Consider the following 54,342-nt stretch of genomic DNA (forward strand, 5'->3'; position numbering starts at 1 on the left):
GTTGTGCACGCCCAGAACGTTAAAGATGTCCTCGGTGATGGTGTCCTTGACCGCCTGCATTTCCGACAGCGACAGGTCCGGCAGATCGCAGCCCTTTTGCTCGGCCAAGGCTACCAGAGCGCCGGTGACGTGGTGCGCCTCGCGGAAGGGCAAGCCGGTTTCGCGCACCAGCCAGTCCGCCAGATCGGTCGCGGTCGAGAACCCGGACGAGGCCGACGCCTCGAGAGACGCGCGGTTGGCGGTCATGTCCTTGACCATGCCTTCCATCGCGGCGAGCGCCAGCATCCAGTTGTCCGCGGCGTCAAAGACCTGCTCTTTGTCTTCCTGCATGTCCTTGGAATAGGCCAGCGGCAGCCCCTTCATCACCATCATCAAGGCGACGTTCGCGCCGAAAATCCGGCCCACCTTGGCGCGGATCAGCTCTGCGGCGTCGGGGTTTTTCTTTTGCGGCATGATCGACGAGCCGGTGCTGAAGCGGTCCGACAGGGTCACAAAGCGGAACTGCGCCGAGGACCAGATCACCAGCTCTTCGGCAAAGCGGCTCAGGTGCATGGCGCTGATCGAGGCGACCGACAGGAACTCAATCGCAAAGTCGCGCGCCGACACAGCATCCAGAGAGTTCGCCATGGGGCGGTCAAAGCCAAGCGCCTCGGCGGTCATGTGGCGATCAATGGGGAAACCCGTCCCGGCCAGCGCGGCGGCGCCGAGGGGCGATTCGTTCATGCGTTTGCGCGCATCGCGCACGCGGGACAGATCGCGCCCGAACATTTCCACATAGGCCATCATGTGGTGGCCCCAGGTCACCGGCTGCGCGGTTTGCAAATGGGTAAAGCCCGGCATCACCCAATCGGCGCCCGCCTCGGCCTGTCCCAGCAGCGCCTTGATCAACGCTTCCAACGCGCCCTCGGCCGCGTCCAGCTGATCGCGCACCCACAGGCGGAAATCGGTCGCAACTTGGTCATTGCGCGAGCGCCCGGTGTGCAGACGCCCTGCCGGCTCGCCGATAACCTCTTTCAAACGGGCCTCGACGTTCATGTGAATGTCTTCGAGTGCGGTGGAAAATTCGAAAGTGCCGCCTTCGATCTCTGACAAGACCGTGAGCAAACCTTCCCGAATGGCCTTTGCGTCGCTATCACTAATGATACCCTGCGCGGCGAGCATCGCGGCGTGGGCCCTTGATCCGGCGATATCCTGCGCCGCCATCCGCTGATCGTACCCGATCGAGGCGTTGATCGCCTCCATGATCGCGTCCGGCCCGGCGGCAAAGCGGCCGCCCCACATCTGGTTCGAGGAAGTGTCCGACATCTGGCTGTCCTTCGGAGGGATAATGAAAAAGTTTGGTCTTGCGTTGCTCTATACCGCCACGATGGCGCTTGCAAATCCAGTGGTCGCGGATGTGGCCGCCGCACAGGCCGCCGTGGCCGGAGATATGAAGAAACTGAGCTTTTCTGAGCCTCAGCCGGTGGGTGACGGGGTGATCGTCAGTTTCGACGGGGAACAGATGAACCTGTCTGAGTCGAACGGCAAATGGCGAGTCGTTAACTTTTGGGCGACGTGGTGCGCGCCTTGCCGGCACGAAATGCCGATGCTCTCGCAGTTGCAAAGCGATCTGGGCGGGGAGGAGTTCGAGGTGATCACCATTGCGACCTCTCGCAACCCGCCTGCAAAGATGAAGGCGTTCTTTGACGAGATCGGCGTGGACAACCTGCCGCTGCACCGCGACCCCAAGTCTTATCTCGCGCGGCAAATCGGCGTTCTGGGTCTGCCGGTGACGCTGATTCTGAACCCCGAGGGGCAAGAGGTCGCGCGGCTGACCGGCGATGCGGATTGGGCGTCGGATGAGGCCAAGGCGGTGATCAAGGCGCTTATGAGCGGGTCCTGAGCGTTAATCACTGTGTAGAAACGCCGAAGGGCGCGCCATGGTGTTGGCGCGCCCTTAACGGTTCTGAACCTGATCGGGAGAGAGACCGACTTGGCCGAACTGGACTTGAGAGAGAAGAGAGAGAGCGTCCAGCCCGGCTGCGGATCAGAAGAGAGAAGAGAGAGAGTTACTTGAGGGCGATCATCACCCGCTTGGACTTGCGCTTTTTCTTGCCTGCGGTCTGGACCCAGCCCGCCTTTGCGGCACCAAATGTGTCGAGGCCCAGGGCGCCTTCGGTTTCCAGCCCGTTCACGCCGTACTCGGCATAGCGCAGGCCGGTGCGGGTGGCTTCGGTGATGCGGGTCTTTTGTTCGCGGAACCCATCAGCGTGGGTCACGGTAAAGGTGCACTTGCCCAAAACGCGGGCACAGTTGTGCGGCGCAAAGCGGGTAACCGCCCCGTCTGCCGTGATTTTTTCGACCACGTTGCCCTGCGCGGTCACCTTGTAGCTGCCAAGGAAAATCGCGTTTTGTCCCTGACCCTCAAAGACGTCGAACATATGCAGGCCATTGCGGGAACCGCGCTTGACATGAGACATGGCAGCGACGCGATCTTTCATGACCATCACCGAACCAGCGCCCAGACGATCCACTTTCCAAGTGATGTCTGCCTGTGCCAGCGTTGCCGAGAAAATCAGGGCGAGGGCGATCATGATATGGCGCATTTGCTGCTCTCCGGGTCATCGGCCCCCACCGACAATTAGAGATTTTGGCGAAATCGGGGCGCAGCGCAACGGTTTTCTGCCACATTTCTGCCATTAACCCTGATTGCGGAAACAGTAATGAGCTTTGGTAAAAATCGTCTTCAAAAAGCCGCGAAAAAGCGCCCCAATCTGGACCTATTTCAGAGATGGCGACCGCTTTCAGGGGCAAAATCAGCCAATTTGATTCGAATCTAAATGAAATTGGGCGCAAATGTGGCGCTCTGGTTGGCGGTGCCTCAATTCCCTGACCCGGCGGAAAACCCGACTGTCCACGTCATGACTTTTCCCGCATGCTGTCTTGGAAAGCCTATAGTTAAGGACGATACTCAACCCTAGGGTCTTGTAACGCGTTCGTGAGTGATTAGATAATTTTGTACACAAATGTATACAGTAAAAGAAAATAGATGCTGACAGAATTCCTCGCACAAGGCTTTTTCCCGTTCACCTTGGCCCTTGGCCTGTTGCTGGGGCTCATCACGCTTGAAGTGATTTTTGCCGTTTTGGGCGGGACCATCCTTGGCGCGGGCGGCGAAGGCATGGATGGCCCGGAACTGGATATCGATGCACCCGATGTGGCCGATCTGGATCTGGACATCGACTTTGACGGGCTGGACATCGACGCCTCCGATCTGGAATTGCCGGATCTTGACGCCCCGGGTGTGGACGCGACGCCCGAAGTCTCTGGCGGATTGGCGGCGTGGCTGGGCTTTGGCAAAATGCCAGCGCTGATCTGGCTGGCGAGCGTTTTGCTGGTGTTCGGGATCGTTGGCCTTGCGGTGCAAATCGCCTGCCTGCGTTTGTTCGGCGCGCCGCTGCCCGCCACGCTCGCCATGATCCCGGCCATCGTCGCCGCGCTGTGGTTTGCCAAGCAATTCGGGGCGCTCTTTGCCCGGCTCTTGCCGAAAACAGAAACCCAAGCGCTGTCGGAGCGGCATCTGGGCCGCCGCTCTGGCGTGGTCAGCCAAGGCACCGCCGCACGCGGCCGCCCCGCCGAGGTCCGCGTCACCGACCGTTACGGCAACATCCAATACCTGCGCGCCGAACCCCTGCGGGACGACGCGCAAATCCCGCAGGGCACCCAAGTGCTGGTCCTGCGCCACAGATACGAAGGCGGCTACCTGCTGGTGCCGCTTCCGACCGAGTAAAGACAGGGAGACATTATGGAAACGACTCTTTTGATTGTGTTAATTATCGCCTTCCCGCTGATGCTTCTGTTCATCGGCCTTGTGATGGCGCGCCTGTATCGCCGAGCCTCGCGCGAGGTATCCTTGGTTCGGACCGGTGCGGGTGGTAAAAAAGTCATCATGGATGGCGGCACGATGGTGGTACCGCTGCTGCATGAGGTCAGCCCCGTCAACATGAAGACCCTCCGCCTGGAGGTGAAACGCGACGGCGAAGCGGCCTTGATCACCCAAGACCGGATGCGCGTCGATGTGGGCGTCGAATTCTACGTCTCCGTCTCTCCGACCGAGGAGGGCATCGCCCGCGCCGCGCAAACTCTGGGCGATCGGACCTTTGACGTGGAACAGCTGCGCGAGATGATCGAAGGCAAGCTGATCGATGGTCTGCGCGCCGTGGCCGCCCAGATGACCATGGACGGGCTGCACGAAAACCGCGCCGATTTCGTCCAGGAGGTGCAGAACGCGGTGTCCGAAGACTTGCTGAAAAACGGCCTTTCGCTGGAATCCGTGTCGCTCACCGCGCTGGACCAGACCCCGTTCGAGGCGCTGGACGAGAACAACGCCTTTAACGCCGTCGGGATGCGGCGCTTGGCCGAAGTCATCTCGAACTCGAAAAAGGAGCGCGCGTCCATCGATGCCGAAGCCGAGGTCGCCGTGCGCCGCGCCGCGATGGAGGCCGAGCGTCAAAAGCTGATGATTGAGCAGGACGAAGAACAGGCCCGGATTGAGCAATCTCAACGGGTTGAGACGATGCGTGCCGCCCAGGAGGCCGAGATTGCCGCCCGCCGCGAAGACTCGGTCCGCGAAACCGAACGCGCGCGGATTGCCCGGGAAGAGGCCATTCGCACCTCGGAAATCGCCCGCGAGCGCAAGATCCGCGAAGCCGAAATCACCAAGGAACGCGAGCTGGAAGTGGCCGATCAGGATCGCCAGATCATCATCCAGCAAAAGTCCGAAGAGGAAAGCCGCGCCCGTGCCAGCGCCGATCTTGCCCGGGCCGAGGCGACCAAAGCCATGGAATCGGTGACCACTGCCAAAGAGGTGGCCGAGGCCGAGCGTCTCAAGCAGATCGCCCTGATCGAAGCCGCCCGAGAGGCCGAGCGTGAGGCGACCAAGGTCCGCCTGTCCGCGCAGGCCGAAAAGGACGCCGCGCAAGACCGGGCCGAAGCGCGCCGCGAAGAGGCTCAGGCTGACGCCGACGCTTTGACGATCCGCGCCGAGGCCAAGAAAAAGGACATGCTGGCCGAGGCAGAGGGTCGCCGTGCGATCACCGACGCCGAAAACGCCCTGTCCGCCGAGCTGATCGAGATGAAAATCCGTATCGCCCAGCTGGAGGCGATGCCCAAGATCCTCGCCGAGGCCGTCAAGCCCGCCGAAAAGATCGACACGATCCGCATCCATCAGGTCAGCGGCTTGAACGGCGCGCAGGGGGGCTCTGGCGGCGACAAGCCCCCGGTCAATCAGGCGCTGGATTCGATCATGGGGATGGCCGTGCAGATGCCCGCGCTCAAGAAGCTGGGCGAAGACCTTGGCCTGTCCATGGACGGCACCATTGGCGGGTTGATGGGCGAGAGCGCTGCCGCCCCGGACGCCCCGGTTGAAGAGGCCGAAGAGGTCAAGTCAGCGGAGTAACCCTTTGGGATCAAAGAAAAGCCCCGGTCACGCGCCGGGGCTTTTTGTGTTTCCAAACCCTTACCGCGGCCGGCAATACGCGCCGTTGCCATGCCGCGCGGTGTCAAAGTGGAAATGGTCCTTGTGGTAGCCATCCGACCCCGGCCCCAGCACCGTCCCAAAGGTGCCGCAAGCCTCTCCGTGCATCTCGCGCAGGGCTTTGCCCCGTTTGCCGGTGCCCCAATCACGCAGCACCGACAGCTCGGTCCCGTCGGTGAATTGCACCGCGGCGATGTCGATGGCCTTGCCGCGCCCGTGTTCGGAAATCTTGGCGCCGGGGCGGTTGTTGCGCGTCCGGCAGGCGTAATGCGCCGCGACCCGCAGGCCGGATATGTCGCCCAGCCGCTTGGTCGCGGGCATGGCGGCGTCCTCGACCCAGGTCTTGAGCGCCTTGGCGGTATTGCAGTCGATCGTCGCAGGCTGGCTGAGCGTCACGTCGCCAATGGCGCGCAGCCGCACGGCGTTCTCGATCCCGCAGCCGCTGATGCGACCCGGCACGCTGCCCACAACGTCACCGACCAACATGGGATCGCCGCACAGGCCGCCGCCTTCGATGGTTTTGCTAGAGGAAAACGCGCTTTTCAAAAAGCCGCGCACCCCGTCGAGGTCCGATTTCGGCTTGGGCTGTTTTGGCCCCGCGCCACAGGACGCAACGGCCAAAACGATACAAAGTCCTACGATTACTGGTTTCACTTTTCACCCTGCCCACGCCCAAAGTCCGGTTTATCAGTATCCTGACCGGCCTCTAGAATGCTACGCCGGATGGCGCGCGTGCGGGTGAAATAGGCGTGAAGCTGCTCACCGTCGCCGGTGCGGATCGCCCTTTGCAGAGCGAAAAGCTCTTCTGTGAAGCGGCCCAGCATCTCGATCGTGGCGTCCTTGTTCGTCAAAAAGACGTCGCGCCACATGGTCGGATCACTGGCGGCAATCCGGGTGAAATCACGGAAACCGGCGGCGGAGAACTTGATGACCTCTTGGTCGGACACGCGGCGCAGATCGTCGGCGACGCCCACCATCGTATAGGCGATCAGGTGGGGAATGTGGCTGACCACGGCGCAGACCAGATCGTGATGCTCGGCGTCCATACGTTCGGTGTTGGCCCCCAGCGCCCGCCAGAAGGTTTCGACCTTTTCCGTTGCGTCCTGGGGGCTTAGCTCTGTCGGGACGATCAGGCACCAGCGGTTGTCGAACAGCGTGGCAAAGCCCGCCTCGGGGCCGGAATGCTCGGTCCCGGCCATGGGGTGGGTGCCGACAAAATGCACGCCTTCGGGGATATGCGGGGTGACCTCGTCGATGATGGTCTGCTTGACCGAGCCCACGTCGATCACCACCGCGCCGGGTTTCAGATGCGGCGCGATGTCCTGCATCACGCGCGCCATCGCGCCCACGGGGGTGGCCAGAACGATCAGATCGGCGTCCTTGACGGCCTCGGCGGCGGTGTCGCAAACCTCGTCACACAGCCCGATGCGGCGGGCGGTGTCGCGCGTTTCCTCCGAGCGCGCGTAGCCCAAAACGGTGCCCGCGACCTTGCCGCGCTGCATCGCCCAAAACATCGAAGACGCGATCAGCCCGAGACCGATCAGCGCGACCTTGCCGTAGACCTGGCTCATCGTGCGCCCGCCTTGAACTGGCCGATACAATAGGCGACCCGGCGGCACGACGCCTCGTCCCCGACGGTGATACGTAGGCAGTTGGGCAGCTTGTAGCCCGCCACACGCCGCACGATAAGTCCTTGGGTTTGCAGGTAGTTATCGCAATCCTCGGCCTCTTGCTGGCTGCCGAACCGCGCCAAAACAAAGTTCGCGGTCGAGGTGTCGGTGGGCACGCCATGCTCGGCCAAGGCTTCGGACAGCCAAGCGCGCAGGCGGGTGTTTTCATCGCGGCACTTTTCCGCAAAGGCCAGATCGCGCACCGACGCTTCGGCGGCGGCCAAAGCGGTAGACGATAGGTTAAACGGCCCACGAATGCGGCCCAGAACGTCGATCACCTCGCGCGGGGCATAGCCCCAGCCGACACGCAGCCCGCCCAAGCCATACAGCTTTGAAAAGGTCCGCGTCATCACCACGTTGTCGCGCATATCGACCAGCTTGGCGCCGCCATCATAGCCTTCGACGTACTCGGCATAGGCCCCGTCCAGCACCAAGAGGCACTGTTCGGGCAGACCTTCGGCGAGGCGTTCGACCTCGGCCATGCCGATCATGGTGCCGGTGGGGTTGTTGGGGTTGGCGATGAACACCAGCCGCGTGCGTTCGGTGCAGGCCTCAAGGATGCTGTCCACATCGGTCACGCGCTCGCGTTCCTTGACCTCGACCGGGGTCGCACCGGCGGCCAGCGTGCTGATGCGGTACATGGCAAAGCCGTGTTCGGTGTGGATCACCTCGTCTCCGGGACCGGCGTAGGCCTGGCACAAAAAGGTGATGATCTCGTCCGAGCCGACGCCGCAAATGATCTGATCCGCGTTCAGCCCGTGCACTTCGGCAATCGCGTTGCGCAATTCGGCGTGGTCGGTGGACGGATAGCGATGCAGCTCATGCACCGAGCGTTTCACCGCCTCTTGCGCAGCAGGGCTTGGCCCGAACGGATTCTCGTTCGAGCTTAGCTTGATCACGTTGGAAACGCCTTCGACCTTGGATTTCCCGCCTTCGTAAAGCGCGATGTCCATAATGCCGGGCTGCGGAACGATCTTTGTCATGGCTCTCTCCTGATCGCTTCGTGCTTACCCTTCTGTTTTGGCCAAGAAAAGCGGGAAACCTGACTTCCTTTTGGCGTGTCGCCCTTTAGCATGGGCATTAAGCATTTTTCTGAGGTTGTTATGTTCAAATATGTTGTCGGAGCCATGCTGTCGTTCTGGGCCTTTGCGGTGTCCTTGGTGCTGATCCTATCAGGCGATTTCGCGCCGCGCTTGGGACTGAACATTCTGGCGAGCGCGGCGCACCGCGTGCATGAGGACGACCTGCGCGCCGTCGCCAGTGCCAACCGGATTGAGCTGACCTTTCAATACCTTGAGGCGCCAGAGATGCGCGCGGCCTTGGATAACGAGGTGTTCAGCGACGTGGTTTGGCCGATGACGTCGCTGTGGTTGCCGCCTGAAATGCGCGCGCAAGGCGTGGCGGTGTTGCACATGCCGGTGGTGCTGGGCGTCGCGCCCGACATCGCCGAGGATCTGGGCTGGACCCAGCGTGAAGATATCCTGTGGTCAGAGATTTCAGACGCAGCGCAATCCGGCGCGTTTACCTTGTCGATGGGGGCGACGGGGCGAACAGACGATGGGGCTTTGGCAGTGCTGGGCGCTTTGGCGGCAGGCTGGGGCGATGTGCTGACGCCCGAGGGTTTGGCAAACCCGACGGCGCAGGCCAGCGCGCGGCATCTCTTGGCGCAGGTGGATCGCAGCGTGGGGCGAGCCGACTGGGTTGCGGGCGCGCAGACGCAGGCGGTGATCGGCTTTGAGGGCGATATCCTGTCCGCCGGTCGCCCGTTGCATATCGTCTACCCCGCCGATGGGCTGGCCGTGGCGGATGCGCCCTTTGCCCTGATACCCGGGCGCGGGGCCGAGCAGGCGCAGGCCTATGCTGTTTTGCGCGATCATTTGACCTCTGGGGCGTTGGATGCGCGCGGCTATCGCACCAAGCCGGCGATGGACGCCGAGATATTTACCAAGAACGGCGCGCGGCCCAAGCTGCCGGTGGACGCCATCGCGTTGCCCGACCCGCAGGTTGCGCGGGATGCGTTAACGCTGGCAGAGACCGAGCTGCGCAAGCCTGCATTGACGGTGTATCTTGCGGATATGTCCAAAAGCGTGACGCCAGAGGCTTTTGAGGACCAAAAAGAGGCGCTGAAACGCATGTTCGAGCCAGCCATTTTACGCAAACATGGGATGGACGTGAACGCGCGCGATGTGAATATCGTCATTCCCTATGCCGAGAATATCGATCAACCCATCAGCGCCGAGGGCAACCGCGCGATCAATCTGGATTTTGCGCAGGATCAAATTTCTAAGGCAGTTCAAAGCGATAGCGTTTCACGTGACGCCTATTACGCGCTGTATGAGGCATTCGAAGCGATGGGCCATCATGCCAGCGGTGCGACCCTGTCGGGGTTTGATCCGCGGATCGTGGTCTTGACCGGGGGCGAGACGTTGGACAACACCAAGGAAGCGCTTTATGCGCATATGGCCCAAACGCCCTACGCCAGTGCCGTGACGATTGATGTGGTGGCGATCGAGGGCGAGGTGCCCGCCGCGTTAACCACTTTGGCCGTCAGCACCGGCGGCACGGCCCACGCGGCAGGGCTGTTGCGTGACCGGGTGATGGCGGCGCGGGCCGGAAATTAACCTTTAGACGATCACGTCCATCGCGTCTTGCTGGCCCACGTCGAAAACACGCTTGTAGCGGGCGATTTCCTCGGCCGGGCCCATGGCCTTTTTCGGGTTGTCCGACAGTTTGACCGTCGGCCTGCCATTGGCGCTGATCGCCTTGCACACCAATGAAAACGGCGCGAGGCTGTCATTCGGCGCAAGCCCGCGAAAGTCGTTGGTCAGCAAGGTGCCCCAGCCAAAGGACACCCGAACGCGCCCCTTAAACTGCTCATAAAGCTCGATAATCTTGTTCTCGTCCAGCCCGTCAGAGAAAATCACCAGCTTGCGCGTGGGGTCTTCGCCGCGATCTTTCCACCACTGGATGGCGACCTCGGCGGCGGTGGCGGGATCGCCTGAATCGATGCGAATGCCCGTCCAACCCGCCAGCCAATCGGGCGCGCGCTGAAGGAACCCTTCGGTGCCGTAGGTGTCGGGCAGGATGATCCGCAGGTTGCCGCTGTGCTCTTCTTGCCAGTCCTCCAGAACGGTATAGGGGGCCTGGGCCAGTTCGGCATCATTCTGCGCGAGCGCGGCGTAGACCATGGGCAATTCATGCGCGTTGGTGCCGATGGCTTCGAGATCGCGGTTCTTGGCGATCAGGCAGTTCGAGGTGCCGACAAAGGACGGGCCAAGCCGTTCCAGCATCGCCTGCACGCACCAATCCTGCCACAGGAAAGAGTGTCGCCGCCGGGTGCCAAAGTCCGCGATCCGCAGCCCGGGGGTGTTGCGCAGCTTTTCGACCTTTTCCCACAGCTGGGTCATGGCGCGGGCGTACAGCACTTGCAGCTCGAACCGGCCCATATCATGCAAAACCGCGCGACCGCGCATTTCCATCAAAATCGCCAGTGCGGGGATTTCCCACAGCATCACCTCGGGCCATTTGCCTTCGAAGGTCAGTTCGTACTGATCGCCGACGCGCTCAAGGTGATAGGCGGGCAGGCGCAGGTTTTCGAACCACGCCATAAAGTCGGGCCGGAACATCTGGCGCTTGCCGTAAAAGGTGTTGCCGCGCAGCCAGGTGCTTTCGCCGCGGGTCAGCGACAGGCTGCGCACGTGGTCCAGCTGTTCGCGCAACTCGCCTTCGTCGATCAGCTTGGCCAAGGGCACATGCGACGAGCGGTTGATCAGGCTGAAGGTGACGTTGGTGTCGGGCTTGTTGCGAAAGACCGACTGGCACATCAGCAGCTTGTAAAAGTCTGTGTCGATCAGCGATCGGACGATCGGATCGATTTTCCACTTGTGGTTCCAGACGCGTGTGGCGATGTCCAAGGCTCAGTCCCTTCCGCAGCGTTTTGCTGAGATAAGCCAGAATTTGCCAAAGGTAAAAGGGGTTTCTCGTGCAGCGGCGTGCGTGACAGGGCGGCGATCAGCTGTTTACGGCGCACCGGCTTGGTGACAAAATCGTCCATCCCGGCCGCGGCACAGGCCTCTCGGTCCGAGTCAAAGGCGTTCGCGGTCAGCGAGATGATATGTGGTTGCGGCACATCCAAAAGGCGAATGGCGCGGGTCGCGGCCAGTCCGTCAAGCTCGGGCATGGACATGTCCATGAGGATTGCGTCGGGTTGGTGTTCCATCGTCAACTCCACCGCTTCGCGGCCATTCGTGGCCTCGATCAGGGTCACGGGATGGTCCTTGAGAAAGCGCCGGACCAGCATCCGGTTGGTGGCGTTGTCCTCGGCCAAAAGCACGGTCATGTGCTCGGGCATGGCCGGCTCTGCCTCGATGGGTGGGGGTGTGCTCACAACGTCTGGCGCGGCACGGCCTAGCGTCACGGTCAGCCGGAACGCGGTGCCCGGCGTGGGGTCGTCCGGCAACACGACCAGATCCCCTGACATGCGCCGTGCCAAGGCCCGCGAGATCGGCAGGCCCAGACCCGTCCCGCCGAACCGCCGTGTCGTCGCGGCGTCAGCTTGTTGAAATTCTTCGAAAATAAGCGTCTCACGTCCCTTTGGAACGCCGATTCCGGTATCTCTGACGATCACCGTCAGCGCATGCCCCTGATCCGTATCCTGCGCCGAAACATGCACTTTGACCCCGCCGGTTTCAGTGAATTTCACCGCGTTGCCAATGAGATTGATCAGGATTTGCCGCAGGCGCCCCTCGTCGGAAACGGCCACGGCGGGCAGGTCGGTTTCGCGCACGATATCAAGGTACAGCGACTTTTCCCACGCCAAAGGGCGCATCATCTTGACCGCGTCAAAGATGCAGGTTTCTGGCGAAAAGGGCAGCGTTTCAAACACCACCTTGTCGGCGTCGAGCCGCGAGAATTCGAGCACGTCATTGATGATGGTTAGCAGCGATTGCGACGCGGAATGAATCGTGTCGACGTATTCCTTGTTCTCGCCGTGCAGTCCGGCGTCGGTCAACAGGTCCGCCATCCCGATAATGGCGTTCAAAGGCGTGCGGATTTCGTGGCTCATGGTGGCCAAGAACACTGACTTTGATCGCGCACCTTCTTCGGCGCGCAGCTTGGCCTCATCCAGTTCTTTTTCTTTGCGCATCGCCTCGGTGACGTCGCGTTCGATGGAAATCAGCGTCTCGACAGAGCCATCGGGGGCCAAAACCGGCACGCGATTGATATCAAACCAGACTTTCCGCCCGTCTTTGCGATACAGCAGCACCGGCGCCCGCCAAGGCCGCCCCTCGCGCCGCGCATCCATAAAGGCGCGCGCGGTTTCAGGGCAGCTTTCCGGGCCGCTCATCAAGGATTTGGGGTGTCGCCCGACCGCCTCGTCGAAACTATAGCCTGTCAGGCGGGTAAAGGCCTCATTCACCCATGTGATGCGCAGCGACGGGTTGAAAATGATCACCGCATCGTTGGCATGGCTGGCGACCAAGGACAGCTCTCGGGCTTTGCGCTGGCGCTCGGCCAGATCGTGGTTCACCGCGTCGAGATTTGCGGCGGCTTCGGTCAGGGCGCGCTCATTCGTGACGCGCCGCCTCCAGGATCTGACGGAAAAGCTGACAAACGTGTGAGTGAGATAGCCCAGCATCAACACCTCGAAGATATTGATGCTTTGCCGCATTCCGATCCCGCCCGCCGCGATGACTTCGCTGGCGATATAGGTCGCGGCGCACAGGGCGTAGACCGCCAGCTTGGCCTTGGAGGATGGGGGATGGTGGGTCAGCGTAAAGCCCGCATTCACCGCTGCGGCCATCAGGAAACACAGCGCAAGCAGGGCCGCTTCGGCATCCGGGGCGAGGTGCAGGAAAATCTGAACGTTGACGGCAATGGTGATCGCCTGAACCGTCCCGACAATCGTCGCGCGGCGACTAAGGGCATCAAATGGCGCGCCTTTTTTGATCTGCTGCCGCGCATGGCGCAGCGTGAGCAGTTCGAGGAATTCACCGAAAAGCGCCAAGGTCACAGCGGACATCGCCACCTCAGCAGAAACCTCGACCCATAGGAAGTACGCCCCGATCAGTGTCGCGATTTGTCGTAGGCCAAAGTCGCGAATCCGCACACGAGCGTAGCGGTCGAACAGGGCTGCCCGGCCATAGCGCGCCTCGAAGGCGGTCAGATGATGTGCGTCGGGCCGGGAATCGGCAGCCATGCCAAGCCTCTTTCAATCGGCAAAAGGCATAGCGGCCGAGCATTTATAATTGGCAAATATCAGGTCAAAGTGACCCCGGCAGCGCGCATTCCGTCCTGCGCGGCGGCCAGCGATCCGTCCATGTCGATGGCGCGGCACAGGTCCGTGCGCACGGTCACGTCAAAGCCCAGCTTGGCCGCGTCCACCGCGCTGAAATTCACGCAGAAATCCGTTGCAAGGCCAACCATCGTCAGCCGGGAAATGCCGCGCGTGCGCAGGTAGCCTTCGAGCCCCGTCGCCGTTTCATGGTCGTTCTCGAAGAACGCCGAATAGCTGTCGATCTGCGGACGAAAGCCCTTGCGGATGATCAGATCGGCGCGGTCGACTTCGAGATCGGGGTGGAAATTCGCGCCGGGTGAGCCTTGGACGCAGTGATCGGGCCACAACACCTGCGGACCGTAGGGCATTTGCGTCAGGCTGAACGGCTCGGCCCCGTCATGCTGCGAGGCAAAAGAAGAGTGCCCCGCCGGGTGCCAATCCTGCGTCAGGATCACCGCGTCAACCTCGGCCATCAGGGCATTGACCGGCTGTACGATCTGGTCGCCGCCCGCCACGGCCAGCGCGCCCCCCGGGCAGAAATCATTCTGGATGTCGATGACGATCAGCGCGTGCATTTGCGGCTCTCCTTTGCGGGTTTGATCACAGTTAACGCGCAAGGCCGGGCAAAGGTCCAGACCCGCCGCGCCTTGAGACAAGCTGTCCCTTGCAAAGGGCGCTTTTTCGGACGTATCAGACGGGCATGTTTACCGTCTGCGCTCTCTATCATTTCACCCGCTTCGATGACCCGGCTGCCCTGCGCGGCCCGCTGCTCGAGGCGTGTCAGACCCACCAGATCACCGGGACGCTGCTGCTCGCACGTGAGGGGATCAACGGCACCGTGGCAGGGCCGCGCACGGGCATCGACGCTGTTCTGGCGCATATCCAGGCGCTGCCGGGCTGCGCGGACATCGTTTACAAGCTGTCCACCGCCGCCGAGCGCCCCTTTGCCCGGATGAAGGTGCGCCTGAAGAAAGAGATCGTGACCATGGGCCAGCCCGACGTCGATCCGCGCGCCAGCGTCGGGCATTACGTCGAGCCCAAGGACTGGAACGATCTGATCCTGTCGCCCGACGTGGCCGTGATCGACACGCGCAACGATTACGAGGTGGCGATTGGCACCTTCGAGGGCGCCGTGGACCCGCAGACCGACACCTTCCGCGAGTTCCCCGAGTGGTGGGAAAAGAACAAGGACCGCTTTCACAACAAGCGGATCGCCATGTTCTGCACCGGCGGCATTCGCTGCGAGAAGTCGACGAATTACCTGATGAGCCAAGGGGTTGAGGACGTCTATCACCTCAAGGGTGGCATCCTGAAATACCTCGAAGAGGTCCCCGCCGAGGACAGCACGTGGAACGGTGCGTGTTTCGTCTTTGACGGGCGTGTGTCGGTGGAACACGGGCTAAAGGAAGGCCCGCACCAGCTGTGCCACGCCTGCCGTCACCCGATCCTGCCCGAGGACAAGCAGCGCCCCGAGTATGAACACGGCGTGTCCTGCCATCTGTGCATTGATAAGACCTCGGACGAGGACAAAACGCGCTTTCGCGAACGTCAAAAGCAGATCGCCCTCGCGGCAGAGCGCGGCGAACGGCATCTGCACGCCGATGTTCCCGAAGACATGTAAGGTGCATTGACCTTTCTTAATCAGAGGTTCACGGTGGCCCCATCCCAAAGATAGGACCACTCTATGTCCCCGCTGCGTGGTATCGCGCTCAAGATCGCGTCGATCTTGCTGTTTTCCATCATGGCCGCCTTTGTCAAAGCGGGCGTGGCGCATGTGCCCACGGGGCAGGCGGTGTTCTTTCGGTCGGTCTTTGCCATGCCGGTGATCGTCACGTGGCTGGCCCTGCGCGGCGACCTGCGCACTGGCTTTCGTACGCAGCGTCCCATGGGCCATGTCTGGCGTGGGCTGATCGGGGTGACCTCGATGGGCTGCGGGTTCGCGGCGCTGGGCTTGCTGCCCTTGCCCGAAGTGACCGCGCTGGGCTTTGCCGCGCCCTTGCTGACGGTGCTGTTTGCCGCCGTCCTGCTGGGGGAGCGGCTGCGGCTGTTCCGTCTCAGCGCCGTGATGCTGGGCCTTGTAGGCGTCACCGTGGTGCTATGGCCGCGGCTGTCGTTTGACGATCTCAGCGGGCCCGCGACCTTGGGCGTTGCCTTGGTCCTTGGTTCGGCGGTGACCCGCGCCTTGGCGCAAATCCATATCCGGCGGCTGGTCGCGACCGAGGAAACCTCGGCCATCGTGTTCTATTTTTCGCTGACGGCGACGCTGTTTTCACTGGCGACCTTGCCGTTCGGCTGGGTCATGCCCGATGCGTCGGTCTTGGCGATGCTGATCGCGGCGGGGCTGATCGGGGGCGTGGCGCAGATCCTGCTGACCTCGGCCTACAAATACGCCGAGGCGTCGGTGGTCGCGCCGTTCGACTATGCCTCTATCCTGTTCGCGATTGTCATCGGCTGGGTGTTTTTCGAGGAAATTCCGACGGTTATGGTGGTGATTGGATCGGCCATCGTGATGCTGGCGGGATTCTTGATCATTTGGCGGGAACGCCAGCTGGGGATGAAGCGCGGCAAGGCGCGGTCGCTGATGCCCGCCAAGTGGTGATCTACAGGTCCAGCGTCTCCGCCGCGATATAGGCGGGCCGCAGCAAGGCGCGCCTCCACCGCCCGAGGGGAAACCTCTTTGGCTGCACTTTTAGCGCGTCGGGGTAGGGCGTCGGCTGTCCGGTGATCTGCCCCGCCAGCAGGTGCCCCGCATAGCTGCCCATGGCCACGCCGTTGCCGTGAAAGCCCATGGCGGCGAACAGCCCTTCGTGTTTCGGCACTGCGCCGACAAAGGGCACGAGCCCCGCCATCAGGCACACCAGCCCGTCCCACTCGTGGGTGATCGGAACGTCTTTCCACGCGGGGAACAGCGCGGCAAAATCCCTGCGGATTTTGGCGGAAATCGCGGTGCGGGCGCGCGTCGTCGCGGTCAAGCCGCCGCGCATCCCGAACAGGAACCGCCCATCCGGCATCTTTCGGAAATAATGAAGCAATTCGCGGGTGTCATAGGCCATCTGGTCCGACCACCAGCCCTGCGCGTCCTGCTCGGATTGGGTCAGTGCCCGGGTGACGATCACGCTCGATTGCACCGGCAGATAGCGCGCGCGCAGCCAGTCGGGCAGGTCTTCGGACGAATAGCCGTTTGTGGCCAGCACGACACGCTTTGCGCGCACGGTCCCGTTCGGTGTGGTTAACCGCCACGGCGCGCCGTTAACGATTTGCGTGACGGGGCTGCGGGCGAATGTGCGCACGCCCGCCTTGGTCGCCGCTTGCGCCAAACCGGCGTGGTACTTGCGCGGGTTAAGGGCAAAGCCCACGGGGATCGTCATCGCCCCGTGCCATGGCCCGTCCAAGCCTTGGGCGCGTAGGTCGCACTTGTGGATCAGGGTCGGCTCGGCACCATAAAGCGCGGCGATCTCCTTGGCGTCACGCTGCAACGCGGCCCAGCGTCGGGGCTTGTGCGCGAGGATCGTCTCGCCCTGCGAATGGCGGTCCACGACCAACCCATGCTGCCGGATCAGCCCGTCGACAAAGTCCACAGCGGCGCGTTCGGTATGATGCCAACCGATTGCCGCGAGTTTCGCCGCAGACGCCTTGGCCCCGCCCAGACAGCAGAACCCACCGTTGCGGCCCGAAGCCCCATATCCAGCGTGCTCTGCCTCTAGAACCACAACATCCACCCCGGAGCGCGCAAGCTCTAGGGCGCAGGTCAGCCCGGTAAAGCCGCCGCCGATCACCGCCACATCGGCGGACACATCGCCGTTCAGTTGAGGCCAATCCGGGCCGTTTACCGTATCCGCCCAAAAGCACCCACCTTGGGGGCCATACGCGGCGGGCTCGTAGATGCGTTTCACGAGCGCACGGCGGCCTGTTCTTCGCGGGCCTGCCGGACTGCGGCGCGCTTGGTGATCAGCGACGCGGAGATCACGCCGACGGTGACGATGCCAATCAGGATCGTGGACAAAGCGTTAATCTCTGGCGAGACGCCCAGGCGCACGGCGGAAAAGATCTTGATCGGCAGGGTGGTCGCCGACGGCCCCGTAGTAAAGCTCGCGATCACCAGATCGTCCAGCGACAAGGTAAACGCCAGCAGCCAGCCAGAGATCACCGCCGGCGCAATGATTGGCAAGGTCACCAGGCGGAACGCTTCGAAGGGCGATGCGCCAAGATCCAGCGCGGCCTCTTCCAGAGAGGTGTCGAAACTGCTGAGGCGCGAGGACACGACCACCGACACGTAGCACATGGAAAAGGTGGTATGGGCCAGCACGATGGTCAGCACGCCGCGATCCAGCCCGATGCCGATGAACAAGAGCAGCAAGGACAGGCCGGTGATGACTTCGGGCATCACAAGCGGCGCGTAGATCATCCCGGAAAACAGTGTCCGCCCCCGAAAACGTCCAGCGCGCACAAGCACATAGGCCGCCATCGTCCCCAGGATCGTCGCTAGGGTCGAGGACATCAGACCGACCTTGAGCGTGACCAAAGCGGCGTCGAGGAATTCCTCGTTTTGCAGCAGCTCGCCGTACCATTTCGTCGAAAACCCGGCCCAGACGGTGACCAGACGGCTTTCGTTGAAACTGTAGACGACCAGCAGGACCATCGGCAGGTAGAGAAACGCAAACCCCAGCGTCAGCGAGGTCACGTTGAACCACGAAAAACGTCTCATCGGTTGGCCTCGCGTTCTTTTTCTTCGTGCCGCTGGAACAGGACGATGGGGATGATCAGCAGCGCCAAGAGGATCACCGCCACCGCCGACGCAACGGGCCAGTCGGTGTTGGAAAAGAACTCTTCCCACAGCACTTTACCGATCATCAACGTGTCTGAACCGCCCAGCAGAGACGGGATCACGAATTCGCCGATGGCCGGGATGAAAACCAGAAAGCACCCCGCCACGATGCCCCCACGAGACAGGGGGAAAGTGACCAGCCAAAAGGCGGCGAGCCGCGAACAGCCGAGGTCTTCGGCGGCTTCGAGCAGGCTTTCGTCCAGCTTTTCCAGCGCGGCATAGATCGGCAGAACCATGAACGGCAGGTAAGTATAAACAATGCCGATATAAACGGCGGTGTTGGTGTTCATGATCTGTAAAGGTTCGGAAATAATGCCGGTGGCCAGAAGGACTTGGTTCAGGACGCCTTCGTTCGACAGGATCCCCATCCACGAATAGACCCGGATCAAAAAGCTGGTCCAAAACGGCAAGATCACCAGCATCAGCAGCGTCGGACGCCATTCCTGCGGCGCGCGGGCCATCCCGTAGGCCACCGGATAGCCCACAAGCGCGGTCAAAGCCGTGGCGACCAAGGCAATTTTCAGCGAGGACAGGTACGCCTTCCAATACAGCGCGTCGGTGGTCAGAAAGGCGAAATTCTCGAAATCGAGCGCGGCGAAAAAGTCGTGCAACCCGGCCCAGCCTTGGGTCAGGTCAAGCTGCGGCACGTAGGGCGGGCTGGCGTAGGCCACATCGGACAAGGAAATCTTGATCACGATAAGGAAGGGCACAAGGAACAGCGCCAGCAGCCAAAGGTAGGGAACGGCGATCAGGGAAAAGCGGCGCATGTTACGCGTCCTCTTTCAACACCACGCCCGCCGTCGCGGTAAAGCCAAGCCAGACGTCGTCTTCCCAAGTGATGCCACGGCGGGACAGGCGGCGGGTGTTGGCGGCCTGCGCCTTGATCATGGTGCCGCCTTCGATTTCCACGTGATAGGTCGAGATGTTCCCCAGATAGGCGATGTCGATCACCTTGCCCCGCAAGATGTTGGGGTGATCGGGGCGCTCTTTGGAGATGCTGACCTTTTCCGGACGCAGCGCAAGAACCACCTTTTCGCCCGCCAAAGCGGTGTCGCCATTGGCGGCGATCAGCGGGGCTTTACCTGCGGCCCATGTGATGGTCACGCCGCCTTCGGGTACGTCCTGCGGGACGGGGGCGGCCTTGATTTGCTCGGGGGCGGGGGGCGGCAGTTGCTTGAGCGGCTCGGCCTGCGCGCGGCGTTCACCAAGAATCGGCTTGAGCATGTTGTCATGCAGCCAGATGCCAAAAGCGTTGGGCTGCGGCGCCTCTTTGCCGGTGTCCGGAACAGGGTCCGAAGCGGCGGCCGGCGTCGGTTCCGGCGCGGGCTCTGCGACAACCTCGGCGGCCTCAGGGGCGGTTTCGCGCACCGCGGCCTGACCGGGGATCAAGTTCACGTCCCCAATGAAATCAGCAACATAGACAGAGTTAGGCGCTTCGTAGATCACGTCCGGCGTGGCGACCTGAACAATGCGCCCTTCGTCCATCACAGCCACCCGAGAGGCGACGGTCATCGCCTCTTCTTGGTCATGGGTGACGATGATAAAGGTCGTGCCGGTCTTTTCCTGAATGTCCATCAGTTCAAACTGCGTCTCTTCGCGCAGCTTGCGATCGAGCGCGCCCAGCGGTTCATCCAGCAGCAGCAGTTTCGGCGCCTTGGCCAAGGACCGAGCCAAAGCCACGCGTTGCCGCTGGCCACCGGAAATCTGGTGCGGTTTACGTTTGGCGAACTTGGTTAACCGTGTCAGGCGCAGCATTTCCTCGACGCGGGCATTGATCGCATCCTTGTCGCGCGTCTCGCGGCGCAGACCAAAGGCGATGTTGTCCCAAACGGTCAAATGCGGGAACAGCGCGTAGCTCTGGAACATCATGTTGACCGCGCGCTTGTTCGGCGGCACCGCGCCAATGTCTTGACCATTCAGCAGAATTTGCCCCTCGGTGGGGGTCTCGAACCCGGCGAGCATCCGCATCATCGTGGTCTTGCCGCAGCCCGAAGGCCCAAGCAGCGCGAAAAATTCCCGCGCGTAGATATCCAACGTCAGATTGTCGATCGCGGTGAAATCACCAAAACGCTTGGTGACGCCCTTGAATTGGATCAAGGGCTTGGCCTCGGGGTCGGTCCACGGGGCAAATACGGTCTCGGCCATAGGGTCTTCCGGGTCAGGAGGGGGCCCGCGCAACCGGCGCGCGGGCCTGAAATGGGCTTAGGTGCCCGACTTGATCTTGGTCCACAGACGGGTCAGCAGGCGCTGCTCCTTGGGGCCCCAAGGCGTGACGGTGTACAGCTTTTCAAGCGCCGCCTCGTCGGGATAGATCGCGGTGTCGCCGATCACGTCCTCGGCGAGGAATTCCTGCGATGCCTTGTTGCCGTTGGCGTAATAAACATAGTTAGACGCCGCGGCCATGTTCTGGGCATCCATGATGAAATTCAAGAACTTATGCGCCGCGTCGGGGTTCGGCGCATCCACCGGAATCGCCATCTGGTCAAACCACATCAGCGCGCCTTCGGACGGAGCATTATAAGCGACTTCGACGCCGTTTTCCGCTTCGGCCGCGCGATCGCGCGCCTGAAGGATGTCACCGGACCAGCCGAACGCCACGCAGATATCGCCATTGGCGAGCGCGTTGATGTACTCGGACGAGTGGAATTTCGAGATGTAGGGACGGATCGCCGTGAAAATCTCGTCCGCCTTGTCCAGCGCCTCTTGGCTTTTGGCGTCAGGGTCCATGCCCGCATAGGCCAGCGCGGCCGGGATCATCTCGGTCGGAGCATCCAGAACGTAAACGCCGCATTCCGCCAGCTTTTCCATGTTGGCCGGGTCAAAGATCAGATCAAGCGAGCCGATGGGCGCATCCTCGCCAAGGATTTCCTGCACCTTGGGAACGTTCACGCCAATGCCCGTCGTGCCCCACATGTAGTTGATAGAAAAGGCATTTCCGGGATCATAGGTCGCCGTGCGCCCAGAGATCACGTCCCACATATTGTCGATGTTAGGCAGCTTGGACTTGTCCAGTTCCTGGAACGCACCCGCCATGATCTGACGTTGCAGGAAGGTGCCCGTCGGGACCACCACGTCATAGCCCGACCCACCGGCCAGCATCTTGGTTTGCAGCATTTCGTTGCTGTCAAAGACATCATAGATCAGGTCGATGCCGGTCTCTTGCTCAAATTTGGCAAGCAGCTCTTCGTCGATATAGTCGGACCAGTTATACACGCGGACTTCTTCGGCGCTGGCCATCCCAGCCAGCAGCGCGAGGGTCGCGGTCAGGGTAAGTGTCTTGGTCATCATAGGCTCCCGTTGCAGGCGGGGTCTTTTGCCGCCCCGTCCCCGGATTTTGATCATAAGTTGCTTTTGCGGGCAACTCTTGCGATGTTTTCACTTGTGCTCTTGCCGCGCAAGGGCCGACGGTTCACCTAGGGCGTAGCGAGGAAAAAGCGATGAATTCTCAGGCAGACTTGCCGGCTGGTGGGGGCGCAAAGGCGGGGCTTCCGGCGCATGAGCGGACCTATCGGGCGTTGCGCGAGGCGATTCTGTTCGGGGCGTTGGCCCCCGGAGAGCCGGTGACGATCCAAGGTCTGACAGAGCGTTTGGATACCGGGATGACGCCCGTCCGCGAGGCGCTGCGCCGCCTGACCGCAGAGGGTGCATTGCAAGCCATGGGGAACCGCCGGATCGTGGTTCCGGTGCTGGATCAGGGTGCCGTGGACGAGCTGACCGAGGCACGTTTGGCGCTGGAGCCGCGCCTTGCTGCCCGCGCGGCTGCTCGCGCAAACGCTCAGGATGTCAAAGCTTTGAAGGCCATAGATGACCGTTTGGACGCGGCGATTTCGCGCGGCGACGTGGCCGGATACCTGCGTGAGAACCACGCCTTTCACACCCGTCTGAACGCGGTGGCCGACGCGCCGATCCTGACCGCTTTGGTCGATACGCTGTGGTTGCGGTTCGGACCGTCGCTGCGGATCGTCTGCGGGCAGGTCGGCACGCGCAACCTGCCGGACTTGCACAAAGACCTGCTGATCGCGCTGCAACGCCGCGACATTGCCGGGGCATCGGCAGCGATTTCTGGGGATGTGACCCAAGGCATGGATATGATTGCCCAAAGCCTCTGACATTAGGTCACGTCAGCGTGAGGGCGCTCATTTTTCTGGCAAACCTATCGGCGTTTGGCGTGGACCTTAAAGAATTCGATCCCGCCATGCGCCATCATGCCGGAGATCTCGTGATTCGATTGACAGAATGGAATTTGATCATATTCTCGCGGTAACCCAAGCCGGAGGCTAAAATGAACATCCTCACCGCCAACTCCCCGACCGCCGAGCTGCAAGCGCGCGACGCGGCGCACCATATGCACCCGTTCACCACCAATGCCGATTTGGCGTCCAAGGGCGCGCGCGTAATCACCCGCGCCGAAGGATGCTGGCTGACCGATTCCGACGGGCATCGCATCCTCGACGCCATGGCGGGACTGTGGTGTGTGAACGTCGGCTATGGCCGCAAGGAACTGGCCGACGCCGCCGCGCGCCAGATGCAGGAACTGCCCTATTACAACACCTTCTTCCAGACGACCCACGTGCCTGCGCTGAACCTTGCCGCCAAGCTGGCCGAGCTGGCGCCGGGCGATCTTAACCATGTGTTTTTTGCCTGTTCCGGGTCCGAAGCCAACGACACGAACCTGCGGCTGGTGCGCACCTATTGGCAGGAAAAAGGTCAACCAGAGCGGCAGGTTATCATCTCGCGCTGGAACGGCTATCACGGCTCTTCGGTCGGGTCGGGCAGCCTTGGCGGCATGAAGGGGATGCACGCCCAAGGCGGGATGCCGATCCCCGGCATTCACCATATTGACCAGCCGCATTGGTGGGCGGAAGGCGGCGACATGACGCCCGAAGACTTTGGTCTCGCCCGCGCGCAGGAGCTGGAAAAAGCCATCCTTGAAATCGGTCAGGACAAGGTCGCGGCGTTTATCGCCGAGCCGATCCAAGGCGCGGGCGGCGTGATCGTTCCGCCCGAAACCTACTGGCCGGAAATCCAGCGCATTGTCGACAAATACGGCATCCTGCTGATCGCCGACGAGGTGATTTGCGGCTTTGGGCGCACTGGCAAATGGTTTGGCAGTCAGACGCTGGACATCCGCCCCGACATCATGACCATCGCCAAGGGGCTGTCGTCAGGCTACCAGCCCATCGGTGGGTCCATTGTCAGCGACGAGATTGCCAAGGTCATCGACGCCACCGAATTTAACCATGGTTACACCTATTCCGGGCACCCGGTCGCCTGCGCCGTCGCCTTGGAAAACCTGCGGATTCTGGACGAAGAGGGCATCGTGACCCGCGTGCGCACCGAAACTGCGCCCTATCTTAAGGAAAAATTCGAAAGTCTTACCGACCACCCGCTGGTGGGTGAGGCCAAGATCGTTGGGATGATGGGCTCTCTCGCGCTGACGCCGAACAAGGAAACCCGTGCGCCCTTCCAGGCCGAGGCCGGCACCGTGGGCTACATCACGCGCGAGCGCTGCTTTGCCAACAACCTGATCATGCGCCACGTTGGGGACCGGATGATCATCTCGCCACCGCTGGTCATCAGCCGGGATGAGATTGACACGCTGATCGACCGCGCGCGCCTGAGCCTTGATGAGGCGCACGCGCAGATCGAAAAAGCGGGCATCAAATAATTTGGGGGGCACAAAGCCCCCCCTTTTTCATTTCACCATCTGGGGCGCGCCGGTCGCCATATTGGTGCCCATGTAAGGCTTATTCGCGCCTTTCCACGCGCCGAAACCACCCTCCATATGGGCGATGCGGGCAAAGCCTTCTTCGATGCACTTGCGCGCCACTTTTTCGGACCGCACGCCAGAGCCGCAGTGGAACACGATGCGCTTGTCGGACTGTCCCGGCAAGGACGCGCATTCAAGGAACGCCATGGGCAGCAGCAAAGCGCCGGGGATGTGTTCGAACATGTATTCCTGCGGGGTGCGCACGTCGATCAGGACGATTTCCCCTTTGGAATAAGCGGCTTGGACCTCATCCACGGTCCATGTTTCCAGAGTGGATCGGCCGACTTCTTCGGTTTTCATTGGGCGCTCCTTAGAATTTGTTTGCGGGAATCTTATAGTAAGAGTGACCATCGCCCTGGGCCGGTGCAAGCTGTCCGCCGCGCAAATTGTACTGCAAGGCATACAGCATCCGGTCGGGAAGTCTTAACTTGGCGTCGCGGGTGTCGCGCAGCTGGCGAAAATCGGCCTCGGACACACCGCCACCGATGTGCGGGTTGTCCGCTTTATGCTGGGCGACGGTGGCTTCCCATGCGGGGTCTTGGCGGTCTCCGACAGGCGGATAATCGTGACCGACAAACAGGCGCGTCTCGTCCGGCAGAGACAAGATTTTCATCAACGAGGCATAGAGATCGGCGGACGAGCCACCGGGAAAATCCGCCCGCGCCGTGCCGCTGTCCACGTGCATGAAGGTATCGTGAACAAAACCCGCGTCGCCAACCACGTAAGTAATAGACCCTAACGTGTGTCCCGGAGACAGCAGAACCGTTACGTCCATATTGCCGATGGTGAACGTATCGCCGTCGTTGAACAGCCGATCAAAGTCGCTGTCGACGTCGAAAGCATCCGGCAGATTGTAAATCTCGCGCCACAAATCGGCGATCTGGTGGGTCTTGGCGCCAATGGCGTTCGGCGCACCGGTCTGCTGTTTCAACCAGTTGGACGCCATAAAGTGGTCGGCGTGGGGGTGCGTGTCCAGCACCCATTCGACCGTAAGGCCCTGTTCCGTAACGAAATCCAAGACTTCCTGCGCGCTGTCAGTGCGCGTGCGCGCCGCTTGGGGGTCAAAGTCCATTACCACGTCGATCAGCGCCGCTTTGCGCGTCTCGGGGCAGGCGGCGACATACATGATCGACCCGGTGTCCTGATCGTAAAAGCCCGTGACCTCGGGTTTACCTTTGCCGGTGGAGGGGCTTGTTCGGCTGAACATTTTAAGACTCCATTTCCGTTCCATTCGGGTAATGGAATGTTTTAAAGCCCGAAAAGTTCCCTTAACCGTTCAATTCTTCCCGCAGGGCGCTGCGGCAGACATCAATCATATAGTCGCTGAACACGCGCACCTTGGGGTCGCGGTGTTTGCGTGAGGGCGAAAGGCACGCCAGTTGCGCGGGGTAGGGCGGGGTCTGCGCGGCCACGGGCACCAAAGCGCCTGTGGTCAGATACGTTGCGATCTCAAACCGCGGTTTCAACACGATACCGCATCCCGCCAAGGCCCAATCGGTCAGCACATCGCCGTCGTCCGACTCCAAAGGTCCGCTGATCTCGAACCGCCTTGGGCCGTCATCAGTGCGCAGGGTCCATTGAAACTCTTGCGCGCCGGGAAACCGCAGGTTCAGGCAGGCATGACGGTCACGCACCAGCGCTGCGCCATCCTCGGGCATCCCCCGCGCGGCGACATAGGACGGCGCGGCCACCAGCATCCGGGGGCAATCGGCGATCATCCGAACCTTGAGGTCGCTATCCGCCAAAGGCCCGAGATGAAACGCTAAATCCAAACCCTCGGCAGTCACGTCCACCGACCGATCCGACAGCCGCAGGCGCACGTCGATCTCGGGGAACTGGTCACGAAACTTGACCACGGCAGGCGCGATGATCCGCCGCCCAAGGTTCAACGGCGCGGCCACGTAAATGGTGCCGCGCGGGCTTTGCGTGGCCTCCATCACGTTGCCCTCGGCGTCTTCGATTGCCTCAAGAATGCCGCGCGCGCCGTCATAGAACATGCGCCCGTGCTCTGTCGGGTGCAGCGCCCGCGTCGTGCGGTTGAACAAACGCACACCCAAGTGCCGCTCCAGCTCGGCAATCCGCGCGGAGGCCACCGCGGGCGAGGTCCGCTGATCCCGCGCCGCCGCCGACATGCTGCCCAATTCATAGACACGCACGAACATGCGGATGTTGTTCACATAGGCCATGAGCGTTTTTTCTGGTCTGTTTGAAAGTCTCTACGGATTATCAGGGTTATCATTGAAATGCCGCCCCGTATAGCTTGGGCAAAAAGGAGCTTTGCCATGTATGATCTTGCCGCCATGGGCGCTTGGCTGGAATTTGCGGTCCGCTGGCTGCATGTGATCACCGCGATTGCTTGGATCGGGTCTTCGTTTTATTTCATCGCCTTGGACCTTGGTTTGCACCGCGACCGCAATCTGGCGAGCGGCGCGGATGGCGAAGAATGGCAGGTCCACGGCGGCGGGTTTTACCACATCCAGAAGTACCTCGTGGCGCCGTCCTCAATGCCGTCGGATCTGGTGTGGTTCAAATGGGAAAGCTATTGGACGTGGATTTCAGGCTTTGCCCTGCTGACCGTCGTTTACTATTTCGGGGCAGAGTTTTACCTCGTTGACCCGAACGTGGCAGATCTGGCGACGTGGCAGGCTGTGTCGATTTCCATCGCCTCGCTGGTGCTGGGCTGGGTGGTCTACAACACGCTTTGCAAAGTCTTTGTAGCGTCGAACCAGACGGTCTTGATGGTCGCGCTGTTCGTCGTGCTGGTCATCATGGCGTATTTCTACACGTCGGTGTTCTCGGGCCGGGCCGCGATGCTGCATCTCGGGGCGTTTACCGCGACGATCATGACCGGCAACGTGGCGATGATCATCATCCCCAACCAGAAAATCGTGGTGGCTGATCTGATCGCCGGGCGCACCCCCGATGCGCAATACGGCAAGATCGCCAAGCAACGCTCGACCCACAATAACTATCTGACGTTGCCGGTTATTTTCCTGATGTTGTCGAACCACTACCCGCTGGCCTTCGCCACTGAGTACAACTGGATCATTGCCAGCCTCGTGTTCCTGATGGGCGTCACGATCCGCCACTATTTCAACACGATGCACGCGCGCAAAGGCCAGCCGACCTGGACATGGCTCGCGACGGCGATCCTGTTCATCCTGATCATGTGGCTGTCCACGGCACCGATGTTCCGCGCCGATGAGCCAGAAGAGGCGCAGGGCGAAGCGGCTCTGCGCTTTACCCAAGCCGAAGGCTTTGACCACGTTTACGATATCGTGTTGGGGCGGTGTTCCATGTGTCACGCGTCCGAGCCGGGCTGGGATGGCCTCTATTGGGCCCCCAAGGGCGTGCGTCTGGAAACAGAGGCGCAAATCGCGGCGAATGCCCGTGCGATTTACCTTCAGGCCGGTTTGGGGCACGCGATGCCGCCCGCAAACCTGTCATATATGGAAGAGAGCGAGCGCGCCGCGATCCGCGATTGGTACGCTGCGGCGACAGGCTCTTAACGCTTGACCAGCGAGACGGGGCGGAACCACATCTTGGCAAAGGCGTCGCCGTAGGTCGCAGAGATGGTTTCGAACATGATAAGCGGAACAAGCATGGTACAGTCTCCTGAGTGGCTAACAAATTATTAACGCAAGAATGTAACGCTGAGTATGCGACTTTTGTTCATATCTTGCTTTCTGTGGCGGCATGCCTCAGTTTGATGTCTTAACCTTTCGCTGCATTCGACCCGTTTCAGAATCGCGCGTGGCCTGCTAGGTCTAGTGGCATGAATGAACATGCCCCCAATATGCGCCCGACCATCCGTCAGCTGGACGATGCCGCCATTAACCGGATTGCTGCCGGTGAAGTGGTCGAACGGCCTGCCTCTGCGGTCAAGGAACTGGTGGAAAACGCCGTGGACGCGGGGGCGCGCCGTATCGGGCTAGAGATCGCCGACGGGGGCAAAACCTTGATCCGCGTGACCGATGACGGTTGCGGGATGACCAGCGCAGAGCTGCCCTTGGCCTTGTCGCGCCATGCCACGTCCAAGATTGATGGCACCGACCTGCTGGACATTCATTCCTTTGGTTTCCGTGGCGAGGCGCTGCCGTCGCTGGGCGCCGTTGGCCGCTTGATGATCCAAAGCCGGGCGCGCGGGTTCGATGCCGCTGAACTCAGCGTCGAAGGCGGCGTCATGTCCGGCGTCAAACCCTGCGCGCTGAACGCCGGGACAGTGGTCACCCTGCGCGATCTGTTCTACGCGACGCCGGCGCGTCTGAAGTTCCTGCGCACCGACCGGGCCGAAACCCAAGCCATTGGCGATGTTATCAAACGTCTCGCCATGGCCGAGCCTTCGGTGGGCTTTACCCTGCGCGATGTGTCGGGCGGCGGTGATCGCGTGACGTTCAGTGTCGACCCCGAAAGCGGCGATTTGTTCGACGCTCTGCGGGGGCGTTTGGCGCGCGTCATGGGCAAGGAATTCATCGAAAACGCGATCCCGATTGATGCCGAACGCGAAGGTTTTCGCCTGACCGGATATGCCGCTTTGCCGACCTATTCGCGCGGCACCGCCGTGGCGCAGCACCTGTTCGTGAACGGGCGGCCCGTGCGGGACAAGATGCTGATCGGCGCGCTGCGCGGCGCGTACCAGGACTTCCTGTCGCGTGAACGCCACCCCGCCGTGGCGCTGTTTGTCGACTGTGATCCGCATAAGGTCGACGTCAACGTTCACCCCGCGAAATCCGAGGTCCGCTTCCGCGATTCCGGCGTCGTGCGCGGGCTGATTGTGTCTGGTTTGCGCCATGCCTTGGCCGAGGCGGGGCACCGCGCGTCGTCGACCGTGGCCAGCGATACGCTGGGTGCGATGCGGCCCGAACCGATGCAGATGCCGCCGCGCGTTTACCAAATGGATCGCCCGTCGCTGGGCGCGCGCACCGCCGCTTATCAGGCGCAGGCCCCCATGCCGATGCACAGCTCTGCGCCGCAGCAAGGCTTTGCCGACCTCGGTCACACCTACTCGGGCCGGACCTTTGACGAGGTTGTCGAGCAGCCCCAAGAGCAGCCGGTAGAGCACCTTCCGCTGGGCGCGGCGCGCGGCCAAGTGCATGAAAATTATATCATTGCGCAGACCGAGACGGGGATCGTCATCGTCGATCAGCACGCCGCCCACGAACGTCTTGTATATGAAAAGCTCAAGGGGCAGATGGCGCAAAACGGCGTCGCCGCGCAGGCGCTGTTGATCCCCGAAGTGATCGACCTGTCGCCCGACGATTGCAGCCGCATCCTGTCTGTCGCAGACGATCTGACCACCATGGGATTAACCATCGAAGCCTTCGGCGGTGGTGCCATTGCCGTGCGCGAAACCCCTGCGATCCTCGGCGAGGTCAATGCTAAAGCCTTGATTGAAGACATCCTCGATGAGCTGTCCGACCTTGGCGAAAGCCAACTGGTTAAGGAAAAGATCGAAGCGATCCTGTCCCGCGTCGCCTGCCACGGCTCGATCCGCTCGGGCCGCCGGATGCGCGCCGAAGAGATGAACGCACTGCTGCGAGAGATGGAGGCAACGCCCCATTCCGGCCAGTGCAACCACGGCCGCCCCACCTATGTCGAACTGAAACTGTCCGACATCGAACGCCTGTTCGGCCGCACATGATCCAGATCGGAGAGGTTAGTTTATCGCTGAACGATCCGCTGACGCTGGCGGCTTTGGCCCTTGGTGCTTTGGTGCTTTTGCTGCTGCTGATCTCGGCCCGTGCGGCGGCGCGATCCGCGCGTGCGGTGGAACCCTTGGCGCGGCAGATGGGGGCTTTGGGGCAACGCGTGCACGCTTTGGCCGACGGTCAGGAACGGCTGGCGGGCGGTCTGCATCACGTCTCCGAAGCGCAGGCGCACAGCCAAACCGCCATGTTGCAACTGATGGAACAGCGCCTCGCCGAGGTGCAGAACCAGATGACGGAGAACCTGCATGGCTCGGCCCGCCGCACGGCTAAGTCCTTGGGGGAACTGCAAGAACGCCTGCAAGTGATCGACAAGGCGCAGGCCAATATCACCAAGCTGTCCGGCGATGTTCTGTCGCTTCAGGACATCCTGTCGAACAAGCAGACGCGCGGCGCCTTTGGGGAAATCCAGCTGCACGACATTGTGTCCAAGGCACTGCCGTCTGACAGCTACACGCTGCAAGCGACCCTCTCGAACGGGCGGCGCGCGGACTGTCTGATTCACCTGCCCAATCCCCCCGGCCCCATTGTCGTCGATGCGAAATTCCCGCTTGAAGGCTACGAAGCGCTGCGCCGCACCCAGACCCAAGAGCAGCTGAACCGCGCCGCGCAGATGCTGCGGCTGTCGGTGCGCAAGCACATCCGCGACATCGCTGATCGCTATATCTTGCAGGGCGAAACTGCCGACGGCGCGCTGATGTTCCTGCCGTCCGAAGCGGTCTACGCCGAGCTGCACGCGAACTTTCCCGAATTGGTGCGTGAAGGGTTTGATCGCCGCGTCTGGATCGTCTCGCCCACGACCTGCATGGCAACCCTGAACACCATGCGCGCGGTGCTGAAAGACGCGCGGATGCGCGAGCAGGCGGGCGCGATCCGGCGCGAGTTACACTTGCTTTACGCCGACGTGGATCGTCTGGGAACGCGGGTCGCGAACCTTGATCGGCACTTTGCGCAGGCGTCCAAGGATATCGAAGACATCAAGATCAGCGCTGACAAGGCTGGCAAGCGCGCCCGCCGTTTGGACAACTTTGACTTTGAGGAGATGGCAGGCGAAGCTGCGCCGACGGTGCCCCTGACCAACCCCGGAGACTGACATGCCCTTTGCGCCCCAGATCCTAAGCGATGATGCCCTGAAATCCTTGGGCGTCGGCCCGAGGGATGTGGTCCGAGCCATTGAAAAAGCGGTGATGGACAAGGCTGAAGGGCGGCTGATCACCACCCCGAAATCGGTGATCCAACCGGGCGATGGGCGGTATATGATGACGACGCTCGCGACCGGGCAGGGGCCGGATTTGACGGTGGTCAAAGCGGTTACAGTCTGTCCCGAGAACCCCGCGCGCGGCCTTCCGTCGATCACAGGGGCGATCATGGTGCTGGACGGGCAGACCGGCGAATGCCTTGCGCTGATGGACGCCGAATGGATCACCGGGGTGCGCACAGCGGGGCTGTCGGCGGTTGCGGCGCTGCGTTTGGCCGATCCGCAGGCGTCACAGATCAGCTTTGTTGGCACGGGGGTGCAGGCCCGCTCGCATCTGGCGCTGTTCGCCGGGCTGTTCCCCTTGCGAAAAATTCGCGTGCACGGACGCGGGCAGTCGAACATAGATCTGTTGTGCGCGATGGCAGAGGACATGGGCCTGGAGGCCACTGTTTGTGACTCGCCCCAAGAGGCGCTGGACGCCGATATCGTCGTCTCCTCGATCACAATCACCTATTGCGGCGCGCCGTTTCTGGACGCGCGGCGGATGCGGCCCGGTGCTCTGGCGATCATCACGGACGTCGCAAAACCGTGGATGCCCGAGGGGCTGTCCGCCTTTGACACGGTGGTCGTGGACGACCGCGCCCAAGAAGAGGCCATGCCCACGCCTGTCGTGCCGTTAACCCAAATTACCGGCGATTTGACCGATCTTGTGGCGCGCGGGGTGCCTGTTTCGGCGGGGCCGCGCGCATTCATGTTCCGGGGAATCGCTGCGGGCGATTACGCTTTGGCGGCGCGTTTGTGGACAGCCTGCATGGATCGCCCTAGCTGATACACCAAGGCGCGGGTAACAAACTTGCGCGCCAGATGCCTCCTGTGAGGTATTGTTTAATATTGAACCATTGGTATGCGCGCTGCGCATGAAAGCTATGCGTTTGGGCGTCTGCCTCTGAATTGTGCGCACTGGTACACCAATGACAAGCTTAGCCGAGCCTGGGGAGGAGATCGGTGAACAGTGATCTTCCCCTCGCTCCAACGTCAATGGTTTAGCTTTAAACCAATTAGCGCCATATGGCGCAGACCAAGGGAAGAGGGCATATGAAGAATACCCCCCAAGACATCGACCCGGTCGAAAGCCAGGAATGGCAGGACGCCGTCGAAGACATCATTCAGCGCGATGGCGCGGATCGGGCGCATTTCCTGCTTGATAAAGCGATCCAACAGGCCCGTGCCGCCGGGGCGCGTTTGCCGTTTTCCTCGACCACGCCGTATCAGAACACGATCCAGCCGGATGACGAAGTCGACATGCCCGGCGACAGCGAGATGGAATGGCGCATCCGCACCATTAACCGTTGGAACGCCATGGCAACCGTGGTTAAGCGCAACAAGGAATCCTCCGAATACGGTGGGCACATTGCGTCCTTCGCCTCGTCCGCCGCGCTGTATGACGTGGGTCTTAACCATTTTTGGCGCAGCAAATCCGCGATCCACGGCGGCGATCTGGTGTTTTTTCAGGGCCACGTGATCCCCGGCATTTACGCGCGCTCCTTTATGGAAGGGCGGATCAGCGAAGAAGAGCTGAAGAACTTCCGCTCCGAGGTCGCCGGCGGCGGGCTGTCGTCCTATCCGCACCCGTGGCTGATGCCCGAGTACTGGCAATTCCCGACCGTTTCGATGGGTCTTGGCCCGCTGATGGCGATCTATCAGGCGCGCTTCATGAAGTACCTCGAAAATCGTGGGCTGATTGAAAAGCAGGACCGCAAGGTTTGGGCCTTCCTCGGTGACGGCGAAATGGACGAACCCGAAAGCCTCGGCGCGATCCATCTGGCGGCGCGCGAAGGGCTGGATAACCTGATCTTCGTGGTTAACTGCAACCTCCAGCGTCTCGACGGACCGGTGCGCGGCAACTCGAAAATCGTTCAGGAACTCGAAGGCAACTTCCGCGGCTCGGGCTGGGACGTTATCAAGCTGCTTTGGGGCAAGGGCTGGGATCAACTGCTGGAACAGGACACCTCTGGCAAGCTGCGCCAACTGATGGATGAGACCATCGACGGCGACTACCAGACGTTCAAATCCAAGGATGGTGCGTACATCCGCAAGCACTTCTTTGGCAAATATCCCGAGACAGCCGAGCTGGTCAAAGACTGGACCGACGATCAAATCTGGGCGCTGCGTCGTGGCGGACACGACCCGAAAAAGGTCTACAACGCCTTTAAACGCGCGACCGAGGCCGAAGGCCAACCCACTGTTATCCTTGTGAAAACCGTCAAGGGTTACGGCATGGGCACCGCCGGTGAGGGGCAGAACACCACCCACCAGCAAAAGAAGATGCAGCTCGATCAGCTCAAGGCGATGCGCGACCGGTTCCAGATTCCTGTGACCGACGAAGAGCTGGACAAGGACATTCCCTTTGTCAGCCTGAACAACGCGCAAAAGGCCTATCTGGCCGAGCGGCGCAAGGATCTGGGCGGCTCTTTCCCCAAGCGCGAAACCCAAAGCGAAAAGCTGGAAATCCCCGAGCTGGAGGCCTTTAAAAAGGAGCTTCAGTCGACGGGTGACCGCGAAATCTCGACCACCATGGCGTTTGTTCGCGTGCTGACGACCCTGCTGCGCGACAAGAAAATTGGTAAACGCGTGGTCCCGATCGTCCCGGATGAATCGCGGACTTTCGGCATGGAAGGTCTGTTCCGCAGCGTCGGGATCTACAACCCGCTCGGGCAGAATTACACGCCCGAAGACCGCGAACAGATGATGTACTACAAGGAAAGCAAGGACGGTCAGGTCTTGCAGGAAGGCATCAACGAAGCGGGTGCGATGGCCGATTGGATCGCCGCTGCGACGGCCTATTCCAACCACGGCGTGCCGATGATCCCCTTCTACATCTACTATTCGATGTTCGGGTTCCAGCGGATCGGCGACCTTGCCTGGGCCGCGGGCGATAGCCGCGCGCGTGGCTTCATGCTGGGTGGCACCGCCGGACGGACCACGCTGAACGGCGAAGGGTTGCAGCACGAAGACGGCCACAGCCATATTCTGGCGGGGACGATCCCGAACTGCATCAGCTATGATCCGACCTTTAGCTACGAGGTCGCGACCATCGTTCAGCACGGCATGAAGCGGATGTTCGTCGATCAAGAGGACGTGTTCTTTTACCTAACCTTGATGAACGAAAACTATCAGCATCCCGAGATGCCGATGGGCGCCGAAGAGGGCATCATCAAGGGTCTCTACCGCATGTCCAAAACGGCTAAGCCTGCGAAAAAGCACGTAAACTTGATGGGGTCGGGCACGATCCTTGTGCAGGCGATCAAGGCCGCGGAAATGCTGAAAGAGGATTTCGGCGTGAGCTCTGATATCTGGTCGGCGACGTCCTTTAACGAATTGGCGCGCGACTGTCAGGATGTGTTCCGCCACAACCGCCTGAACCCCTTCGCCGAGCAAAAGACGTCTTACGTGGCGCAGTTGCTTGACGGGGTCAAAGGTCCGTTCATCGCGGCGACCGATTATATGAAGAACTACGCTGAGCAGATTCGTGCTTGTGTGCCAGGGCGTTACACGGTGCTGGGCACCGACGGCTTTGGCCGCTCGGACAGCCGTGTGAACCTGCGCCGGTTCTTTGAGGTGGATGCGAACCACATCGCGGGGGCCGCGATGGTGGACCTATGGCGCGAAGGTCTGGTCAGCGACAAGGACCTCGAAAAAGCTATGAACAAATATGACATCGACGGCGGCAAGCCGAACCCGCGGCTCGTGTGACCGGGGACAGGAGGAAAGATTATGACAACCGAAGTTAAAGTCCCCGACATTGGCGATTTCACCGACGTTCCGGTGGTGACGGTTCTGGTCAGCGTAGGCGACACCATCGCCGAAGAAGACCCGATCGTAGAGCTCGAGTCCGATAAGGCGACGATGGAAGTGCCCTCGTCGACCGCTGGCGTGGTTAAGGAAATCAAGGTTGCCGAGGGCGATACCGTGTCCAAAGGCAGCGTGATCCTGATCGTCGAAGCCTCGGATGCGGCGGCCGAAACGCCCAAGGAAGAGCCGAAAGCTGAGACCAAGCAAGAGCCAAAAGACGCGCCCAAGGCAGAGACCGCACCCGCACCAAAGACGGACGCGGGCTTTTCCAAGGTGCACGCATCGCCGTCCGTTCGCGCGTTTGCGCGCCGTGTTGAGGTCGACCTGAACACGGTGAATGGCACCGGCCGCAAGGGGCGCATCTTGCGTGAAGATGTTGAAAAAGCTATGAAAACCACTGTTGCCCCGGCATCGGGCGCGGCGCAGGGCGGCATGGGTATTCCGCCAATCCCCACCGTGGATTTCAGCAAGTTCGGCCCGGTTGAAAACGTCGAAATGCCCCGGATCAAAAAGATCTCTGGCCCGGCGCTGCACCGCTCTTGGCTCAACATTCCGCATGTCACCCACAACGACGAAGCGGACATCACCGAGCTCGACGCCTATCGCAAAGAGATGGACACGCAGGCCAAGCAAGATGGTTACCGGGTGACGCTTTTGTCCTTTGTCATCAAGGCCAGTGTCTCGGCGTTGAAACAGCATTGGGAGTTCAACTCTTCCATCCATCCGGATGGCGACAAGCTGATCAAGAAGTCCTACTACAACATCGGTTTCGCCGCTGACACGCCGAACGGCCTGATGGTTCCGGTCATCAAAGACGCCGATCGGAAAGGTCTTGTTGAGATTTCTAAAGAGTTGATGGAACTGTCCGCCGCGGCCCGCGAAGGCAACCTGAAATCCAAGGACATGCAGGGCGCGACCTTTACCATTTCCTCGCTCGGCGGGATTGGCGGCACTTCCTTTACCCCAATCGTTAACGCGCCCGAGGTGGCGATTTTGGGCCTCACGCGCTCGAAAATGCAGCCCGTCTGGAACGGTGAAGAGTTCGTGCCGCGTCTCATGCAGCCGCTGTCTTTGTCCTACGACCACCGTGCCGTCGATGGGGCCTTGGCCGCGCGCTTTTGCGTGACGCTCAAGACGCTGCTTGGCGACATGCGTAAGTTGATGTGGTGAGGTGAAAACAATGGATATCAAAGTACCCGATATCGGTGATTTTACCGACGTGCCGGTCGTCTCTGTGCTGGTTTCCGTGGGTGACACCGTCGCCGAAGAAGACGCGTTGATCGAGCTGGAGTCTGACAAGGCCACGATGGAAGTGCCTTCGCCGGCGGCTGGAAAAGTCAAGGAAATCAAAGTCTCCGAAGGTGACAAGGTGTCCGAAGGGACCGTCATCATGGTGATCGAAGCCGCCGAAGCGGACGACGCGCCGGTCGAGGAAACCCCCAAAGAGGCACCCAAACAGGTGGCCGCAACTGGGACTGCCTCTGGACCTGGCGATGTGCACGCAGAGCTTGTTGTTCTGGGCTCTGGCCCAGGCGGCTATACGGCGGCTTTCCGCGCCGCGGATCTTGGCAAAAAGACCGTTTTGATCGAAAAGAACGACTCGCTCGGCGGGGTCTGTTTGAACGTCGGCTGCATTCCGTCAAAGGCTCTGTTGCATGTCGCCAAGGTCATCACCGAGGCTGAGGAAATGGCCGCGCATGGTGTCAGTTTCGCGAAGCCTGAGATTAACCTTGATGAACTGCGCGCCTTCAAGAATGACGTGGTCGGCAAGCTGACGGGCGGTCTGGATGGGCTGGCGAAGGGCCGAAAAGTCCAAACCATCAAAGGTTTTGGTACCTTTACTGGCCCCAATATGATCGAGGTCGAAGGCCCGGACGGCAAAACCACTGTTAGCTTTGATCAATGTATCATTGCCGCAGGGTCAGAGCCGGTTGACCTGCCCTTTATTCCGCAGGACGATCGCGTGATCGATAGCACCGGCGCTCTTGAGCTGCGCGATGTGCCGGGACGGATGCTGGTGTTGGGCGGTGGGATCATCGGTTTGGAAATGGCCTGTGTTTACGACGCCTTGGGCGCGAAAATCACGGTGGTCGAGCTGATGGATCAGATCATCCCCGGCGCAGACAAGGACATCGTCAAGCCGCTGATGAATCGCATTAAGGGTCGTTACGAAAACATCTTCCTCAAGACCAAGGTGACCGCAGTTGAGGCCACCGACGAGGGCATGAAAGTGACCTTTGAGGACGACAAGGGCGAGAGCTTTAACGATACTTTCGATAAGGTTCTCGTGGCTGTGGGCCGTAAACCAAATGGTAAGCTGATTGGCGCAGACAAAGCCGGTGTTGCGGTAGATGATCGTGGCTTTATCGCCGTGGACAATCAGCAGCGCACGGGTGTGTCACATATCTTTGCCATCGGTGACGTGGTCGGCCAGCCCATGCTTGCACATAAAGCCGTGCACGAAGGGAAAGTCGCTGCCGAAGTCTGTGCCGGTGAGAAACGCTTCTTTGATGCCAAGCTGATCCCGTCGGTGGCGTACACAGACCCAGAGGTCGCGTGGTGCGGCGTCACGGAAACCGAGGCGAAAGCCAAGGGCATTAAGTTCGAAAAGGGTGTTTTCCCTTGGGCCGCGTCGGGCAAGTCGTTGTCCAATGGGCGCAGCGAGGGCATGACCAAACTGCTGTTCGACCCCGAAGATGACCGCATCATTGGCGCGTGTATCGTCGGCACCAACGCGGGCGATCTGATCTCAGAATGTGCGCTTGCGATCGAGATGGGCGCAGATGCGGTCGACCTCGGCCACACGATCCACCCGCACCCGACGCTTTCGGAAACGGTAAATTTTGCCGCCGAGATGTTCGAGGGTACGATCACGGACCTGATGCCGCCCAAAAAGCGCAAGTAAAATGGGAAAGGGCAGGCGCTAAGCCTGCCCTTTTTTAATTCACCTTAATGAATGATCCGAAACGCGCCGCATTAAATCCGCAGGAACGGCTGCGCCAATCTGGGCAGCCAGTCTTTGAACCGCAAGGGCGCGTCTGTCACCGCCAGGCAGATACAATCCTCAGAGATGTCGGCGACGGGCATATGCTGAACGTCGTCGTCGGCGATTTCGATATCGCCACGGGCGAACCGGCCTTCTTGGTCCTCGAATGCGCCTTTAAGAACCAAGGTTAACTCCAACCCGTTGTGAGAGTGGTCCGGCACAGCGGTCCCTGCGGGAATGTACAAAAGGCGCGCGGTGGCCTCGGGTGAGGTTTTCAGGATCGCCTGTTTTACGCCCATACCTACGGGACGCCATTTCACATCCGACAACGCCCCGCCGATGTATCCGGCCAAAGGTGCTGGCACCGTAGGATCTCGGACCGGCAGGGGCACTTCAATGGGGGCTTCGCTACGGATCGCGGCGAGCGCGCCGGACAAACAGTCGTCAGACACCGACTCGGCGCATTCGTCCAGCAGCGCGCCGCCGATCGCATCATAAGATGCCAGCCCGGCGCGGCAGTCATCGCAGAGCGAAACATGCGTGGCCACAATTAGGTTAACGGCCTCAGACAGGGTCCCGGCAGAGTACCCCATCAGCAAATCGTCGGTCAGGTGGTGGTGAATTGTCGTCATGTTTTCGGGTCCATGGCATGGCGCAAGCGATCCAGCGCCAGTCGAATACGTGATTTGATTGTGCCCAGCGGCAGACCCGTAGCATCGGCGATTTCACGATGCGACAGATCGCCAAAGTAGGCTTTTTCGATCAAATCCCGTTGTTTATCGGGCAGGGCAGACAGCGCCTGCCCCAAGTGTTCACATTCCTGCCGAAGGCCGACAACCTCGGCTTGGTCCGGCTCGGCTTCGGGGCCCCACGGCAGGTCTTCGGGTTCGGGGCGGCGCTGTTTGCGCAGGGCGTCAATCTTGCGGTTGCGGGCAATGGTAAAGATCCACGTGGCCACCGATGCGCGCGCCGGATCGAACTGCGCGGCCTTGTGCCAGACGGCGGTCATGACCTCTTGGGCGCACTCCTCGGCGAGGCTCGCATCCGTGCCAGAGCGCATCAAAAAAGCCTTAACCCGCGGCGCGAAATGCCGGAACAGCGCGATGAACGCGGCCTCGTCCCGCTCGTCGCGGATGCGCAACAAGTACGTCGTCCATTCGTCTTGGGCCCCGGTGGGTTTTTCACGCGTCATGGACAAGACATGACGCGCGGACGCGCGTACCGCAATAGGCGGCCTGTCCTTGGGGCGCGAGAAGGTGGCGGTTTCGATCATATTCAGGTTACGCGCGACCGCGCGCAGCGGATCAAATTTTCCAAGAAAAATTTCATCCATTTCGCGGTCTCACGCGTATTCCCCCTGTCATCCACTTGAAAAGGAACGCTCATGCCTTTCGAAGCCAGCTCACCGCCGCGCCGCCGCATCGCCATTATCGGGGGCGGGATTTCCGGGCTGGGAGCGGCCTTGTCCTTGGCGCCCGAGCATGACGTGACCCTGTTCGAGGCAGAGCCGCGCCTCGGGGGGCACGCCCGAACCGTGCTTGCGGGCAAGAACGGGGATCAGCCGGTCGACACGGGGTTTATCGTGTTCAACTACGCCAATTATCCCAACATGGCAGAGCTTTTCGACCGCTATGATGTGCCCGTGGTGAAATCCGACATGAGCTTTTCTGCGTCGCTGCGAGGCGGCGAAATCGAGTACGGCCTGCGTGATCTGCGGTCTGTCTTTGCGCAGAAACGCAACGCTCTGAATCCGCGATACCTCGGGATGCTGCGGGACGTGTTCAAGTTTAACAAACATGCCGTCAGCGCCGCGCAAGATCGCAGCCTGCCCTTGGGCGAATTTCTGGATCGGATGGGAATGGGGAAATGGTTTCGCGACTATTACCTCTTGCCGCTGTCCGGTGCGATTTGGTCAACACCTGTTGATAAAATCCTCGATTTTCCGGCCTATGCCCTGATCCAGTTCTTTGAAAACCACGCGTTGCTGAGCCATACCGGCCAACACCAATGGTACACTGTGCAGGGCGGTTCGGTCGAATATGTGCGCCGGTTCGAATCCGCGTTGCGCAAAATTGGGGCGCAGTTGCGGATCGGAACGCCGGTGGATGCCGTGCGGCGGTCCGCAGTGGGCGCCGAGATCAAGCCGCAGGACGGCCCGTGGGAGGCATTCGACGAGGTGATTTTCGCCACGCATTCGGACGACAGCTTGCGCCTTTTGACCGATGAGACGCCCGCCGAACGCGCCGCTTTAGCCAAGATCACCTACCAACCCAACCGGATCGTTCTACATGCAGATCAAAGCGTTATGCCGAAGCGGCGCGTCTGCTGGTCGGCTTGGAATTACACGGAAACCGCGCGCAAAGAGATGAACCAGATTGACCTGACATACTGGATGAACTGCCTTCAGCCGATCCCGGAAAGCGATCCTATGTTTGTGACGCTGAACACCACGCGCCCCATCCGCCAAGAGCTGATCTATGATGAGGTCACCCTGCGCCACCCGGTTTACGACCTGACGGCCTTGGACGGGCAGCAAGAGGTTGCCGCCGTGAACGGGCAAAACGGCACGTGGTTCTGCGGCGCGTGGATGAAAAACGGCTTTCACGAAGATGGCCTGTCCAGTGCGCTGGACGTGGCGCGGGCCTTGCGCGACAAGCTGGCGTTGCCGGAGGTCGCATGACCCAAGTCGACTTGATCGCAGGCCACACGTACCACGGGCGCAAAGGCGCAATCGACAACGCGTTTCGCTACTCGGTGGATTACGTTTTGCTGGACGCCGAAGGGCCGATCGAGGGGCCAAGCCTGTTTTCTCGGAATCGGTCGAATTTTGCGTCGGTTCAGGATCGCGACCATGGCGGCCCCCCGAAACAGGGGCGCGGAGCACCTTGGGCGCGCGAGGTTCTGGCAAGCCAAGGGGTTGCGTTCGACCGTTTGCGTTTGCTCACACAGCCAAGGCTTTTGGGCCATGTTTTCAATCCTGTAAGCTTTTGGTTGGCGTATCGCGGAACGGATTTGATGGCGGTGATTGCCGAGGTGAGCAACACCTTTGGCGACCGACATTCTTATGTGTGTCTGCGCGGCGATGGCGCGCCGATCCAGCCGTCAGATCGCATCACGGCTGAGAAAATCTTTCACGTTTCGCCGTTCCAGCCGATCGAGGGGACGTACACCTTTCGGTTCGATATCGGGACGGATCGGGTCGGGATTTGGATCGAATATGGCCGTGAAAACGGCGGTTTGATCGCGACTCTTTGCGGGGCTCGCGTGCCTTTGACCAACCGTGGGTTGCTGCGGTCGGCTCTACGCCGACCCTTTGGCGCACGGCGGGTGCTGGCGCTGATTCACTGGCAGGCTCTCAAGCTATGGTTGAAAGGTGCAAGGTATCGTACGCGGCCAGAGCCCCCCGAGTCCGAGGTCAGCGCTGCGCCAAAAATCAGCGAGGCGTCGTGATGTTGGACTTTATTCTTGGTGCTCTGGTCATGCTTGGGCTGGTCTGGGTGCGCTTTCGATTTTTTGCCTTTCCGGCACAGCGGTCAGAGGATTACGCGGGCGAACTTGGCAGCTTTGACATTCGCGAGAAATTCAACGGCGCCCTGCTGTGCCAAGGGGTGATCTATGGCCCGACGGGGCGCGTCATGTCACGATTCGTGGCGGACTTTGATGCTCAATGGGATGGCAATCGCGGGGTGATGAAAGAGGATTTTCGCTATGAAAGCGGGTCCTTAGAGCATCGCGAATGGACTCTCAGCGTCGAAGAGACGGGCCGGATCACGGCGACTGCGCCGGATGTTATTGGCACTGCACAAGGGCGACAGGCCGGACCTTCGGTCAATTTAAACTATCGCCTTCGTCTGCCTGAAGATGCCGGGGGGCACGTCTTGGACGTACGCGATTGGATGTACCTGACGCCAGACGGAACCATCGTAAACCGCTCTCAATTTCGCAAATACGGGCTTTTGGTTGCCGAGTTGGTAGCCACCATGCGCCCGAAGGAACAGCTATGAGACAGCTAAAAGGCAAACGCTATTGGGTTGTTGGCGCGAGTGATGGCTTGGGCGCGGCAATCTCGCAAAGGTTGTCTGACGAAGGGGCCGAGTTAGTACTGTCCGCGCGATCCGAGGGCAAGTTGCAAGACGTGGCGGATGGCTTGTCTGGCAAGGCGATGGTCCTGCCGGTGGATGTGACCGACACCCAAGCGTTAACACGGGCGCGTGAAAAAATCGGGTCGCTTGATGGCTTGGTGATGCTGGCGGGGGTCTACTGGCCTTTTGGCGCTCAGGGCTGGGATGCTGAAAAGGCGGTCTCCATGGCCGAGGTGAATTTTGTCGGCACCATGAAAGTCTTGGGGGTGGTCCTGCCCGAGTTTGTCGAGCGTGATCAGGGGCATATCGTTCTAACCGGATCGTTGACCGCGTATCGCGGTCTGCCACGATCGGCGCCCTATACGGCGTCTAAGGCCGGGATCATGGCCTTGGCGGAATCGCTCCATGCGGACCTGCGCGGATCGGGTGTGGATGTGCAATTGCTCAGTCCGGGATTCGTTAAGACGCAGTTGACCGACAAGAACGATTTCAAGATGCCGTTCATCATGGAGCCGAGCAAAGCCGCTGACATTTGCGTGTCGCATATGCGCTCGGCGCGGTTCCACAAACCTTTTCCGACGGCGTTTTCCTTGATGTTTCGCGCGGCGCAGTTCTTGCCGGATTGGCTGTACTACCGCTTGTTTGCGTAAGATCAAGGCGCGTGTCTCATGATCCGAGTCATCCTTTTTAAAGAAAAGGAGACGCGACATGGAACAGATCAGTGTCAGGAAAGTGGCCGCCGTCATCGTGATGGCGCGCGAACTCAGCCGCGCCGAGGGCGAGTTACGCGCCTTTGTCGGACGGATGAACGAAGAAGAGCAGGCCGCCCTGGTCGCAGTCATGTGGATCGGGCGCGGTGCCTTTGAGGCAGAGGAATGGGCCGAGGCTTATGCCACCGCTTTTGCCGAGGCATCCAGCCCGACCGAAGATTACCTGATCGGCACCCCGCATCTGGCCGACAATCTCGAAGCGGGCCTTGAGGCGCTTGGTTACGACGCCGTCGATGAAGAAGACGCCTTGATGACGCGCGGCGCCTAAAGGTTAACGCAGCGCCCGCCCTTTAAGGATTGCATCGGGGCCAAAGCGTGCACGGATCGCATCTGTTGCACGTTCCGCCTTGGCGCGGGTGGCCGCGTGGGGGTCAAGCAGGTCGCCGCCCCGGTCGGCCTGCGCCTCTGGCACCAGATCGGAAATCCCCGCGCCGATCAGGCGGTAGGATTGTCCCGGCGGCATCTGATCGAGAAGCCCGCGCGCGGTGCGGTAAATGCGGTCAGCGATCTGGGTCGCGTCGTGCAAAGCCTGCCGCCGCGTCACGATTTTAAAATCGGATTTCCGCAGTTTCAGGGTCACAACCCGACCGGCAAGCCCCTTGGCCTTGGCGCGGTCGGCGACCTTTTCGGACATGCGCCACAGGTGTCCGTCAAGAATGTCAGGGTCGCCAGTGTCCTCGTGAAACGTGGTTTCATTCGATATGGATTTCATCGGCGCATTGCGCGTCACGCGCCGTTTGTCCTGCCCGCGCGCAAGGTGCCAAAGCCTTTCGCCCATGCCGCCGAAACGATGGATCAAATCGCGCTGTTCCCAGCGCAAAAGGTCTTCGAATGTGCGAATTCCGGCCTTTTCCAACGCGGTCTGCGACGCCTCTCCGACACCCCAGATCATGCGGATCGGCTTGGGGCGCAGGAAGGCTTGTGTTTCAGCCTGACCAATCACCGAAAACCCACGTGGCTTGTCCAAGTCAGAGGCGATCTTGGCCAAAAACTTGTTGTGTGACAGACCGACAGAGCCGGTTACGCCCAGCTCGTCCTTCATCCGTTTCACCAGCCGTGCCATCATGACGGCGGGCGGGGCGCCGTGCAGGCGTGCGGTGCCCGTGAGATCCAAAAACGCCTCGTCCAGCGATAGGGGTTCAATCGCCGGGGTCAGCTCTTCCATCATGGCGCGGATCTGGCGCGAGACCTCGGCATAGACCGACATGCGCGGCTTGATCACCACCGCTTCGGGACACAGCTGCAAGGCTTTGAACATCGGCATGGCTGAGCGCACGCCGCGAATGCGCGCCACGTAGCAGGCGGTCGACACCACGCCGCGCCGCCCGCCGCCGATGATCACGGGTTTGTCCGCCAGATCGGGGTTGTCGCGCTTTTCGACGCTTGCGTAAAACGCGTCGCAGTCCATATGCGCGATGGACAAATCGAACAATTCGGGGTGCGATAGCACACGCGGCCGCCCGCAGGCCGGGCAGCGCTTGCCGGTCTCAAAAGTGGTTAAGCAGTCTCGGCAAAGGGCGGGCATGGCGCGAGTTTACGCCTCTCCGCAAGGCGCGGCAATCGGGGGAAAGATGGGACCGGCGACGAATTTCATAGGGGCCAAGGTGATGCTCTTTGCTGGCGATCAGCTGATCGTTTTACAGCGCGATCATGCGCCGGGCATTCCGTGGCCTGGCCTGCTGGATTTTCCGGGCGGCGGACGTGAAGGGCTCGAGAGCGCGCAGGATTGTGTGTTGCGCGAAACCTTTGAAGAGACGGGTCTGCGGTTGGATCCGACCGGCCTGCGCTTTGTGCACAACAGGCCGACAAGAGGCTCTTATGGCGTATTTTATGCCTATCACGGGCCGCCGGCGTTGCTGGATTTCGTCCGTTTTGGCGGCGAAGGCGACGGCTGGCTGCACATGGCGCCGCGCGCCTATGTGGGCAGCGATCAGGCGATTCCACCTTTCGCTGAGATTCTATCTAACTATCTGGAAAGTATAGGGATTGCCGGGGCGTAAATGCGCCCCGGCAATGTTGACCAGCCCACCGGGGGACGGATGGCGGACCGATCGCTCGGTGCTTGGACGCAGCAGGCAGCTATGCGACCAGCGGCACGAGAGGGAAAATGTCAGGCCGCTTGAGGCAAGGTGGCGTCATGGCCCATCATGCGCGACTGCATCGCTTCGGGACGGTCCAGGCGGTCCAGCGCGGCGTTCCAGATGCCAGCGGACACCCGTTCAAAGCTGGCGGTCAGCGGGGCGCAATAGCTTGCGGCGACTCGCCGGGGGCCGTGGTCGGTGTGGAACGTCACGAGCGCTTCAAAGCACTCGTCTGCGGCATTGTAAGAAACGTCGCCAATCTGAGTCTTGTAGTCGGGCATGCTCTTGCCTCCGTAAGATTATCCACGTCGTCGTCCTGTGGATAACTTGAAGGTGGGCATTAAGTTCCTGTTCCGCCAGAGCGGTCACGAAAACGTGTTAATACAGGTAAACGGCCCCAAGGTCGCATGACCGGAGCTGCGCTTACGGGATACCCAGCGACGGGGCGGCCCGCAACCTTGGCGCGGCGATTTTCGGGCCTCGCGCCAAGGGCGTTGCATTTCTGCCAGCTTAGGCCGAGCGCAGCTCCGCAGCGATGTCCAACGCGGCTTGGCGCGGGTCGGCGGCCTTGTGAATCGGGCGACCAACGACGATGTGGTCGACGCCGTTTTGAATGGCGCTGGCGGGGGTGGCGACGCGCTTTTGATCGCCAAGCTCGGCACCGGCGGGGCGCACACCGGGGGTCACGATCAGTTTGCCGGTCGCCTCGGGCAGGGCACGGATCAGGGCGGCCTCGTTGGGCGAGGCGATCACGCCATCGGCGCCGGCCTCTAGCGCGCGGGCGGCGCGGGTCTGCACCAGATCAGGGATGTCACCGGCTTGGATCAGCGACGCGTCCAGATCGGCGCGGTCCAGCGAAGTCAGGATCGTCACCGCAAGGATTTTCAGGTCAGAGCCTGCTGCCCCCTCTTTGGCGGCGCGAACAACATGGGGGTCGCCATGCACCGTCAGGAAATCCAGATCGAATTGGGCGATCCCGCGCACGGCGGCTTCGACCGTGGCCCCGATGTCAAAGAACTTCATATCGAGGAAGATCTTTTTGCCATGCTCGGCCTTCAGCTCATTGGCCAGCGCCAACCCGCCGCCGGTCAGCATCCCCAGACCGATCTTGTAAAAGGATACCGCGTCGCCCAGTTGCTGCACCAGATCCAGCCCTTGGATCACGTTGGGCACATCAAGAGCGACAATAAGACGGTCGTCGGAGATCGGAGCAGACATGGCGCACACCTTTCGTTTGGAGTTGCCCCCAGATGCGCGCCACAGACCGCTACGTCAAGGACTGGCGCGCCGTTTGGCCAGCGCCATATGCGGGGAAATCGCGATTTTGCGGCGCAACTCGGGGGGCAGCACACCGGGCGCAAAGCGCATCTTGCCCTGAAATCCGGGAATGCGGCGCGCCTTGCGCAAGGCTTCTGCTAGCAAACGCAGGCGCGCGCGGCTTTCCTCGATCTCGATCTGGCGGGGAACGGTCAGCGGAATTTGCATCCGCGTGTCCCCGAAAATCAGCGTGACGGCGCCATTGTGCGCCCCCAGCGGCGCACCCGGCCTGAATCCTTCGAATTCGATCTTTGTGACGTACATTTTCAGCCTCCAACCGGGGCTGATCCTGCGCTGTCGCGCTTTAAAATAAGGTGCATAAGTAATAGTTGTTTTTTTGCAACAATCGCCTCTTGAACAGGCTGGAATTGGCCCCCATCTTGGTGTCGAGGCCCCACAATCCCTCGTGTGCCGACAGTCGGGCGCGGGGCAAAAACAGGGGCGCTTGGTGAAGGAGAACGGACATGAACTTGGACAAGTTCACAGAGCGCTCGCGCGGATTTATTCAAGCGGCGCAGACGATTGCGATGCGGGAGAGCCATCAGAAGCTGGCGCCCGAGCATCTGCTCAAGGCCCTTATGGATGACGATCAGGGCCTCGCGTCCAACTTGATTTCCGCAGCGGGCGGCCAGCCTGCGCGCGTCGTTCAGGTGCTGGACACGAAAATAGCTAAAATCCCCAAGGTTTCGGGCGACGCGGGTCAGGTTTACCTCGATTCCGCGACCGGCAAGGTCTTGGACGAGGCGGAAAAGCTGGCTCAGAAAGCGGGCGACAGCTTTGTCCCCGTGGAACGTCTGCTGACCGCTCTGGCGATGGTGAAAAGCCCCGCCAAAGAGGCGCTGGATGCGGGCAATGTCACGCCGCAAGCGCTGAACGGCGCGATCAACGACGTGCGCAAGGGCCGCACCGCCGACACCGCCAATGCCGAAGAGGGCTATGACGCGCTCAAGAAATACGCGCTGGATCTGACGGAACGTGCGCGTGAGGGCAAGATTGACCCGATCATTGGCCGCGACGAGGAAATTCGCCGTGCCATGCAGGTGCTGTCGCGCCGGACCAAGAACAACCCCGTTCTGATCGGTGAGCCGGGCGTCGGGAAAACCGCGATCGCCGAAGGGCTTGCCCTGCGGATCGTCAACGGCGACGTGCCTGAATCCCTGCGCAACAAGCAACTGCTTGCGCTGGATATGGGCGCGCTGATCGCGGGCGCAAAGTATCGCGGCGAGTTCGAAGAGCGGCTCAAGGCGATCCTGTCCGAAGTGACGGCCGCCGCCGGTCAGGTGATCCTGTTCATCGACGAAATGCACACGCTGGTGGGCGCGGGCAAGGCGGATGGCGCGATGGATGCGTCCAACCTGCTGAAACCTGCCCTGGCACGGGGCGAGCTGCACTGCGTCGGCGCAACCACGCTGGACGAGTACCGCAAGCACGTGGAAAAGGACGCGGCCCTCGCGCGGCGCTTCCAGCCGGTGATGGTGCAGGAGCCGACGGTCGAAGACACGATCAGCATCCTGCGCGGCATCAAGGAAAAGTACGAACTGCACCACGGGGTGCGGATTTCGGACAGCGCCTTGGTGGCGGCGGCGACCCTGTCGCATCGCTATATCACGGACCGGTTCCTGCCGGACAAGGCCATCGACTTGATGGACGAAGCCGCCAGCCGTCTGCGGATGGAAGTGGACAGCAAGCCCGAGGAACTGGACGCGCTGGACCGCGACATCCTGCAAAAGCAGATCGAGGTCGAAGCCCTGCGTCTCGAAGACGACCAGGCCTCCAAGGACCGGCTCGAAAAGCTGGAAAAAGACCTTGCTGACTTGCAGGAACGCAGCGCCGAGATGACCGCGCAATGGCAGGCCGAGCGCGACAAGCTGGCCTCGGCGCGCGACATCAAGGAACAGCTGGACCGCGCCCGTGCCGAGCTGGATCAGGCCAAGCGCGAGGGCAATCTCGCCCGGGCCGGTGAGCTGTCTTACGGCATCATTCCGGGGCTGGAAAAGCAGCTGTCCGAGGCCGAAGAGGCCGACGAAAAGATGGTCGAAGAGGCGGTCCGCCCGGATCAGATCGCCAGCGTTGTCGAACGTTGGACGGGCATTCCGGCGGGCAAGATGCTGGAAGGCGAGCGCGAAAAGCTGCTGCGGATGGAAGAAGACCTTCATCGTCGGGTGATCGGACAGGATCAGGCCGTGACCGCCGTGGCCAACGCCGTGCGCCGCGCCCGGGCGGGCCTGAACGACGAGAACCGCCCGCTTGGGTCGTTCCTCTTCCTCGGGCCGACCGGCGTGGGCAAGACAGAGCTGACCAAGGCCGTGGCCGAGTTCCTCTTTGACGACGACAACGCGATGGTGCGCATCGACATGTCCGAGTTCATGGAGAAACACGCGGTCGCCCGTCTGATCGGCGCGCCTCCGGGCTATGTCGGCTACGACGAAGGCGGTGTCTTGACCGAAGCGGTGCGGCGTCGGCCCTATCAGGTGGTGCTGTTCGACGAGGTCGAAAAGGCCCACCCGGATGTGTTCAACGTCCTGTTGCAAGTTCTGGATGACGGTGTGCTGACCGATGGTCAGGGCCGCACAGTGGACTTTAAACAGACGCTGATCATCCTGACGTCGAACCTTGGGTCGCAGGCGCTCAGCCAGCTGCCCGAAGGCGCGGACAGCGCCACGGCCAAGCGCGACGTGATGGACGCGGTGCGGGCGCACTTCCGCCCCGAGTTCCTGAACCGTCTGGACGAGACGATCATCTTTGACCGCCTCAAGCGGGACGACATGGATGGCATCGTCGATATCCAGCTGGCGCGTCTGCTGAAACGGCTTGCCGCGCGCAAGATCCAGCTGTCGCTGGATGAGGGCGCCAAGCAGTGGCTGGCGGACGAAGGCTACGACCCGGTGTTCGGCGCGCGTCCGCTCAAGCGGGTGATCCAGACCGCGCTTCAGAACCCGCTGGCCGAGCGTCTGCTGGCCGGGGACATCAAGGACGGCGACGTCGTGACCGTCTCTGCCGGGGCCGAAGGGCTGCTGATCGGGGACAAGGTCGGCGCAACCAACCGGCCCAAGCCCGACGACGCAGTCGTCCACTAAGCGACTGATAATACTGAAAAGGCCCGCCCTCACCGGCGGGCCTTTTTTGCGTCTTGTCGTTGTGTCGCAGGGAATTCCGATCCCTTCCCGTGTTCACTGCGCCGCGGATCGACCCCGAGGGCCGAAGGTTAAGGATACGAGATGGTTGCGATTAACGATGTGCCGCTGCTGGCCCCCGAAGGACAGCTTGACTACCACCATGTCCAGACGACGATGCTGGCACAGGAGATGACGCTCTTGCAGGCTTGGGCCAAGATGCAGGAACGTCCGCTGCCGTTGCTTGGCCTCGCGTTCAAGGTCCGCGATGGGATTTCGTCATTGTTCGGGGTCAAGAAGATCGGCGGCTTTGCCCGAAAACCCGTCACCGAGGTGGCCGTGGGCGATAAGCTCGACTTCTTTCTGGTCGAAGACGTCCGCCCCGATCTGCTGGTTTTGACGGAACGCGATCGGCATCTGGATGTGATGACTTGCCTGTCGACCGATGGGCGCGCGTTTTCCGTGACCTCTTCGGTCAAGGTGCACAATGCCTTTGGGCGGCTCTATATGCTACCGGTCGGGATCGCTCACCGGCTGATCGTGTCGCGCATGATGGCGCGGCTGGCATAGGGGCGACCGCAAAGGGCCGCCCCGGCCCAACAGGTTATTGCGCAGGCATGATCACGCCGTCGATCACATGGATCACGCCGTTCGACGCCTCGATATCGGCGGTCACGACGCTGGCGTTGTCGACCATCACGCCGTTGTCCAGATCAATGGTGATCTCGGAGCCTTCGACCGTGGCGGCCTTCATATCGTCGGCCAGATCGGTCGACATGACTTTGCCGGGGATCACGTGATAGGTCAGAATCTGCGTCAGCTGGTCCTTGTTTTCCGGCTTGAGCAGGTTTTCAACGGTGCCCTCGGGCAGCGCGGCAAAGGCCTCGTCCGTCGGCGCGAAAACCGTAAACGGGCCTTCGCCCTTGAGCGTGTCGACCAGCCCCGCCGCGGTGGCAGCGGCCAGCAGCGTTTCGAACTGGCCTGCACCCTTGGCAGTGTCGACGATGTCCATGGAATGCCCGCCAGCAATGGCGCTGGTGCCCAGCAGAGCGGCGGCGAGGGTCAGAGAAGTCTTGCGAAGCATTGTGGTTCCTCCTGTTTGAGTATGACAGGGGGTACGGGCGCATCCGCAGGTTGGATCACCGCACAAATCGCAGGTCTCAGGGTTGACCAAAGGCGCGGCCCGCCTAAGCCGCGCCCCCACCCGTTTTCCAATCAACCTGCCGTGACGGGTTGTGATCTGCTGTGAGCGATCCGGACGCTTAATCCAGCCCGATCGCAGACCGGGCGATCCCGTCCAGCATGGCTTCGACCTTTTTCATCGCGCCTTCGGGATAGGTGCGAAAGCCGATGGTTGTAACGTCCGGCGTGTCCGGGCGGACCATGACAAAGATGTCGTAGGGGCAGAAAACGACGTTCATCGGGTCCGCCTCCATCACCTCGCGGCTGATCTTGGCCGAGCAAAAGCTATAGATGTCGGCCTGCTCGAACAGCACCACGTCCGATCCCACATCGGCGCGGGTGCGTTCCAGCATCTCGCCAGTGTGGCTGATGTGATCGACGACCAAGCCTTCGTCCAGAATGGCGTTTTCCAGGCCAAAGATCACATCGTCAAAGCTTTGGTCCGTGTCATAGGTGATGATATCCGCCGCAAGACCGGCGCTGGCTATGGCGGACAGCGCAACAGCGCCGAGCAATTTCTTCATATCGTTTCCCTTCCTCCTCTGCGCAGGGTGGCATTCCCGCGCATTCGTGTCACACTATAGATGTATCGCTGACAGGCCTTGATACAAATCAAACACATTCTCGGAGTGGAATATGGAACTCGCAACCGCCGCCCTGCAATACCTCGCTTTGCTTTTTGTGTTCCTGATCGGGCTGGGGGTGGCGACCGCGGTGGTGCTGTTCGTGATCGACCGGACGCAAACCGGTGACGCGATCCGCCGCAACTATCCGGTCATCGGGCGGTTTCGCGGGCTGTTCACCGAGCTGGGCGAGTTCTTTCGCCAATATTTCTTTGCCATGGACCGCGAGGAGATGCCCTTTAACCGTGCGCAGCGGAACTGGGTGGATCGCGCCAGCGGCGACAAGGGCAACACCGTGGCGTTTGGGTCCACCCGCAATCTGAACGTGCCGGGAACGCCGATCTTTATGAACGCGGTCTTCCCGCCGCTGGACGATCAATATGCCTCGACCGAGCCGATGCAGATCGGCCCCTATGCCCGCGAACCCTATATGGCGCAGTCGATTTTCAACATTTCCGGCATGTCCTACGGGGCTTTGTCGAAACCGGCGGTGCAGGCTTTGTCGCGCGGGGCGCATAAGGCGGGGATCTGGATGAATACGGGCGAAGGCGGCCTGTCGCCCTATCACCTCGAAGGCGGCTGCGACGTGGTGTTCCAGATCGGCACAGCCAAGTTCGGCGTGCGCGATAAGGACGGCAACCTGTCAGAGCAGCTCTTGCGCGAGATGGCGGCCAAGCCTCAGGTCAAGATGTTCGAGATCAAGCTGTCGCAGGGGGCCAAGCCCGGGAAGGGTGGCATCCTGCCCGCCGCCAAGATTGACGACGAGATCGCGGAAATCCGCAAGGTTGAAAAGGGTAAGGACGCGGTCAGCCCCAACCGTCACCGCGAGGTCGACGACTTTGGCGACCTGCTCGACCTGATCCACCGGGTGCGCGAGATCACGGGCAAGCCGGTGGGGTTCAAGGCCTGTCTGGGGTCCGCGGACCCTTGGGAAGAGTTCTTTCAGCTCATTGCGCAGCGCGGCCCCGAAAGCGCGCCGGACTTTATTACGGTGGATGGCGGCGAAGGCGGCACCGGCGCGGCCCCCATGCCCCTGATCGACCTCGTGGGGATGCCCCTGCGCGAAGCGTTGATCCGCATGGTTGATCTGCGCGACCGGCACGGGCTCAAGGATCGCATCCGCATCGTTGCGTCTGGCAAGCTGGTGAATCCTGGCGACGTGGCCTGGGCGATCTGCGCCGGGGCGGATTTCGTAACCTCGGCGCGCGGCTTTATGTTCTCGCTTGGCTGCATTCAGGCGATGAAGTGCAACAAGAACACCTGCCCGACCGGCATCACCACCCACGACAAGTCGCTGCAAAAGGGGCTCGTGGTCATGGAAAAGGACAAGCGCGTCGCGGCCTACGCCAAGTCGATCATCAAAGAGGTGGAAACCATCGCGCATTCCGTCGGCGTGGCCGAACCGCGCCTGATGCGGCGGCGGCACGTGCGGCTGGTCCGCGACGATGGCACCTCGGTCCAGATGAATGAGCTTTACCCTTCTGTAAGGGTTATGGCCGACTAACTGTTACAGCGGTCCAACGCCCTTGTGACCAAGCGTTTCTTTGAGCGTGGGGCGTGTCGCCCTATGTTCTGTCCAACGCAGATGGAGGATGCCGTGGCTTATCGTTGGACCAATGACCTGACCGCAAAGGATGTGACACCCGAGGCGGTGTTCCTGAACCGACGCCAGATTCTGGCGGGACTTGGCGGGGTGGCCGTGGCCGGTATGGCGGGGCGCGCGCGCGCGCAAACGCTCGACCCCAACAGCTTCGAGGATATTACCAACTATTGTAACTATTATGAGTTTGGCACCGGCAAGGAAGACCCCGCCCGCTACGCCCACATGCTGACGACCCAGCCGTGGTCGATCAAGATCGACGGTATGGTGGACAATCCCGGCGATTACGCGCTGTCCGATATTATGGACCAGATGGCGATCGAAGAGCGCATCTATCGCTTCCGCTGTGTCGAGGCTTGGTCGATGGTTGTGCCGTGGAACGGGTTCGAACTGGCCGATCTGCTCAATTTGGCAGGTGTGCAGGCGCAGGCGAAATACGTCGCTTTTGAAACGGTTTACCGCCCCGAGGAAATGCCCGGCACCCGCTATCCCGTGCTCGATTGGCCCTATGTCGAAGGGCTGCGTATGGATGAAGCCATGCACCCGCTGACCCTGATGGCCACGGGGATCTACGGAAAACCCATGCCGAATCAGAACGGCGGGCCGATCCGGCTGGTTGTTCCGTGGAAATATGGCTTCAAGTCGATCAAATCCATCGTCCGCATCACCCTGACCGACACGCAGCCGCCGACCTCCTGGAACAAGGCGAACGCGCGCGAATACGGCTTTTACAGTAATGTGAACCCAGAGGTGGATCACCCGCGTTGGTCCCAAGCGACCGAACGGCCCTTGGGCGGCGGTTTGTTTTCGCGTCGTCAGCCAACGCAGATGTTCAACGGCTATTCCGAGGTTGCGTCCCTTTACGAGGGCATGGACCTGCGGGCGAACTTTTGATGCGCGATTGGATCAACACTGCGGCCCGCCGGGTTCCGACGTGGCCTCTATATATAGTGCTGACCCTGCCTGCGGTGGCGTGGCTGTATCTGGGGCTGACCGGCGGCCTTGGCGTTGAGCCGATCAAAGCGCTGGAACAAGAGCTGGGGGAGTTTGCCCTCAAACTCTTGATCCTCGGCCTGTGCATTACGCCCTTGCGCCGCTTTGCCGGTGTGAACCTGCTCAAGTTTCGCCGGATGCTGGGCTTGATGGCCTTTGCCTATGTGGCGATGCACCTGTTGGTATGGCTTGTTCTGGACGTGCAGATCCTGTCGCAAATCTGGGCGGACGTACTGAAACGCCCCTACATTACTGTTGGTATGGCGGCGTTCATCCTGATGATCCCCTTGGCGGTGACGTCAAACGCGTGGTCAATCCGCCGACTGGGGCCGGCGTGGCGCCGTTTGCACAAGTTGACCTATTTGGTCTGCCTGTTGGGCGCGTTGCACTTCGTTCTCTTGGCCAAAGGGTTTCAAATCGAACCGTTGGTCTATTTGGCCGTGGTTGCGATCTTGGTGAGCTTGCGATTCCTCCCGACACCGCGTCGCCGCGCATCGGCGGCTTGATTCCAGCCCCTGATTCATCCCGAAAGCCGGGGTGACTCGCGCACCAATTCGCTGGGATTCTCTGCGTAGCAGCATCAATGCACGCTGCAATGCGGCGATGGGTGGCCTTCGCCCCTGTAAGTTGCGCTGTTAGCGCGTGCGGTCGTGAATAAATCCTTTGTTTATCAGTGCTTTACAAGAAAGATGGTGGAAAATCGAAATTTCCTTCAAAAACCGCTTGCGGGTTTGTGGTGATAACCTTAGAACCCCCTTCACCGGCGGCGCTGAGGCGCTACGG

50 protein-coding genes (1 of these 50 cut by a window edge) are annotated in these 54,342 nt (G+C 61.1%); 26 read left to right on the top strand and 24 right to left on the bottom strand.

The window, feature by feature from the left end:
• Positions 1-1,305, bottom strand: the 5' portion of a protein-coding gene (argH, locus tag B9A11_RS09520) for an argininosuccinate lyase (RefSeq protein WP_058248157.1). The gene continues 87 nt to the left of window position 1, outside the view; the window shows 1,305 of its 1,392 coding nt (coding positions 1-1,305); the start codon lies at positions 1,303-1,305; its stop codon lies beyond the left edge, outside the window.
• A 22-nt stretch (positions 1,306-1,327) separates the two neighbouring features.
• Here argH and B9A11_RS09525 point away from each other — a divergent pair, with 22 nt between their 5' ends.
• A complete protein-coding gene (locus tag B9A11_RS09525) occupies positions 1,328-1,882 on the top strand; it encodes a TlpA family protein disulfide reductase (protein WP_058248158.1) in 555 nt (184 codons plus the stop codon).
• Between the two features lie 166 nt (positions 1,883-2,048).
• Here B9A11_RS09525 and B9A11_RS09530 read toward each other — a convergent pair whose 3' ends face one another.
• Complete coding sequence (locus B9A11_RS09530; RefSeq protein ID WP_058248159.1) at positions 2,049-2,585, bottom strand: hypothetical protein; 537 nt, start codon at positions 2,583-2,585, stop codon at positions 2,049-2,051.
• A gap of 443 nt (positions 2,586-3,028) precedes the next feature.
• Here B9A11_RS09530 and B9A11_RS09535 point away from each other — a divergent pair, with 443 nt between their 5' ends.
• Together B9A11_RS09535 and B9A11_RS09540 are read left to right on the top strand one after the other, a co-directional pair.
• Positions 3,029-3,769, top strand: coding sequence for an OB-fold-containig protein (locus B9A11_RS09535; protein WP_058248160.1), 741 nt, complete (start codon positions 3,029-3,031; stop codon positions 3,767-3,769).
• Between the two features lie 15 nt (positions 3,770-3,784).
• Positions 3,785-5,437, top strand: coding sequence for a flotillin family protein (locus B9A11_RS09540; protein WP_058248161.1), 1,653 nt, complete (start codon positions 3,785-3,787; stop codon positions 5,435-5,437).
• A 60-nt stretch (positions 5,438-5,497) separates the two neighbouring features.
• On the opposite strand, the gene B9A11_RS09545 is transcribed toward B9A11_RS09540, so the two are convergent.
• The 3 genes from B9A11_RS09545 to hisC are packed head-to-tail and all read right to left on the bottom strand — an operon-like array spanning position 5,498 to position 8,168.
• Positions 5,498-6,169 carry an extensin-like domain-containing protein gene (locus B9A11_RS09545; protein ID WP_058248162.1) on the bottom strand — a complete coding sequence of 224 codons (672 nt, stop codon included), beginning with the start codon at positions 6,167-6,169 and terminating at the stop codon, positions 5,498-5,500.
• Positions 6,166-7,086, bottom strand: a complete 921-nt coding sequence (locus B9A11_RS09550; RefSeq protein WP_058248163.1) for a prephenate/arogenate dehydrogenase family protein — start codon at positions 7,084-7,086, stop codon at positions 6,166-6,168. Before B9A11_RS09550 ends, B9A11_RS09545 begins: the two co-directional genes overlap by 4 nt.
• Complete coding sequence (gene hisC / locus B9A11_RS09555) at positions 7,083-8,168, bottom strand: histidinol-phosphate transaminase (protein ID WP_058248164.1); 1,086 nt, start codon at positions 8,166-8,168, stop codon at positions 7,083-7,085. Before hisC ends, B9A11_RS09550 begins: the two co-directional genes overlap by 4 nt.
• Positions 8,169-8,288: 120 nt before the next feature.
• Here hisC and B9A11_RS09560 point away from each other — a divergent pair, with 120 nt between their 5' ends.
• Positions 8,289-9,806 (top strand): vWA domain-containing protein, encoded by a 1,518-nt coding sequence (locus tag B9A11_RS09560; protein ID WP_143595845.1) that lies wholly within the window; start codon positions 8,289-8,291, stop codon positions 9,804-9,806.
• 3 nt (positions 9,807-9,809) lie between these two features.
• Here B9A11_RS09560 and pncB read toward each other — a convergent pair whose 3' ends face one another.
• Genes pncB through pncA form a run of 3 tightly spaced genes read right to left on the bottom strand, consistent with a single transcriptional unit; the run spans position 9,810 to position 14,037 of the window.
• Positions 9,810-11,099, bottom strand: coding sequence for a nicotinate phosphoribosyltransferase (pncB, locus tag B9A11_RS09565; protein ID WP_058248166.1), 1,290 nt, complete (start codon positions 11,097-11,099; stop codon positions 9,810-9,812).
• Positions 11,036-13,384: a hybrid sensor histidine kinase/response regulator gene (locus B9A11_RS09570; protein ID WP_058248167.1), complete on the bottom strand. Its 2,349-nt coding sequence runs from the start codon at positions 13,382-13,384 to the stop codon at positions 11,036-11,038. The genes pncB and B9A11_RS09570 overlap by 64 nt, the downstream gene beginning before the upstream one ends.
• Positions 13,385-13,443: 59 nt before the next feature.
• Positions 13,444-14,037: a bifunctional nicotinamidase/pyrazinamidase gene (pncA, locus tag B9A11_RS09575; protein ID WP_058248168.1), complete on the bottom strand. Its 594-nt coding sequence runs from the start codon at positions 14,035-14,037 to the stop codon at positions 13,444-13,446.
• Positions 14,038-14,162: 125 nt separating this feature from the next.
• Here pncA and trhO point away from each other — a divergent pair, with 125 nt between their 5' ends.
• Together trhO and B9A11_RS09585 are read left to right on the top strand one after the other, a co-directional pair.
• Positions 14,163-15,083, top strand: a complete 921-nt coding sequence (trhO, locus tag B9A11_RS09580) for an oxygen-dependent tRNA uridine(34) hydroxylase TrhO (RefSeq protein WP_058248169.1) — start codon at positions 14,163-14,165, stop codon at positions 15,081-15,083.
• Positions 15,084-15,146: 63 nt separating this feature from the next.
• Positions 15,147-16,061: a DMT family transporter gene (locus B9A11_RS09585; protein ID WP_058248170.1), complete on the top strand. Its 915-nt coding sequence runs from the start codon at positions 15,147-15,149 to the stop codon at positions 16,059-16,061.
• A 1-nt stretch (position 16,062) separates the two neighbouring features.
• Here B9A11_RS09585 and B9A11_RS09590 read toward each other — a convergent pair whose 3' ends face one another.
• From B9A11_RS09590 to B9A11_RS09610, 5 genes are read right to left on the bottom strand one after another with little or no spacing between them, the layout of a single operon-like run.
• Positions 16,063-17,355 (bottom strand): NAD(P)/FAD-dependent oxidoreductase, encoded by a 1,293-nt coding sequence (locus tag B9A11_RS09590; protein ID WP_058248171.1) that lies wholly within the window; start codon positions 17,353-17,355, stop codon positions 16,063-16,065.
• Complete coding sequence (locus tag B9A11_RS09595; protein ID WP_058248172.1) at positions 17,352-18,167, bottom strand: ABC transporter permease; 816 nt, start codon at positions 18,165-18,167, stop codon at positions 17,352-17,354. Before B9A11_RS09595 ends, B9A11_RS09590 begins: the two co-directional genes overlap by 4 nt.
• The gene (locus B9A11_RS09600) at positions 18,164-19,054 is read right to left on the bottom strand and encodes an ABC transporter permease subunit (protein ID WP_058248173.1); all 891 of its coding nucleotides are present in this window, start codon (positions 19,052-19,054) and stop codon (positions 18,164-18,166) included. The genes B9A11_RS09595 and B9A11_RS09600 overlap by 4 nt, the downstream gene beginning before the upstream one ends.
• A 1-nt stretch (position 19,055) precedes the next feature.
• Complete coding sequence (locus tag B9A11_RS09605) at positions 19,056-20,432, bottom strand: ABC transporter ATP-binding protein (RefSeq protein ID WP_058248174.1); 1,377 nt, start codon at positions 20,430-20,432, stop codon at positions 19,056-19,058.
• A gap of 57 nt (positions 20,433-20,489) precedes the next feature.
• Positions 20,490-21,575, bottom strand: a complete 1,086-nt coding sequence (locus B9A11_RS09610) for a polyamine ABC transporter substrate-binding protein (protein ID WP_058248175.1) — start codon at positions 21,573-21,575, stop codon at positions 20,490-20,492.
• Positions 21,576-21,724: 149 nt separating this feature from the next.
• On the opposite strand from B9A11_RS09610, the gene B9A11_RS09615 reads away from it, so the two are divergent.
• On the top strand, positions 21,725-22,396 hold the full coding sequence (locus B9A11_RS09615) for a GntR family transcriptional regulator (RefSeq protein ID WP_058248176.1): 672 nt from the start codon (positions 21,725-21,727) through the stop codon (positions 22,394-22,396).
• 173 nt (positions 22,397-22,569) lie between these two features.
• Positions 22,570-23,955 carry an aspartate aminotransferase family protein gene (locus B9A11_RS09620; RefSeq protein ID WP_058248177.1) on the top strand — a complete coding sequence of 462 codons (1,386 nt, stop codon included), beginning with the start codon at positions 22,570-22,572 and terminating at the stop codon, positions 23,953-23,955.
• A 27-nt stretch (positions 23,956-23,982) separates the two neighbouring features.
• Here B9A11_RS09620 and B9A11_RS09625 read toward each other — a convergent pair whose 3' ends face one another.
• From B9A11_RS09625 to B9A11_RS09635, 3 genes are all read right to left on the bottom strand, one after another.
• Positions 23,983-24,357 carry a rhodanese-like domain-containing protein gene (locus B9A11_RS09625; RefSeq protein WP_058248178.1) on the bottom strand — a complete coding sequence of 125 codons (375 nt, stop codon included), beginning with the start codon at positions 24,355-24,357 and terminating at the stop codon, positions 23,983-23,985.
• 10 nt (positions 24,358-24,367) lie between these two features.
• Positions 24,368-25,264 (bottom strand): MBL fold metallo-hydrolase, encoded by an 897-nt coding sequence (locus B9A11_RS09630; protein ID WP_058248179.1) that lies wholly within the window; start codon positions 25,262-25,264, stop codon positions 24,368-24,370.
• A 61-nt stretch (positions 25,265-25,325) separates the two neighbouring features.
• Positions 25,326-26,243: a LysR family transcriptional regulator gene (locus B9A11_RS09635; protein WP_058248180.1), complete on the bottom strand. Its 918-nt coding sequence runs from the start codon at positions 26,241-26,243 to the stop codon at positions 25,326-25,328.
• Between the two features lie 96 nt (positions 26,244-26,339).
• On the opposite strand from B9A11_RS09635, the gene B9A11_RS09640 reads away from it, so the two are divergent.
• The 7 genes from B9A11_RS09640 (at position 26,340) to lpdA (ending at position 37,717) form a co-directional block, all read left to right on the top strand.
• The gene (locus B9A11_RS09640) at positions 26,340-27,566 is read left to right on the top strand and encodes a urate hydroxylase PuuD (RefSeq protein WP_058248181.1); all 1,227 of its coding nucleotides are present in this window, start codon (positions 26,340-26,342) and stop codon (positions 27,564-27,566) included.
• Between the two features lie 266 nt (positions 27,567-27,832).
• Positions 27,833-29,698: a DNA mismatch repair endonuclease MutL gene (mutL, locus tag B9A11_RS09645; RefSeq protein ID WP_058248182.1), complete on the top strand. Its 1,866-nt coding sequence runs from the start codon at positions 27,833-27,835 to the stop codon at positions 29,696-29,698.
• Positions 29,695-30,855, top strand: a complete 1,161-nt coding sequence (locus tag B9A11_RS09650) for a DNA recombination protein RmuC (RefSeq protein WP_058248183.1) — start codon at positions 29,695-29,697, stop codon at positions 30,853-30,855. Before mutL ends, B9A11_RS09650 begins: the two co-directional genes overlap by 4 nt.
• Position 30,856: 1 nt before the next feature.
• Complete coding sequence (locus B9A11_RS09655) at positions 30,857-31,789, top strand: ornithine cyclodeaminase family protein (protein WP_058248184.1); 933 nt, start codon at positions 30,857-30,859, stop codon at positions 31,787-31,789.
• 266 nt (positions 31,790-32,055) lie between these two features.
• Positions 32,056-34,713 (top strand): pyruvate dehydrogenase (acetyl-transferring), homodimeric type, encoded by a 2,658-nt coding sequence (gene aceE / locus B9A11_RS09660; RefSeq protein WP_058248185.1) that lies wholly within the window; start codon positions 32,056-32,058, stop codon positions 34,711-34,713.
• A gap of 21 nt (positions 34,714-34,734) precedes the next feature.
• Positions 34,735-35,982 (top strand): dihydrolipoyllysine-residue acetyltransferase, encoded by a 1,248-nt coding sequence (gene aceF, locus B9A11_RS09665; protein WP_058248186.1) that lies wholly within the window; start codon positions 34,735-34,737, stop codon positions 35,980-35,982.
• Between the two features lie 10 nt (positions 35,983-35,992).
• Positions 35,993-37,717 (top strand): dihydrolipoyl dehydrogenase, encoded by a 1,725-nt coding sequence (gene lpdA, locus B9A11_RS09670; protein ID WP_186009205.1) that lies wholly within the window; start codon positions 35,993-35,995, stop codon positions 37,715-37,717.
• Between the two features lie 71 nt (positions 37,718-37,788).
• Here lpdA and B9A11_RS09675 read toward each other — a convergent pair whose 3' ends face one another.
• Positions 37,789-38,430, bottom strand: a complete 642-nt coding sequence (locus tag B9A11_RS09675) for a ChrR family anti-sigma-E factor (RefSeq protein ID WP_058248188.1) — start codon at positions 38,428-38,430, stop codon at positions 37,789-37,791.
• Positions 38,427-38,990, bottom strand: a complete 564-nt coding sequence (locus B9A11_RS09680; protein ID WP_058248229.1) for a sigma-70 family RNA polymerase sigma factor — start codon at positions 38,988-38,990, stop codon at positions 38,427-38,429. Before B9A11_RS09680 ends, B9A11_RS09675 begins: the two co-directional genes overlap by 4 nt.
• Before the next feature lie 192 nt (positions 38,991-39,182).
• Here B9A11_RS09680 and B9A11_RS09685 point away from each other — a divergent pair, with 192 nt between their 5' ends.
• The 5 genes from B9A11_RS09685 to B9A11_RS09705 are packed head-to-tail and all read left to right on the top strand — an operon-like array spanning position 39,183 to position 42,918.
• The gene (locus B9A11_RS09685) at positions 39,183-40,478 is read left to right on the top strand and encodes an NAD(P)/FAD-dependent oxidoreductase (protein WP_058248189.1); all 1,296 of its coding nucleotides are present in this window, start codon (positions 39,183-39,185) and stop codon (positions 40,476-40,478) included.
• The gene (locus tag B9A11_RS09690; RefSeq protein WP_058248190.1) at positions 40,475-41,248 is read left to right on the top strand and encodes a DUF1365 domain-containing protein; all 774 of its coding nucleotides are present in this window, start codon (positions 40,475-40,477) and stop codon (positions 41,246-41,248) included. Before B9A11_RS09685 ends, B9A11_RS09690 begins: the two co-directional genes overlap by 4 nt.
• The gene (locus B9A11_RS09695; protein ID WP_058248191.1) at positions 41,248-41,802 is read left to right on the top strand and encodes a DUF3833 family protein; all 555 of its coding nucleotides are present in this window, start codon (positions 41,248-41,250) and stop codon (positions 41,800-41,802) included. The genes B9A11_RS09690 and B9A11_RS09695 overlap by 1 nt, the downstream gene beginning before the upstream one ends.
• Positions 41,799-42,530: an SDR family NAD(P)-dependent oxidoreductase gene (locus B9A11_RS09700; protein ID WP_058248192.1), complete on the top strand. Its 732-nt coding sequence runs from the start codon at positions 41,799-41,801 to the stop codon at positions 42,528-42,530. The genes B9A11_RS09695 and B9A11_RS09700 overlap by 4 nt, the downstream gene beginning before the upstream one ends.
• Before the next feature lie 58 nt (positions 42,531-42,588).
• Positions 42,589-42,918: a DUF3775 domain-containing protein gene (locus B9A11_RS09705; RefSeq protein ID WP_058248193.1), complete on the top strand. Its 330-nt coding sequence runs from the start codon at positions 42,589-42,591 to the stop codon at positions 42,916-42,918.
• 3 nt (positions 42,919-42,921) lie between these two features.
• On the opposite strand, the gene B9A11_RS09710 is transcribed toward B9A11_RS09705, so the two are convergent.
• Entirely contained in the window at positions 42,922-44,175 is a 1,254-nt protein-coding gene (locus tag B9A11_RS09710; RefSeq protein ID WP_058248194.1) for a DNA polymerase IV, read from the bottom strand.
• On the opposite strand from B9A11_RS09710, the gene B9A11_RS09715 reads away from it, so the two are divergent.
• Positions 44,174-44,650: an NUDIX domain-containing protein gene (locus B9A11_RS09715; RefSeq protein WP_234988787.1), complete on the top strand. Its 477-nt coding sequence runs from the start codon at positions 44,174-44,176 to the stop codon at positions 44,648-44,650. The two genes, B9A11_RS09710 and B9A11_RS09715, sit on opposite strands and share 2 nt — an antisense overlap.
• A gap of 110 nt (positions 44,651-44,760) precedes the next feature.
• On the opposite strand, the gene B9A11_RS09720 is transcribed toward B9A11_RS09715, so the two are convergent.
• The 3 genes from B9A11_RS09720 to B9A11_RS09730 form a co-directional block, all read right to left on the bottom strand.
• Positions 44,761-45,012: a hypothetical protein gene (locus B9A11_RS09720; protein ID WP_058248196.1), complete on the bottom strand. Its 252-nt coding sequence runs from the start codon at positions 45,010-45,012 to the stop codon at positions 44,761-44,763.
• A 229-nt stretch (positions 45,013-45,241) separates the two neighbouring features.
• Positions 45,242-45,949 (bottom strand): orotidine-5'-phosphate decarboxylase, encoded by a 708-nt coding sequence (pyrF, locus tag B9A11_RS09725; protein ID WP_186009206.1) that lies wholly within the window; start codon positions 45,947-45,949, stop codon positions 45,242-45,244.
• Between the two features lie 54 nt (positions 45,950-46,003).
• Positions 46,004-46,312, bottom strand: coding sequence for a hypothetical protein (locus B9A11_RS09730; protein ID WP_058248197.1), 309 nt, complete (start codon positions 46,310-46,312; stop codon positions 46,004-46,006).
• Positions 46,313-46,512: 200 nt separating this feature from the next.
• On the opposite strand from B9A11_RS09730, the gene clpB reads away from it, so the two are divergent.
• Together clpB and B9A11_RS09740 are read left to right on the top strand one after the other, a co-directional pair.
• On the top strand, positions 46,513-49,125 hold the full coding sequence (gene clpB, locus B9A11_RS09735; protein WP_058248198.1) for an ATP-dependent chaperone ClpB: 2,613 nt from the start codon (positions 46,513-46,515) through the stop codon (positions 49,123-49,125).
• Positions 49,126-49,266: 141 nt separating this feature from the next.
• Entirely contained in the window at positions 49,267-49,731 is a 465-nt protein-coding gene (locus tag B9A11_RS09740; RefSeq protein ID WP_058248199.1) for a DUF2867 domain-containing protein, read from the top strand.
• A gap of 34 nt (positions 49,732-49,765) precedes the next feature.
• On the opposite strand, the gene B9A11_RS09745 is transcribed toward B9A11_RS09740, so the two are convergent.
• Entirely contained in the window at positions 49,766-50,245 is a 480-nt protein-coding gene (locus tag B9A11_RS09745) for a fasciclin domain-containing protein (RefSeq protein WP_058248200.1), read from the bottom strand.
• A gap of 178 nt (positions 50,246-50,423) precedes the next feature.
• Entirely contained in the window at positions 50,424-50,867 is a 444-nt protein-coding gene (locus B9A11_RS09750) for a hypothetical protein (RefSeq protein ID WP_058248201.1), read from the bottom strand.
• Between the two features lie 112 nt (positions 50,868-50,979).
• On the opposite strand from B9A11_RS09750, the gene B9A11_RS09755 reads away from it, so the two are divergent.
• The 3 genes from B9A11_RS09755 (at position 50,980) to msrQ (ending at position 54,065) form a co-directional block, all read left to right on the top strand.
• The gene (locus B9A11_RS09755) at positions 50,980-52,470 is read left to right on the top strand and encodes an FMN-binding glutamate synthase family protein (protein ID WP_058248202.1); all 1,491 of its coding nucleotides are present in this window, start codon (positions 50,980-50,982) and stop codon (positions 52,468-52,470) included.
• Between the two features lie 93 nt (positions 52,471-52,563).
• Positions 52,564-53,460: a protein-methionine-sulfoxide reductase catalytic subunit MsrP gene (gene msrP / locus B9A11_RS09760; RefSeq protein ID WP_058248231.1), complete on the top strand. Its 897-nt coding sequence runs from the start codon at positions 52,564-52,566 to the stop codon at positions 53,458-53,460.
• A complete protein-coding gene (gene msrQ, locus B9A11_RS09765) occupies positions 53,457-54,065 on the top strand; it encodes a protein-methionine-sulfoxide reductase heme-binding subunit MsrQ (protein ID WP_058248203.1) in 609 nt (202 codons plus the stop codon). Before msrP ends, msrQ begins: the two co-directional genes overlap by 4 nt.
• Positions 54,066-54,342 lie beyond the last annotated feature (277 nt).

The organism is Tropicibacter naphthalenivorans, assembly GCF_900176475.1.
Lineage (GTDB): Bacteria > Pseudomonadota > Alphaproteobacteria > Rhodobacterales > Rhodobacteraceae > Tropicibacter > Tropicibacter naphthalenivorans.

Bases quoted from the DNA above. Each gene is read 5' to 3' on its own strand.
- B9A11_RS09525 (WP_058248158.1), top strand. From the start codon at position 1,328: ATGAAAAAGTTTGGTCTTGCGTTGCTCTATACCGCCACGATGGCGCTT.
- B9A11_RS09530 (WP_058248159.1), bottom strand. From the start codon at position 2,585: ATGCGCCATATCATGATCGCCCTCGCCCTGATTTTCTCGGCAACGCTG.
- B9A11_RS09535 (WP_058248160.1), top strand. From the start codon at position 3,029: ATGCTGACAGAATTCCTCGCACAAGGCTTTTTCCCGTTCACCTTGGCC.
- B9A11_RS09540 (WP_058248161.1), top strand. From the start codon at position 3,785: ATGGAAACGACTCTTTTGATTGTGTTAATTATCGCCTTCCCGCTGATG.
- B9A11_RS09550 (WP_058248163.1), bottom strand. From the start codon at position 7,086: ATGAGCCAGGTCTACGGCAAGGTCGCGCTGATCGGTCTCGGGCTGATC.
- hisC (WP_058248164.1), bottom strand. From the start codon at position 8,168: ATGACAAAGATCGTTCCGCAGCCCGGCATTATGGACATCGCGCTTTAC.
- B9A11_RS09560 (WP_143595845.1), top strand. From the start codon at position 8,289: ATGTTCAAATATGTTGTCGGAGCCATGCTGTCGTTCTGGGCCTTTGCG.
- B9A11_RS09570 (WP_058248167.1), bottom strand. From the start codon at position 13,384: ATGGCTGCCGATTCCCGGCCCGACGCACATCATCTGACCGCCTTCGAG.
- pncA (WP_058248168.1), bottom strand. From the start codon at position 14,037: ATGCACGCGCTGATCGTCATCGACATCCAGAATGATTTCTGCCCGGGG.
- trhO (WP_058248169.1), top strand. From the start codon at position 14,163: ATGTTTACCGTCTGCGCTCTCTATCATTTCACCCGCTTCGATGACCCG.
- B9A11_RS09585 (WP_058248170.1), top strand. From the start codon at position 15,147: ATGTCCCCGCTGCGTGGTATCGCGCTCAAGATCGCGTCGATCTTGCTG.
- B9A11_RS09595 (WP_058248172.1), bottom strand. From the start codon at position 18,167: ATGAGACGTTTTTCGTGGTTCAACGTGACCTCGCTGACGCTGGGGTTT.
- B9A11_RS09600 (WP_058248173.1), bottom strand. From the start codon at position 19,054: ATGCGCCGCTTTTCCCTGATCGCCGTTCCCTACCTTTGGCTGCTGGCG.
- B9A11_RS09605 (WP_058248174.1), bottom strand. From the start codon at position 20,432: ATGGCCGAGACCGTATTTGCCCCGTGGACCGACCCCGAGGCCAAGCCC.
- B9A11_RS09610 (WP_058248175.1), bottom strand. From the start codon at position 21,575: ATGATGACCAAGACACTTACCCTGACCGCGACCCTCGCGCTGCTGGCT.
- B9A11_RS09615 (WP_058248176.1), top strand. From the start codon at position 21,725: ATGAATTCTCAGGCAGACTTGCCGGCTGGTGGGGGCGCAAAGGCGGGG.
- B9A11_RS09620 (WP_058248177.1), top strand. From the start codon at position 22,570: ATGAACATCCTCACCGCCAACTCCCCGACCGCCGAGCTGCAAGCGCGC.
- B9A11_RS09625 (WP_058248178.1), bottom strand. From the start codon at position 24,357: ATGAAAACCGAAGAAGTCGGCCGATCCACTCTGGAAACATGGACCGTG.
- B9A11_RS09630 (WP_058248179.1), bottom strand. From the start codon at position 25,264: ATGTTCAGCCGAACAAGCCCCTCCACCGGCAAAGGTAAACCCGAGGTC.
- B9A11_RS09635 (WP_058248180.1), bottom strand. From the start codon at position 26,243: ATGGCCTATGTGAACAACATCCGCATGTTCGTGCGTGTCTATGAATTG.
- B9A11_RS09640 (WP_058248181.1), top strand. From the start codon at position 26,340: ATGTATGATCTTGCCGCCATGGGCGCTTGGCTGGAATTTGCGGTCCGC.
- mutL (WP_058248182.1), top strand. From the start codon at position 27,833: ATGAATGAACATGCCCCCAATATGCGCCCGACCATCCGTCAGCTGGAC.
- B9A11_RS09650 (WP_058248183.1), top strand. From the start codon at position 29,695: ATGATCCAGATCGGAGAGGTTAGTTTATCGCTGAACGATCCGCTGACG.
- B9A11_RS09655 (WP_058248184.1), top strand. From the start codon at position 30,857: ATGCCCTTTGCGCCCCAGATCCTAAGCGATGATGCCCTGAAATCCTTG.
- aceE (WP_058248185.1), top strand. From the start codon at position 32,056: ATGAAGAATACCCCCCAAGACATCGACCCGGTCGAAAGCCAGGAATGG.
- aceF (WP_058248186.1), top strand. From the start codon at position 34,735: ATGACAACCGAAGTTAAAGTCCCCGACATTGGCGATTTCACCGACGTT.
- lpdA (WP_186009205.1), top strand. From the start codon at position 35,993: ATGGATATCAAAGTACCCGATATCGGTGATTTTACCGACGTGCCGGTC.
- B9A11_RS09675 (WP_058248188.1), bottom strand. From the start codon at position 38,430: ATGACGACAATTCACCACCACCTGACCGACGATTTGCTGATGGGGTAC.
- B9A11_RS09680 (WP_058248229.1), bottom strand. From the start codon at position 38,990: ATGACGCGTGAAAAACCCACCGGGGCCCAAGACGAATGGACGACGTAC.
- B9A11_RS09685 (WP_058248189.1), top strand. From the start codon at position 39,183: ATGCCTTTCGAAGCCAGCTCACCGCCGCGCCGCCGCATCGCCATTATC.
- B9A11_RS09690 (WP_058248190.1), top strand. From the start codon at position 40,475: ATGACCCAAGTCGACTTGATCGCAGGCCACACGTACCACGGGCGCAAA.
- B9A11_RS09695 (WP_058248191.1), top strand. From the start codon at position 41,248: ATGTTGGACTTTATTCTTGGTGCTCTGGTCATGCTTGGGCTGGTCTGG.
- B9A11_RS09700 (WP_058248192.1), top strand. From the start codon at position 41,799: ATGAGACAGCTAAAAGGCAAACGCTATTGGGTTGTTGGCGCGAGTGAT.
- B9A11_RS09705 (WP_058248193.1), top strand. From the start codon at position 42,589: ATGGAACAGATCAGTGTCAGGAAAGTGGCCGCCGTCATCGTGATGGCG.
- B9A11_RS09715 (WP_234988787.1), top strand. From the start codon at position 44,174: ATGGCGCGAGTTTACGCCTCTCCGCAAGGCGCGGCAATCGGGGGAAAG.
- B9A11_RS09710 (WP_058248194.1), bottom strand. From the start codon at position 44,175: ATGCCCGCCCTTTGCCGAGACTGCTTAACCACTTTTGAGACCGGCAAG.
- B9A11_RS09720 (WP_058248196.1), bottom strand. From the start codon at position 45,012: ATGCCCGACTACAAGACTCAGATTGGCGACGTTTCTTACAATGCCGCA.
- pyrF (WP_186009206.1), bottom strand. From the start codon at position 45,949: ATGTCTGCTCCGATCTCCGACGACCGTCTTATTGTCGCTCTTGATGTG.
- B9A11_RS09730 (WP_058248197.1), bottom strand. From the start codon at position 46,312: ATGTACGTCACAAAGATCGAATTCGAAGGATTCAGGCCGGGTGCGCCG.
- clpB (WP_058248198.1), top strand. From the start codon at position 46,513: ATGAACTTGGACAAGTTCACAGAGCGCTCGCGCGGATTTATTCAAGCG.
- B9A11_RS09740 (WP_058248199.1), top strand. From the start codon at position 49,267: ATGGTTGCGATTAACGATGTGCCGCTGCTGGCCCCCGAAGGACAGCTT.
- B9A11_RS09745 (WP_058248200.1), bottom strand. From the start codon at position 50,245: ATGCTTCGCAAGACTTCTCTGACCCTCGCCGCCGCTCTGCTGGGCACC.
- B9A11_RS09750 (WP_058248201.1), bottom strand. From the start codon at position 50,867: ATGAAGAAATTGCTCGGCGCTGTTGCGCTGTCCGCCATAGCCAGCGCC.
- B9A11_RS09755 (WP_058248202.1), top strand. From the start codon at position 50,980: ATGGAACTCGCAACCGCCGCCCTGCAATACCTCGCTTTGCTTTTTGTG.